The sequence below is a fragment of the Caulobacter sp. SRI_014 genome, assembly GCF_057586315.1.
Map to the genome: position 1 here is coordinate 1 of NZ_JBYCZQ010000004.1, position 56,151 is coordinate 56,151.

Consider the following 56,151-nt stretch of genomic DNA (forward strand, 5'->3'; position numbering starts at 1 on the left):
GGATCCGGGCATGTGAGGGTCGTTCAAGACGGATCTGACACCTTGGTTCAGCTGGATTCGAACGGCGCGGGCGGTGGTGAGAACTTCGCAACGGTAGTGCGTCTCCTGAATGTACTGGCATCTGGTCTCATTTCGCCAAACTTCTTGCCTGGGTTTAGTTCAGACGGGATCGGATTGACCTTGGTCGGCTCTGTCGGTCCTGATGCGATTGTCGGTACGGTCGGCAACGACTTTATTTTCGGGGAAAGCGGAAAGGATGTTCTCCGGGGCGATGATGGGGCAGACACGCTGTTCGGAGGAGACGCAAACGATCTGCTCTACGGAGAGATCGGAGCTGATATCGCTGACGGGGGGAACGGAAACGACTCGGTGTTTGGCGGCGATGGGGCGGATGATCTGTCCGGCGGCGAGGGTTCCGACAAGCTCTACGGTGACGCTGGAGCGGACTTCTTACAAGGTGGTGCGGGCAGCGATCTGGTTGATGGCGGCTTGGACTCCGACGTCCTCGCGGGAGGCGACGGCAACGACAATCTCAACGGTGGGTCAGGAGACGACACGCTGATCGGTGGGACGGGAAATGACGTCTTCTACGTGGACTCCTTAGGTGACAACGTCTCTGAAAATGCGGACGAGGGTTACGATATCGTCCGATCAGCGATCAGCTTCTCCCTCGCCGCGTCGCCGGACGTGGAAGCGTTACAGCTCCAAGGCGTCGGTGACATCGACGGCACTGGGAACGCGCTCGCCAACAACCTTCTCGGCAATGATGGAAGCAACAGGCTCGCCGGGGCCGCTGGCGTCGACACGATCAACGGCGGCGACGGCAACGACATTATCGTCGGCGGCGTCGGGAACGACTTGCTGACGGGAGGCGCGGGCGCGGACACGGTCTTGGTCGGCCAGGACTCCATCCACATCGGGGGGACGCTGGAATCCGACCGCCTCTATGACTTCGATGTCTCTTCGGGGGACCGGGTCGACCTTTCGGCCATCGATGCCAACGCCGGCCTTGGCGGAGATCAGCAATTTGCGTTTGTGTCGGCCTTCACGCACGTGGCAGGGCAGGCGACGCTGATTTATGTGTCCAGCCAGGACGTGACCTATCTGCGACTGGATGTGACCGGCGACGGCGTCACCGACTATCAGCTGAGAATCTCCGGAGATGTCTCCGGAACCTCGGGGAGCGTCGTCGTCGCGACCGACCCGCCGGCCAATGGCGGCTGGATTCTCTAGCTACGCACCGGAGCCGACGCATACGCGCCTGCGCTTTGGCGTGTCCGCGCCTGATCCGTATCCACTTTCATAGGTGCCCTCCTGAATCGCCACATCCTCACAGGCGCTCCCGGCGCCGGCAAAACCGTCATCCTGCGCGGCCTCGAACGCGCCGGCCTCGCGGTGGTCGAGGAGGCGGCGACCGACGTCATCGCCTGGGCCGACGCCACCGGTGTCGAGCGACACTGGGAAGACCCCGGCTTCTGCGACGCCATCCTGGATCTGCAGCAGCAGCGCGAAGCCAACGCCCCGCCCGGGACCGTGATTTTCGACCGCTCGCCGGTCTGCACCCTGGCGCTGTCACGCTTCCTGGGCCGCGAACCCTCGGCCGCCCTGCTGCTCGCCGCGACGGCGTGCCGCGACCGCTATGTCCGGGAGGTGTTCTTCGTGGAAAGCCTGCCGACCATCGTCAACACCTCAGCCCGCCGCATCAGCCTGGAGGACGCCCGCCGGTTCGGCCATTTTCACCGGCAGGTCTATGCCGAGCTTGGCTTTGACTTCATCGACATTCCGTCCGCCCCGCCGGCCGAACGGCGCGACCTCGTCCTCGCCCACCTGCGCTAGCCGGGTGGAGTCTTGGCCAGGCACCATTTGACCTGGGCCTGGCGCGGACCGTCGGCATTGAGCTTGGACTCGGAGACCGTGGCGAACACCTTGCCCTGGATGAAGGCGCCCGGGTGTTCGCCGGCCCGGCGAGCGGCGTCCTCGACCCAGGCGATCCCGCCGGCTTCCAGGGCGTCACGGTCAAAGGGGCTGGCGAATTTCTCCTCCTGGATCAGGTACTTCTCCATGTAGATGGCGGCGGCGCAGTGCAGCGAACGACTGGCCGGGTCACTGGACAGCCCGACAGACATCGGACCGCCCTGGCCGACGGCCCCGCCCGCGAGGGACAAGGCCGACAGAACGGCGGCGGTCAAAACTCGGATACGCATCTGGGACATCTCCATTTCTCGACGAGACCCTGCGGCGGGGCCGAGCTGGCCGCATGCCCAAATTCAGGGGCGGCCGCTCCGGCTCGCGCTTTCCGCTTGCGTCACTCCACGGTTTCGAACGATTGTTTGAACCAAGAACAGAACAATCGCTCGAGGAGACGCACCCCAATGGCCATCGATTTCGAAATCCCCGCCGAAGCCAAGGCGGTCCGCGAGAAGGTCCGTCAGTGGGTCGCCGATGAATGCATCCCGGCCGAGAAGCTGATCCACGACAAGGACAGCTACAAATCCGTCCTCGCCGACCTGCGCCAGAAGGCCCGCGCCCAGGGCCTGTGGCTCCCCTTCATCCCCACCGAATACGGCGGCATGGGCCTCGGCCCCCTGGCCAACGCCCTGGTGCAGATGGAACTTGGCAAGAGCCACCTGGGCGCCCTCAGCATGAACAGCCAGGGGCCCGATGACGCCACCATGCTGACCCTGCTGGCCCACGGCACCGAGTACCAGAAGGAGAAGTTCCTCAAGCCGCTGCTGAATGGCGACAAGCGCGTCTGCTACTCGATGACCGAGAAGGCCGCTGGCGCCGACGCCACCGGCATGCGCACCCGGGCGGTCAAGGACGGCAACGAGAACTACATCCTCAACGGCGAGAAGTGGTTCTCCAGCGCCGCCAGCGCCGCCGACATCGCCGTCGTCATGGCCCGCACCGACCCGGACGCGCCGCGCCACCAGCAGTTCTCGACCTTCATCGTCGAACTGCCCAACCCCGGCTACCGGATCATCCGCGACATCGGCACCATGGCCGCCGAAGGCCCGCTCAGCCACATCATGGGCGGCGGCCACAGCGAGATCGAGATCAAGGACCTGGTGGTCCCGGCCGAGAACCTGCTGGGCGGGGAGGGGCAGGGCTTCAACATGGGCCAGCACCGCCTGGCCTACGGCCGCCTGCGCCACGGCATGCACAACGTCGCCATGGCTCAGCGGGCGCTGGACATGGCCACAGAGCACGTCACAACCCGCGAAACCTTCGGTCGCAAGCTGAAGGACCGCCAGGGCGTCCAGTGGATGTTGGCCGACTGCGCCAGCGAGCTCTACATGGCGCGGCTGATGCTGATCCACATCGCCTACAAGGCCGAGAAGGGCATGGACCTGCGGCAGGAAAACTCCATCGCCAAGGTCTTCCTGGCCCACATGGTGCACAAGGTCGTCGACACCGCGATCCAGCTGCACGGGGCGCTCGGTTACTCCACCGACACCCCGCTGGCCCGCTGGTACACCCACATCCGCAGCCAGCGCCTGGTCGACGGGCCGGACGAGGTCCACCGCTGGACGGTCGGCCGCAACGTCATCAAGGCGTTCGAACGCGACGGCACCACGGCGGCGGCGGCCGGCGGGGATATTCTGTAGCCCAGCGCTGAACCCTTCCCCTCGAGGGGGAAGGGCGGGGTTGGGGTGTTCGCGCCGAGGCCGTCGGGTTGATCCCGATTGGGCGCCGACGCCTTCCGCGCCAGCCCAGGACACAGGCTGCCCACACCCCCACCCAACCCTCCCCCCTCGAGGGGGAGGGCTTTGGAGGAGCGATCATGGAACCCATCCTCGACCCCGACCTGCCGATCATCGATCCCCACCACCACCTGTGGGACCGCACCCTGCTGCTCGGCCAGCTCCCCCCGCCGACCCACCCCTTCGAGCAGATCATTCGCCGGGTCCCCCGCTACCTGCTCGACGAGCTCCTCGCTGACATGGGAGCCGGCCACAACATCATCGCCACCGTCTACATGGAGTGCGGCGCCTTCTATCGCCCGGACGGCCCGGCTCACCTCAAGCCCGTCGGCGAGATCGAAGCCGTCAACGGCCTGGCCGCCATCGCCGACAGCGGCGTCTATGGCCCGGCCAAGCCCAACGCCGGCATCGTCGGCCACGCCGACCTGACCCGGGGCGCAGCCGCCCGCGAAACCCTCGAAGCCCAGATCGCCGCCAGCCACCGCTTCCGCGGCATCCGCCACAGCGCCAGCCACGATCCGGACAGCAAGGTCCTCGGCCCCCTGGTCCGCCAGCCCGCCGGCCTTTACCTCGACAAGACCTTCCGCGAAGGCTTCGCCCAACTCGCCCCCCTGGGCCTCTCCTTCGACGCCTGGATGCTGGAGCCCCAGCTCCCCGACCTCATCGATCTGGCCAAGGCCTTCCCCGAGACCCAGATCGTCCTCGACCACGTCGGCACCCCGCTCGGCATCGCCAGCTATGAAGGCCGCCGCGAGGAGCGTTTCGATGTCTGGCGCACCAACATCCGCAAGCTGGCCGAACTCCCGAATGTCGCGGTGAAACTCGGCGGCCTGGCCATGGTCTTCCCCGGCTTCCCGTCGTGCCTGGCCGACCCGCCGGCCTCGTCGGAGCAGCTGGCGAAGGAATGGGGCCCCTACCTCGAAACCTGCATCGAGGCCTTCGGACCGACGCGCGGCATGTTCGAGAGCAACTTCCCGGTCGACATCCTCAGCTGCAGCTACGCCACGCTGTGGAACGCCTTCAAGGTCTTCGCCAAGAGCTACTCGGCCGACGAGAAGACGGCGCTGTTCAGCGGCACGGCCAACCAAATCTACAAACTCAACCTCTAAGCCCCCCGTCATCCCGGGCGCCCAGAGGGCGACCCGGGACCCAGGAGCCGCCCGCACCGACGATCACCGCCGCGGATGCCGAGCCCAGTTACCTGGGTCCCGGCTCTCCGCTGCGCTCCGGCCGGGATGACGGGCAGGGGGATGGCAGCCGTGCGGAGACTCCGCTACACGACCCCCTCATGACCAACGAAGACGTCCTTGAGGAATTCCGCGGCGCCGGCGCCCTGCGGGAAGGCCATTTCGTGCTGTCCAGCGGGCTGCACAGCCCGGTGTTCCTGCAGAAGAACCTGGTCTTCGCCCAGCCCGACCGCTGCGCCCGCCTGTGCAAGGCCCTGGCTGACAAGATCGTCGCCAATGTCGGCAAGCCCGATCTCTGCATCTCCCCGGCCGTCGGCGGCATCATCCCGGGCTACGAAACCGCCCGCCAGCTGGGCGTCACCTCCCTCTACGTCGAGCGCGAAGGCGGCCAGTTCAAGCTCCGCCGCGGCTTCTCCGTCGAGCCCGGCGACCGCGTGGTCATGGTCGAGGACATCGTCACCACCGGCCTGTCCAGCCGCGAATGCATCGCCGCCATCGAGGCTGCCGGCGCCACCGTCATCGCCGCCGCCTGCATCGTCGACCGTTCCGGCGGCCGGGCCGATGTTGGCGTGCCGCTCATCGCGCTGGCCACCCTCGACGTGCCGGCCTGGCCGGCCGACGCCCTGCCGCCCGAACTGGCCGCCATCCCCATCGAGGACCCGGGCAGCCGACGGCTGTCGAAGTAGCACCATCCTCCCACGCGAAGCGGGGGAGGGGGACCGCCCGCGCAGCGGGTGGTGGAGGGGGCGAGGGCCGTGCGCGAGTGTGTCCCTTCGCGCTCCGTCCAACGCCATACGTCAGCACTCCGTCACTCGCCCCTTCCACCACGACCTGCGGTCGCGGTCCCCCTTCCCCGTAAACGGGGAAGGATGGGTAAACGCCGTTCTCCCGGTAGCATTCGTTCCCCACATCGGGCAGTCTGACCGCCTGACAACCGGGGGATACTCATGCGCAGCCTGTTAAGCGCCGTCGCCGTCACGCTCCTAGCCGCCGGCCCGCTGGCCGCCCAGGTCCCGTCGCCCGACCGTCCGGTCACTGACCCCAAAACCGTCACCTCGCCGACCCGCCCGCCCGTCAGCCCGCTGCCCATCGAGGACATCGGCACGACGCGCGGCCTCTACCGCAGCGTCTGGAGCGCGGACGGCAAGCAGCTGTTCCTGTCCACCAACCTGACGGGCCGCTTCAACCTCTGGCGCATCGAAGCCGCCGGCAGTTTCCCGGTCCAGCTGACCCAGTCCGACGACGCCCAGTACGGCCAGGTCGTCAGCCGCGATGGCAAATGGCTCCTGTTCGAACAGGACACCGGCGGCAACGAGTACGCCGACATCTACCGCGTCCCAACGGCCGGCGGCGCGGTGGAGAACCTGACCAAAACCCCTGATCGCGGCGAGACCAACATGAAGGTCTCGCCGGCCGGCGACCTGATCGCCCTGTCGACCAAGCTCAAGTCCGAGGGCCAGACCAACCTCGCCGTCATGACGGCGGACGGCCAGGTGCGCAATCTGACCAGGGAGGCCGACCCGCAGTACAATTGGGCCGCCGTCGCCTGGACGGCCGATGGCAAGGCCCTGATCGCCAACCGCGCCACCATCGACGACAGCACCGGCGAGGTCTGGCGGGTGGACGTCGCCGACGGCAAGGCCACCCTGCTGCTCGGCAAGGCCAAGACCTTCTACGGCGCCTCGGGCGCCACGGCCGACGGTCGGATGATCTCGGTGACCACCGACGACAACGGCCAGATGAAGGCCGGCGTCTACGACAGCACGGCAAAGGCCTGGCGCTGGCTCAAGCCCACGCCCTGGGAGCAACTGGCCGGGCCCTTCACCCCGGACGGCAAGGCCCTGCTGTTCCGCATCAACGGCGATGGCCGCTCGACCATCTACCGCGTCGACCTGGCGACCATGGCCGAGACGGCCCTGACCCTGCCGCCCGGCGTCAACCGCATCGGCACGGACCGGCCCTTCTCGCCGGACGGCGGGACCCTGCTGGTCACTCACCAGGCGGCCAACACCCCGACCAACCTCTATGCCTACGATCTGGCCGGCGGAACCTCGCGGCCGCTCACCCAGCTGGCCATGGCCACCCTGGCGCCCGAGGCCCTGCCGACCTCGACCGTGATCGCCTACAAGAGCTTCGATGGCACCTTGATCAGCGCCGTCGTCACCCTGCCGCCCAACCTGAAGCGGGACGGCAAGAACCCGGCTATCGTCATGCCGCACGGCGGCCCGGCCGGTCAGTCTCTGGACGGCTTCAGCCAGTACGCCGCTGCCTTCGCCAGCCGCGGCTACATCGTCATCCAGCCCAACTTCCGGGGCTCGACGGGTTACGGCGAAGCCTTCCAGACCGCCAACTTCAAGGACCTCGGCGGCGGCGACCTGAAGGACACCATCGCCGCCAAGCACTTCCTCGTCGCCACCGGCTACGTCGACGCCAGGCGGGTCGGCATCTTCGGCGGCTCCTACGGGGGGTTCATGACCCTGATGGCCATCGGCAAGGCGCCCGACGAATTCGCGGCCGGGGTCCAGTGGTTCGGCATCATCAACTGGCGGACCATGTACAGCGACATGGACGAGTCCCTGAAAGCCTACCTGCGCACCCTGATGGGCACGCCGGAGAGCGATCCGGCCGCCTACGACGCCGCCTCGCCCCTGACCTACATCCGCAACGCCAAGGCCCCGCTGCTGACCATCCAGGGCGAGAACGACATCCGCGTCCCGCGCGGCCAGGCCCAGGAGGTGCATGACATCCTGAAGGCCCAGGGCAATGTGGTGGAAACGGTCTTCTATCCCGCCGAGGGGCACGGGTTCGAGAAGCGCGAGAACCAGCTGGACTCGCTGAAGCGGACGGTGGCGTGGTTCGACAGGTATTTGAAGCCGAAGGAGTAGGGCGGGCGGAGGGTCTTCACCCCTTCTCCGCGTCCTCCAGCGGCCCGATGTCCAGCGTCACCTCATCATCTTCCCGGCGCCGACATCGGTAGATGAATATGTCTAGACATAAGGATTCGGGCCCGCCTGACCGCAAGATCCGGTCCCGCCGAAACGTTGGCGCCGGCCTCACAAAGCCGGCCAACATTCCCCGCCTCGGGGCCAACGTCATGTCAACGCGGATGCCTACATTCACGAGCCTGGCGCCAACGGCCGTCTCACATGAAATCAATCGCTTCCGGACAGAACTTCCATCCGGAGCCCGCTCGACGGCTTGCAATGTTGCTATAATGGCCGCCGCTTCGTTTCGCCTGCCGCGCCGCCAAGGCTTCCGCCCGAGCGCCCCGCGCCCTAAGTAATCCGGACACTTCGGGACCTTCCGCCCATGACTCTGCGCCCCACGCCCCTGAGATTGGGCGTCAACATCGACCACGTCGCCACCATCCGCAACGCGCGGGGCGCCAGCTATCCCGAGCCGACCCGGGCGGCCGAGATCGCCCTGCTGGCCGGGGCCGACGGCATCACCGCCCATCTGCGCGAGGACCGCCGCCACATCTCCGACGCCGACATCGACGCCCTGGCCGACCTCTGCCGCAAGCGCGGCAAGCCGCTGAACTTCGAGATGGCCGTCACCGATGACATGGTCGCCATCGCCCTGGCGCACCGGCCGCACGCCGCCTGCCTGGTCCCCGAACGCCGCGAGGAGGTCACCACCGAGGGCGGCCTCGATGTCGTGCGCGGCGCCAACCGGGTCCGCGACGCCGTCCAGACCCTGAAAGCCGCCGGCAGCCGCGTCTCCCTGTTCATCGAGGCCGACCCCGCCCAGATCGACGCCAGCGCCGAGGCCGGCGCCCAGGTCATCGAACTGCACACCGGCGCCTTCTGCGACGCCGCCCGGGCCGGCGAGGGCGAGCGCGCCGCCGCCATCCTCGCGCGCCTGACCGCCGGCGCCGCCCAGGCGGCCCAGCTGGGCCTCGAGGTCCACGCCGGCCACGGCATCGACTACGCCACCGTCGGCCCCGTCGCCGCCATCCCCCAGCTGGCCGAGCTCAACATCGGCCACTTCCTGATCGGCGAGGCCATCTTCGTCGGCCTGGCCGAGGCCATCCAGCGCATGCGCCGGCTGATGGACGCCGCCCGCGCGCAGGCGGAGCAGGCCGCGTGATCATCGGCCTCGGCAGCGACCTCTGCGACATCCGCCGCATCGACAAGACCATGGCCCGCTTCGGCGACCGCTTCGTCCAGCGGCTCTACACCGACATCGAGCAGGCCAAGTCGGACCGCCGCAAGGACCGCGCCGCCTCCTACGCCAAACGCTTCGCCGCCAAGGAAGCCTGCGCCAAGGCGCTCGGCACCGGCGTGCCCCGCCGAGGCGTCCACTGGAAGGACATGGGTGTCGTCAATCTGCGCTCCGGCGCCCCGACCATGGCCCTGACCGGCGGCGCCGCCGACCGTCTGGCCCAGATCATTCCGGCGGGGCTGATCCCGCGCATCCACGTCACTCTGACGGACGATCATCCCTACGCGCAGGCCTTCGTCATCATCGAAGCCCTGACCCCGGCGGAGGCCGCCGCCGTTACGCCATGAACGCGAACTAACGGGCGCTCCGCTTGCTTGCGTAGTAAAGCCCGTCTAACCAGTCCCGCTGGGCTTTTCGCCCCAAGTCTTGAAGAGAATCACGCGCCGATGACCGACGCCACCGTGACCGACGGCCCGATGGAGCCGGGTGACACCCCGCCGCCGACCTTTATCCAGGAGGTCATCGAGATCGCCAAGACGGTGGCCTATGCGCTGCTGATCGCGCTGGTGCTGCGGATCTTCCTGTTCCAGCCCTTCACCATCCCGTCGGATTCCATGGAGCCCAACCTGCTCCACGGCGACTACATCATCGTCAACAAGTTCTCGTACGGCTACTCCAAGCACTCGATCCCGCTCAGCCCGCCGCTGTTCAAGGGCCGTATCTTCGGCTCCCAGGCCAAGCGCGGCGACATCGTGGTGTTCAAGCTGCCGGCCGACAACAAGACCGACTACATCAAGCGCGTCATCGGCCTGCCGGGCGACCGCATCCAGGTCCGGGGCGGGGTGCTGTACGTCAACGAAAAGCCGCTGCCCAATGTCCTGATGACCCGCGACGACAAGGCCGACATGGACCGCGTCCGTCGCCAGGAAACCAGCTACAACAACAAGACCTACGTCACCTACGCCGGCGCCGAATACGGCTACGTCAACAACACCGGCGTCTTCCTGGTGCCCCAGGGCCACTACTTCATGATGGGCGACAACCGCGACAACAGCCTGGATAGCCGCGTCGAGCCCAACTACGCCGCGCCCCGTCAGGGCGGCGTCGGCTTCGTCCCGGCCGAGAACCTGGTCGGCAAGGCCCAGATCATCCTGCTCAGCTGGTACCCGCCGTCGGAGCCCTACGACACCGGCAAGCGCCATGAAGGCGCCTCGCTGTTCAAGCCGTGGACCTGGTTTACCGAAGCCCGCCCGAGCCGGTTCTTCCGCATTCTCAAGTGAAGACTTGGCTGAAATGAACGCCCGGGTCCTGGCCGTAGAGGCGCTCGAACGCCGCATCGGCCACACCTTCGCCGACCGCGACTTGCTGGAGCGGGCGCTGACCCATTCCAGCGTCGGCGACGGGGCCATCAAGGTGCGCCATAACGAGCGCCTGGAGTTCCTCGGCGACCGGGTGCTCGGCCTGCTGGCCTCCGAACGGCTGCTGGCGCTCTATCCGGAGGCCAAGGAAGGCGAGCTGTCGCCCCGCCTGGCCAACCTGGTCAACGGCAAGGCCTGCGCCCGGGTCGGCCGGCGCCTGGAACTGGGCATAGCTCTGCGCATGAGCGGCTCGGCCACCAAGATGGGCGTGCGCGAGAACGACGGCGCACTCGGCGACGCCGTGGAGGCCCTGATGGCCGCCATCTACATCGACGGCGGGCTGGAGACGGCCCGGTCCTTCTTCCTCGCCGCCTGGGCCGACGAGTTCGACCATCTGGAAGCGCCGCGCTCCAAGGACGCCAAGACCCGGCTGCAGGAATGGGCCATGGGCCTGCGCCTGCCGATCCCGACCTATACGGTGGTCGACCAGTCGGGACCGGCCCATGCGCCGCGCTTCATTGTCGAGGTGGCGGTACGGGGCTATGAGAGCGAGCGCGGGGAGGGTGGGTCCAGGCGAGAAGCGGAAAAGGCTGCGGCGTTGATCATGCTGCTGAAACAGGAAGGCAAAGCATGACCCGGGCAGGTTTCGTCGCCATCATCGGCGCGCCCAACGCTGGCAAGTCCACCCTCACCAACCGGCTGGTTGGGGCGAAGGTGTCCATCGTCACCCAGAAGGTTCAGACCACCCGCTTCCCGGTGCGTGGTGTGGCCATGGCCGGCGAGGCGCAGATCATTCTGCTCGACACCCCCGGCATCTTTACCCCTCGCCGCAAGCTGGACCGCGCCATGGTCCGCAGCGCGTGGGCCGGGGCCGACGATGCCGACGCCGTGGTGCACCTGGTCGACGTCCAGGCCGAACTGGCCGTCCAGGACGGCAGCGCCAAGCCGGCCGACAAGCGCGGTGTCATCGACGTCCAGACCATCATCGAGAACCTGCAGGGTTCGAAAAAGCAGGTCATCCTCGCCCTCAACAAGATTGACGGCGTCAAGCGCGAGCGGCTGCTGGCCGTATCCCAGGCCCTGTTCGAGACCGGGGTCTACAGCGAGGTCTTCATGATCAGCGCGGCCGACGGCAACGGCGTCGAGGACCTGCGCGCCCGCATGGCCGAGCTGATGCCGGAGGGCCCCTGGCTCTACCCGGAAGACCAGACCGCCGACATCCCGGCCCGCCTGCTGGCCGCCGAGATCACCCGCGAGAAGCTCTACCTGCGCGTCCACGAGGAACTGCCCTACGCCGCAAGCGTCGATACCGTCTCCTTCGAGGAGAAGAAGGACGGCTCGGTGCGGATCGAACAGACCATCTATGTCGAGCGGGAGGGCCAGCGGGCCATCGTCATCGGCGCCAATGGCCAGACCCTCAAGTGGATTGGCCAGAAGAGCCGCGAGGAACTGACCGAGCTGTTCGAACGCAAGGTCCACCTGTTCCTGCACGTCCGGGTCCGCGAGAACTGGGCCGAGGAACGCGAGACCTACTCGGGCCTGGGACTGGATTTCGACGTCTAGGGGGACTGCGATGCGCCTGCTGGTTCTGATCTTTGCCCTGCTGGCGACGCCCGCCCTGGCGCTGCAGCCCGTCCCGCCCCAACCCGAAGCGTCGATAAGCGCCACCCTCGACGCCGTCCACGACGCCGCTTCCAAGGCTGATGGTCCCCGCTATTTCGCCCTCTACGCCAATGACGCCATCTACATCGGCACCGACGCCGCCGAACGCTGGAGCCTCGCCGAGTTCCGCGCCTTCGTCGAGCCCTATTTCGCCAAGGGCAAGGGCTGGACCTACAGACCTCGCGAACGCCACATCACGGTGACGAGCCACCCCTGCCGCTGCATCGCCTGGTTCGACGAACTGCTCGACAGCGAAAGCTACGGCACCAGCCGCGGCACCGGCGTTATGGTGCTGGAAGACGGCCAATGGAAGGTCGCCCAATACGCCCTGACCTTCCCGATCCCCAACGACCTGGCCCACGGCTTCACCGACCAGATCAAGGCGTTCGAGGCCAGGGCGAAGGCTAAGTAGCCGCTGCTCTCAACCCCATGAAGTAGGCCCGCCGTTCGGGCTCGAAATGCTCCAGCGCCGCCCGCAGAGTGGTCCGCGCCATCGTCGCGCCGTGCTTCTCCAGGAACGCCTCCAGCCTCGATCGGTCCTTGTCGCAGGTCCGTAGCGCCCAGCCGACCGCCTTGTGGGTCAGGTCGTGCGGGTCCTCCAGCAGGATCTCGGCGATGGCGTAGCTGTCGTCGTGGTCCCCTTTCAGGGCGAAGTGCAGGGTGGCCAGGATCGCCGTGCGCCGCTCCCAGAGGGTCTCCGACCGGGCCAGCCGGAAGAGCACATCCCGGGGCTTGTCGCGCAGGTACCGCCCGACGATCCGCCAGGCGGCCAGATCGACGAGGTCCCAGTTGTTGATCCGGTCATGCCGCCGCAGATAGAGCTCGTACAGGTCCTTCAGTCGCTCCGGCGTGCAGCCCTTGGCGGACCCCGCCTTGCCCATGATGCTCAGCGCGCCCGCCCGATCCTCATGGACATCGCTCTCCAGCAGCTTTTCCAGTTCCGGGACCGGCATGGCCAGATAGCTTTCGGAGACCTTGAACAGCGTCCCCATCTTCACGCCGATGAAGATGTCGCCCTCGCCGTAGTCGCCTTCGCCCGCCTTGAAGTAGCGCTGGATCTTGCGCAACTCCTCGTCGGACTGATGGGTCCGCAGCTCGGCCATGAAGGCCTGCGCGGTCAGGGCCATAGGGGCGAATCCTTCGGCCGACAGGCGACCTGCAACCGTTCCATGGCCAGGACGACCGGCGTCGCCTCCTCGCGGGACGCGAACCGCACGATCATCTTTGCTGTGCTGGTCCGTTCGCCGCTGGTGACCCAGACCAGAGCCTTGCCGCCCGCCTCGCCCAGTTCGATGCGGCGAACCTGGCCCCAGTCGATCACTCGGGTCATCCAACCGGCGCTGAACCGGCTCTCGCAGCGCTCGCCGGCAACGCCAACGACCCGGGCGTCCAGCTTGACCGGCCGATAGACGGCCGCCTTGCCGCCATAGAGATCATGCTCGAACTGGACCTCCCGTCCGCCAGCGAAGGCGCGCTCGATGATGGCGTGGTCGTTCGGCGCCGCCGCCACGCAGACCATGGCCGCCATCAGGATCGCAGCTCGCTTCAAGGCCTCGCCTCCACTCACGTCACAAGGTATCCCCTCCCCATGGAATGGGAAGATGAAGGCTATATCCTGTCGGCGCGGCCGCACGGCGAGACCGGGGCCATCGTCGACCTCCTGACCGAGCGCCACGGCCGCCAGGCGGCCCATGTCGCGGGTGGCTCGTCCCGCCGCCTCAAGTCGATCCTGCAGCCTGGCGCCAAGGTCCTGGCCGCCTATCACGCCCGGGTCGAGGGCCAGCTAGGGTCGGCCCGGATCGAGCCGATCGGGGAGGGCCCGTCCGAACTGTTCGATGACCGCCTGGCCCTTTCTGGTCTCGCCGCCGCCGCCGCCGTGGCCGCCGGCGCTCTTCCGGAGCGCGAGCCGCATCCGGGAGCCTTCCACGCCTTGGACGCCCTGATCGGGGCCCTGGCCATCCCCGATGTCTGGCCGGCCGTGTTCGTACAGTTCGAAGCTGGTTTGTTGAGCGAAATGGGCTTTGCCCTGGACCTCAGCAAATGCGCCTCGACGGGCGTTACCGAGGATCTGGTCTGGGTCAGCCCGCGTACCGGCCGCGCCGTCTCACGCGAGGCCGGCGAGCCCTACGCCGACCGACTGCTGCCGCTGCCGCCCTTCATGCTGTCGCCGCGCAACGGCCTCGGCGAGGGCGACATCCGCGCCGGCTTCGACCTGACCGGCCACTTCCTGGAGCAGTACGTCTTCGGCCCGCTCAACAAGCCGCTGCCGCCAGCCCGGGTCTGGCTGCTGGAACGACTGAGCGACGCAGGCCGCCTGTAGGCCCGCGTCGCCCGTCCGTCAGAGCAGGAAGTCGCCGGCGGTCAGGTTGATCGCGCCGGTAAGCCGCACCGCGAAGTCGCTGACGCCATCGCCGTTCACATCGACGCTCAGCGTGGTCATCGCGCCAGCCGTCACGAACCGCATTTCGCCGGCGGTATGGCTGAAGGCCGCCGAGCCGATGAAGTCGAAGGCCTGGTCGCCGTCCAGCAGACTGTTGGCGTCCAGCGCCGACAGATCGATCAGGTCGCCCTGGGTCTGGTTGAAGTCGGCGATGCGATCCTGGCCGGACATCAGGCTGTCGCCCAGGACGCCATAGGCGAAGACATCCTCGCCCAGCCCGCCGGTGAGGGTGTCGGCGCCGGCCCCGCCGATCAGGACGTCGTCGCCGGCGCCGCCAACCAGCCTGTCCGCGCCACCGAGCCCCGAGAGGGTGTCCTGACCCGCGCCGCCGGTGATGCTGTTGCCGAGCGCGTTGCCGACGCCGTTGAAGTCGCCGGTCCCGGCAAAGACCAGGGTCTCGATCTCTTCGGACAGGGTGTAGGCCGAGGCCGTGGCCCGGACGATGTCCAGGCCCCCGCCGGTCGTCTCGACGATGACGTCGAGGGCGTCGTCCACCAGATAGGTGTCGTTGCCGGCGCCGCCGATCAGCAGGTCGGCGTCGCCGCCGCCGTCGAGGATGTCCTTGCCCTCGCCGCCGGTCAGGGTGTCCTGGCCAAGGCCGCCGAACAGCTTGTCGTCGCCCCCGGCGCCATCGAGGCTGTCGCCCAGATCGCCCCCGGTGATGCTGTTGGCGCCCGTGTTGCCGGTCCCGGCGAAGGCGCCGGCTCCGGCGTAGACCAGGGTTTCGAGGTTGCCGCTCAGCAGGTAGCTGGCGCCGGTGGCGTACACCTTGTCCGTTCCGCCGCCGGCCAGTTCGACGATCACGTCGCCGGCGTCGTCCACCCAGTAGGTGTCATCGCCGGGGCCGCCGTCCAGAAGGTCGGCCCCGAGGCCGCCGTCAAGAACGTCCTTGCCGGCGTCGCCGAACAGGCTGTCTGTGCCATCGCCGCCGTTCAGGATGTTGTTGAAGGCGTTGCCGACGCCGGTCCTCCCGACGGCTCCAAGGATGGTCAGGTTCTCGACAAACCGGCCCGCCAGGCTGAAGTCCGCCGTCGTCAGGACGGTGTCCGTTCCACCCGACACCAGCTCGACGACCTGATCGTCGGCGCTGTCGACGCGGTAAAGGTCGTTGCCGCTCCCGCCGGTCAGGATGTCGTCGCCGGCGCCGCCGTCCAGGCTATCGTTGCCCGAACCGCCGCGCAGGTCGTCGGCGAAGCTTGAGCCGACCAGGCTGTCATTGCCGGCTCCGGCCTCCACGAAAGCCAGGCCGGAGATGGCGGTCAGCGCCGACAGGTCGAACAGTTCAGCGGTCGCGCCGCCTACGATGCCAAGACCGTTGCCGATCCAGCGCTCGATGCCCTGGGCCCCGGCGTCGAAGCCGGTGAGGCTGACCGAGGTCAGGCCGACGGCCTGGACCGCGTCACCGAGCGCCTCTTCGCCCTGGCCGCCCTGGAAGCTGTCCTTGATGGCCTCGACGCCTCGAACGACGATCACATCGTCGCCCAGGCCGCCGTCGATCACGTCGATGCCCGCGCCGCCGTCCAGGGTATCGCTCCCCACGTCGCCGACCAGGCTGTCATTGCCGGCGTCGCCGCGCAGCGTGTCGGCGCCGCCGAGCCCATGGATCACGTCATTGCCCAGGCCGCCGGAGAGGGTGTCGGCGGCGTTGGTGACGGTGGGCTGGCCGACCGGCGCATGGGTCGCATCGATGAGGTCGGCCAGCTTCCCGCCCAGGATCGTCACCCCGCTCAGGCTGTCGACGAAGACGGTCATCGACTGCACGAAGCTGGCGCCGGCGGCGTCGGTGACGCGCAGGTCCAGGGTGTGGCTGGCAGCCGCCGCGCTGATCACCGCTCCAGGCGCGACGATCAGCTTGGCGCCGTCAACGGCGAACAGGCCGGAAGGATCGGCGACGATCGAGAAGGTCAGGACGTCGCCGCGATCCACGTCCGAGCCCAGCAGGTTAGCGACAAGCAGGCCCGGCGCGGCGCCTTCGTTGACGTGGGTCGCGGAGATCGACAGCGCGTCGGGGGCGTCGTTGGCGCCCTGGACGGTGAAGACCGCCTGGCCGGCGACCTGGCTGCCGGCGCTGTCGGCGACGGCGTAGTCCAGCTGGAAGCCGACGGTTTCGCCGAGGGCCAGGCCATCGAACTGGCCTGGATCGACCGTGGCCACGCCGCCCTGGACGTTGACCGCCAGCGGCGCATCCCAGACCCCGTTGGTCACGACCACCGACAGCCCGCCGACGACCGACAGGGTGTCGCCGGGGTCAGTCGCCGCGGCGAGCAGGTCGAGGCTGGCGATGGCGCCGTCTTCGCTCAGCACGCCGCCATCGACCTGGCCGGCCGGAAGGGGCGGGGTGTTGCCGCCGGTGAACTGGAAGGTGACGCGGGCCGGGACCTCGGCCAGGCCGTCGGTCACCAGGTAGTCGACATGGATGGTGGCGTTCGCCCCGCCGGTCTGGGCCAGCAGCGCCGGATCGTGCGGATCGAAGGTGAAGGTCTGGCCGATGGGATCGAAGCTGACCCCGGCGGGCAGGACGGCGGGCGGGCCGGCCATGTGCGGTTTGGCGCCGCCATCGACGTCGCTGACGTTGGCCATGGCCGAGACCGTCACCGGCCCTTCATTGCCGCTGATCGCCACCGTCACGGGGCCGGAAACCACCGGCGCGTCGTTGGTCCCGACCAGATCGATGGTGACGACCTGGTCGGTTGCGTTGCCGGCGCTGTCGGTGATCCGGATCGTGTAGCTGAGGCTGCGGGTCTGACCCTCGGCCAGGGCTTCGATCTGGGCGGTGTCGACGTCCAGGGACCAGGCCGCCGAGCCCGGGTTCTCGCCGTCGGAGTCGGCGGCGAGGCTGGTCTGGAAGGTGACGCCCGTCTGGTCCCCGGTCATGCCGGCCAGGGTCACGGTGTGGGTGTCGTCGTGGTTGGCTTCGTAGAACTGGACCGAGCCGCTGAGGGCGGCGACGCCCGACGGCGCGGCCGGCTCGCTGAAGCTGGCGCTCAGGTCGCCGCCGACGATTTCCGGGGCCTGGCCGACGATCAGTTTGACCGTGACGTCGGCGAAGGCGAGGTATTCGATGCCGACCAGGCTGTCGATGCCGTCCGGCGAGCCGGGCCGCAGATCGGTGATGGTGAAGCCATCGCCCAGTTCCTGCACCAGGTAGTCCGCCTGCAGGCCGGAGTAGACGGCGGTGTCAGTCCCGGCGTCGCCCCAGATCTCGTCGTCCTCGCCGCCGCCGGTGATCCGATCGTCGCCCAAGCCGCCGTAGGCCATGTCCCTGTCGGCGCCCAGGTCGATCAGGTCGTTGCCGCCCAGGCCCGAGACGATGTCGTCGCCGGCGCCGGTGCTGATCGTGTCGGCGTAGTCTGTCGCGAAGCCCTGGCCCGGAACGGTGACCAGGTCCGACACGACATCGTCGTCGAAGGTCCCGATGATCGCCTCGCCATGCTGGACCAGGGCGGACGGCGAGAAATCACCGTCGGAGAAACGGAGCGTCTCGATGCCGAACAGGGTGTCGATGCCCGAAGGCGCGCCAGGCCGCAGGTCCTGGACGCTGACGCCGCCGCTCACGGCGTTGACCAGGTAGTCGCTGGAGGCGCCGCTGAACACAGCCACGTCGACGCCGTCGCCGCCACTCAGCAGGTCGGCGCCGGCCCCGCCGGCGATCTGGTCGGCGAAGGCGCCGCCGGTCACCTGGTCGTCGCCCGATCCGCCGACGAACGACAGCTCCTCGATGTTGGTGAAGCTGGAACCGTCCGCCAGGGTGCTGATCGCGGCCGGGTTGGACAGGTCGAGCACCACGCCACCCGCCGAGGCCGACAGGTCGATCAGCAGCTTGTCCGTTCCGGTTCCGCCGTCGATCGAGTCTTCGCCTGAGAACTGCAGGGAGTCGTCGCCGGCCCCGCCGTCGATCACGTCGACGCCGCTGCCGCCATCGATGAAGTCCGCCCCCAGCCCGCCGAGCAGCTGGTCATTGCCGCCGCCGCCGCTGAGGATGTCGTCGCCGGCCGCGCCGTCCAGGGAGTCGTCGCCGCCCAGCCCGTCAATGATCTCGCCGCCGCCAGTGCCGACGATGTCGTCGGCGCCTTCGGTGCAGGGCTCGTTGACCACCACCCCGGTGACCGGGAGGTTGGTGGACTGGAAGTTGGAGATGAACAGGCCGCTGTCATAGATGTGGTCGCCGGTGTCGGCGACGGCGATCTTGATCGTGTTGAGGCCCTGGTGGACGGGCGAGAAGACCGTCAGCACCTTGCTGACGCCGTCGTACTCGATGGGCAGGCCGCTGCCGGAATTGTCGATGAAGTAGCCGGCCGCGAGGTTCTGGCTGATGACGCTGAGCGGGGCGTTGGGATCGTTGCCGAAGTAGGCGACGTTGACGCCGTTGACCATGACCACGGCGATGTCGACGAAGGCGTCGACCCACTCGGGGTACTCATCGGTCCCGAACACCACGTTGAAGCTGATGCCGGTGATGGAGGGGTCGGTGACGGTGAAGTCGAAGCTGATGCTGGTGGCGTCGTAGGACGTCGTCTGGAAGGCCTTGTTGACCACCGCGTCGAGATCCGGATCACCGTTCATGCCGTTGCTGACCCCGAACCAGCCGACCGTGTTGCTCGTGCCTGGAAGCGTGCCCGAGGTCAGCAGGATGCCGGGGCCGATGCCCAGGGCCAGCGAGCCATCGTAAAAAGCCACCGAGGTTCCGCCGCGGATCACGACCACCGACGCCGGGTCGACCACCAGCCCGGGCGAGGTGGCGAAGAAGGCGTTCACCAGGCTCATGCCCGCATCGGCCGGGGCGACGACGAAGGGCGCCGGCGCCGGCGGCGCGGCGACCGGAGGCGGTTGAACCGCCGGGCCGCTCGGCGCGGGGAGGGGGGAGGGCGGATCGACGATCGTGGTCATGGCGAAAGCCTCGTGGCCAAGGGTTGCGCCGCTCCGGCCTGACAGGTCCCGCCTTGAATGGGGGAGAGGGCTGGTTCCCGCCGAGACTGCCGGAGCGACACGTCCGTTCTGGCGGCGCGATCTGACGAAGTCCTGACAGCGACCAAAATGTCACACCTCACTTTGAGGAGGCGCTTCAGACGGCGATGGAAGGTACCGGCCGGGAGGCTTAGGCTGACCGATCAGGGAGAGAGCCTTTTGCGCCTGCTGCTGGTCGAGGATAATCATGAGCTGGCGGGCATGGTCGTCGACGGCCTGTCCCGGGCCGGTCTGCTCGCCGACCATTGCCCGATCCTGGCGGAGGCCAGGGACGCCTTGCGCGCCCGGACCTACGCCTTGGTGATTCTCGATCTTGGGCTTCCGGACGGCGATGGAACCGTTTTCCTGGCCGAGGCCCGCCGCGAGGGCCTGACGGCGCCGGTGCTGTTGCTGACCGCGCGCAGCGGCCTCAACGACAAGGTGGCCGGGCTCGACGCCGGGGCCGATGACTACCTGACCAAGCCCTTCGAGATCAGCGAACTGGCCGCCCGCTGCCGGGCTCTGCTTCGTCGGCCGGGTGCGCCGCTGGGGGTGAGGCTGACTGTCGGTGATCTGGCTGTGGACACCGCTGGCCGTACAGTCGAGGTCGCCGGCCGTGCTCTGGACCTGCCGCCCCGGGAGTTCGCGCTGCTGGAACTGCTGGCGCGCCTCCAGGGGACTGTTCTGCGCCGGTCGCGACTTGAGACCGCCCTCTATTCGATGGACGAAGCGGTCTCTCCCAACGCCCTGGACGCCGTGGTCTCCCGGCTGCGCCGTCACCTGGCGGCGGCCGGAAGCACGACCCAGCTACGGACGGTTCATGGCGTCGGCTACGCCCTGACCGTCGGCCCCGGCGTGACCCTGGATGCCTGATCGCAAAGCTCCCTTCGGCTCCAGCCTTTTCCAGCAGCTCAGCATCGTTCTGATCCTGCTGGTGGTGATCTTTGGCGTCTTCAACGCGGGGCTGGTGGTCGCCCTCTACGCCAACGATCCAGGACAGCTGGCGCGGAGCCTGGTCCAGAGTCATGCGCGAGCCGTGGCAAGGTCCCTGGGCTCCGAGCACAGCCTGGCGGCCACGAAGCCGGGCACACAGCGCCAGTGGGTGGCGAGGGACGCCGCCGGAACGCTTCTGGCCTCCGGCGGACCAGCCCTGTCCCCGGTGGCGGCTTTCGGGACGGAGGAATGGACACGAAATCGCACCCTTGGCGACGAACTCCGGGTGGCGGGCGTTACACCGATCCGGCGACAGGGAGAGACCCTCTGGGTCGGGGTGGCGCTGGTCACGCCGGCCCGTGACGCCTACGTCGGCCCGATCCTGCTGGAGCTAGGGGAGCACGTCTTCGTGCCGCTCGTACCGCTGTCTCTGCTGCTGCTGGGCTTCAGTCTCTGGCAGGTCCGCCGGCTGACCGCGCCGCTCAGACAGGCCGTGCGCGATGTCGAGGCGCTGAATCCCCAGGCCTTGTCCGACCGACTGCGAATCCCGACCTCTCCCTTCGAGCTTCGGGTCCTGGTCCTGGCGATCAACGGGGCCTTGGCCCGGATCGAAAAGTCGACCCGGCTGGTGCGGGATTTCAACGCCAACATGGCCCACGAACTGCGAACGCCGCTCGCCGTGCTGCGGCTGTCGGTCAGCAAGCTGCCCGCCGGCAAGGACACCGCGAAGCTCGACGCGCAGCTCAGCGGCCTGACGCGAACCATCGAGCAGATGCTGGAAATGGCCCAGGCCGAGGCCCCGCTGCCCGACGGCGCCGGGCCGCTCGACCTGAACGACCTTGCCGGCGAGGTCGTGGCCCAGCTGGCGCCGCTGGCCTGGGCGTCGGACCGGGAGCTGCAACTTTCGGAGGGCGAGGCGGGCCCCGTGACCGGGCACGCCGAGGCCATTCAGCGGGCCCTGCGAAACCTGATCGAGAACGCGATCCGCCACACGCCGGCCGGCGCCGCCGTCGACGTCCGGGTCGGGCCTGGCGCCCGCATTTCGGTGCGAGACCACGGACCGGGCGTGCCGGCCGAGCATCGCGCCCGGGTGTTCGACCGCTTCTGGCGGGCCGATCGCGGCCGCCCGGACGGGTCTGGCCTCGGGCTTGGGATCGCGCGCGCGATCATGGAGTCGCACGGGGGACGGGTGCTGGTCGAGGACGCGGATGGCGGCGGCGCCCTCTTCATCCTCGACTTCGAGGGACAGGCGGCCGATCGGGACGGGTAGCGCGCCGTCGCCCGGGCGGTTGCGTCGCCATGACGCCCGCAAAGTCTGCGCAAATTTGAACCGGGCCCTCTAGAATGCGGACAGTTGATTCTGGACCGATATGACCCTCCACACTCCCCCGCCGGGTGACGGCGACCGCATCCTCGACGAACCGCTGACCGAGGCCCTCTCGCGGCGCTACCTGGCCTATGCCCTGTCGACCATCACCGGCCGGGCGCTGCCCGACGTGCGCGACGGGTTGAAGCCCGTCCACCGCCGCATCCTCTATGCCCTGCACGAGATGCGCCTGAACCCCGGCGCCGCCGCCCGCAAGTGCGCCAAGGTGGTCGGGGAAGTGATGGGTAACTTCCACCCGCACGGCGACCAGGCGATCTACGACGCCCTCGTCCGCCTCGCTCAGGATTTCAGCCAGCGCTACCCGCTGGTCGACGGCCAAGGCAACTTCGGCAACATCGACGGTGATAACGCCGCCGCCATGCGCTACACCGAATGCCGGATGACGCAGGCGGCCTCGGTGCTGCTTGATGGCCTCGACGAGAACGCGGTCGATTTCAAGCCGACCTACGACGGCCAGGACGAAGAGCCGGTCGTCCTGCCCGCCGGTTTTCCGAACCTCCTGGCCAACGGTTCCAGCGGCATCGCCGTCGGCATGGCCACCAGCATTCCGCCGCACAACGCCGGCGAACTGATCGACGCCTGCCTGCTGCTGCTGCAACGCCCCGAGGCGACGACCGCCGACCTGATGGAGCGGGTCAAAGGTCCCGACTTCCCGACCGGCGGCATCATCGTCGAACCCCAGCATTCGCTGCTGGAAACCTTCGAGACTGGCCGCGGCGGAGTCCGCCTGCGGGCTCGCTGGCACAAGGAAGACACCGGTCGGGGAACCTACCTGATCGTCGTCACCGAGGTGCCCTACCAGGTCAAGAAGGCCGAGCTGGTCGAAGGCCTGGCCGAGCTGATCGAGAACAAGAAGGCTCCGCTGCTCGGCGACGTGCGTGACGAGAGCGCCGAGGACGTGCGCCTCGTGCTCGAACCCAAGACCCGCAACGTCGAGCCGGAAGTGCTGATGGAGAGCCTGTTCAAGCTCTCCGACCTGGAGGTTCGCTTCCCGGTCAACATGAACGTGCTGGATCGCGGCACGCCGAAGGTCATGGGACTGAAGGCCATCCTGAAGGCCTTCCTCGATCACCGCCGCGAAGTGCTGATCCGCCGGGCCCGCTTCCGGCTGGAGAAGATCGAGGCCCGGCTGCACGTCCTGGACGGCCTGCTGATCGCCTACCTCAACCTCGATGAGGTGATCCGCATCGTCCGCTATGAGGACGAGCCGAAGCAAAAGCTGATCGCCGCCTTCGACCTCTCCGAAATCCAGGCTGACGCCATCCTCAACACCCGCCTGCGCCAACTGGCCCGGCTGGAGGAGATGGAAATCCGCCGCGAGCACGCCGAGCTGGCCGAAGAGCGCGACGGCATCGTCAGCATGCTGGCCAGCGAGGCCCAGCAGTGGAAGCTGGTCGGCGCCGGTCTGGCCGCCATGCGCGACGTTGTCGGGGTCGGCACCGAGGTCGGCCGCCGCCGCAGCGATTTCGCCGACGCCCCTACCATCGACGTCGAAGCCGCCTCCGAGGCCTTCATCCCGCGCGAGCCGATCACCGTCATCCTGTCGGACAAGGGCTGGATCCGCGCCGCCAAGGGCCGGGTCGAGGACCCCTCGGAGCTGAAGTTCAAGGAGGGCGACAAGCTCGGCTTCCTGGTCCCGGCCGAGACCACCGACAAGCTGCTGATCTTCGCCTCCGACGGCCGCTTCTTCACGCTGGACTGCTCCAAGCTGCCGAGCGCGCGCGGCCATGGCGAGCCGCTGCGGCTGATGGTCGACCTCGACGACAAGGTGAAGATCATCGACGTCTTCCCGCACAAGGCCGGCCGCAAACGTATCCTGGCCTCGAAGGAGGGCTACGGGTTCATCATGCCCGAGGACGAGGCCCTGGCCTTCCGCCGGGCCGGCAAGCAGGTGCTGAACGGGACCGCCGTAGTCTCGCTGGAAGTGACCGGCGACCAGATGGGCGTCATCGGCGACAACGGCAAAATCCTGATCTATCCGCTTGAAGAACTTCCGGAAATGCCGCGCGGCAAGGGCGTCAAACTGCAGTCCTACCGCGAGGGCGGCCTGCGCGACGCCACGGTGTTCAACGCCGAGACGGGCGGCTTCTGGATCGACGCCGGCGGCCGTAATCGCGACTGGCCCGACTGGAAAGATTGGGTCGGGCGGCGAGCCGGGGCGGGTAAACTGGCGCCCAAGGGCTTCCCGACCAGCAAGAAGTTCCGGCCGCGCTAGCCGCCGACCAGCTTGCTCATCGCTTCGAGATAGCGCCCGAACGCCGCCCGGCCCTCTGGCGTGATCCGGGCCTGCGTCAGGGGCTTGAGGCCCACGAAGCTCTTCTCGATGGCCACGTAGCCGGCGTCCTGCAGCTTGCGCAGGTGGATCGACAGGTTGCCTTGCGTCGCCTCCAGCACCGTCTTCAGCTCGGTGAAGTCGGCGACCTCGGCGTCGGCGAGATAGGCCATGATCCCCAGGCGCAGGCGCCCGTGGATGACCTCGTCGATGCCGCCGATGTCGAACTTCGCCATCAGTCCGCCTTGCCGCGCGCCATCGCGATGCCGGGCAGCATCATGAACAGGAACAGGCACATGCCGCAGATCACGACATAGGCCCAATGGCCCCGGGTCAGGCCCATGGCCGCCGCGCTGACCATCCAGCCAATCGCCGTGCCGAGCATCCACAGCCGACGGCGCAACTGCCAGGCCGCGTACCAGGCCCCGCCCAACACGGCGAAGACCACGGCCGGGTAGAAGAGCCAGATCCGGAAGTCGCCCGACTGGATGGACGGGGGCAGGAAGATGACCAGAAACACCAGATTGCACAGGCCGGTGGCGCTGAAGATGGCGTTGACCGCCCGCCCGGTGGTGCCCAGGGGCTTGGCCTGCTTGCCGCCCTTGATGATGGCCCAGGTCATGTAGACCAGGAACGCGAGCGTCGGACCGAACATGAACATCAGGGTTACCGGCCCGGGCGGGTTGAAGCCCAGGATCTGGGCCCCATGGAACAGCATTTGCAGGCCGTAGACGCCGCCCCCGACGGCGAACAGCCGGCCGGCGAAGCGCCAGACATCGCCGCCGCTGTCGTGACCGACGAGGGTCTTGATGTAGGCGAGGTCCTCGCGGGCGGAGTCTGCGTCGGTCATCAGGCGATTCCTTCCTGAAGTTGGGATTGAGGCTTCGCACGCCAGGGGATGCGGCGTCCATTCAGCAGCCAGCCCAGGTGGGTGTGGCGGACCAGCAGCTCGTAGGTAATCAACGCCGGGACTAGGGTCCCGACCAGGACCAGGCCGTACTTGACCGGCCAGGTCAGCGGCGCGTCGCGCAGCAGCACATGCAGCGCCATGACCAGCGGGATGTGGACGATGTAGACCCAGTAGCTGGCGTCGGCGATGTAACGTCGCACCGGGCTGTGGCCCGACAGGAAGGTCAGCGCCGCGCCGATCAGGCCGAAGGTCCAGGTCCAGATGGCCAGGGCGTAGAGGGCGCAGAAGCCGGCGCGCATGCTCTCGTCCCCGATCGGCGCGAAGATCGGCGTGCCCCGCACCATCAGGTAGCCGGCGGTGGTCGCCGCGATGGCGACGAGCAGGTTCAGCGCCCAGCGGCGGGTGAAGGCCTGGATCAGGCCCTCCTGTCGTTGCAGCAGCCAGCCGAAGGTATAGGCGATGCCGTAGGCGGTGGCGGCGATGGCTCCGGGGATCAGCGACTGATCCGGCGTCGGAATACCGACCCAGGCCATCAGGTTCGGCTTGAGCCACAGGGCCAGGGCAACAGGAGCGGCCAGGATCACCGGGCCGACCAGGCTGCGGGTCAGGAACGCGGTCAGGCTATCGACGAGGCGGGCGACGTGGTCGCCTCGGTCCACCAGTTTGCCGATTCCGCGCAGGATCAGCATGGCCGGATAGAAGAGCAGGAGCACCCACAGGAACCACAGGTGCGTCAGGGGGAAGGCCGTCGGCGTGATGGCCGGCGGCGGCGGCGCGTTCTTGGGGATGCCGCCCAGGGTCTGGACAGTGTTCCAGACCAGCACCGCGATGATGGCCATCAGCACCATCGGCCAGAAGATGGCCAGCGGGGCGGCGATGCGCTTGAGCCGGTCGACGATGAAGCCCCCGACGCCGCGCCGTTCCAGCAGCAGGCGGCCAAAATAACCGGCGATCAGGAAGAAGACCGTCATCCGGAAGATGTGCAGGGTGAAGAAGGTCGCGGCCATCACCTCGCTGCGCTGGTCGTCCATGACGATCCAGGCTTGCGGGCCGGGCAGGAAGGACATGGTGGCGTGGAAGGCCACGCCCAGCAGCAGGGCAAATCCCCGGACGGCGTCCAGGGCGTGCAGGCGTTCGGTCGGCGCCAGGGTCATCGCGAAACTCCATGGACGCCCCTCCGGCGTCGTAGGCCGCCCTTCTAGCAGACAAGTTTGAAATGTAAACCTGTCTGCCGATGCCGTGACCACTTGTCGCTTCCTGATCGGTGGTTACTCTTCTGCTCAAGGCCGCAAAGGCCAATGGGGATGGGGATTCGGGATGAGCTTCAGGAAATCGATGCTGGCGGCGCTGGCGGTTGGCGCGCTGCTGTCGGCGCAAGCGGCGACGCCGGTTCTGGCCCAGGCGAAGGCGTCCACGCTCCAGCCCGCCAAGCCCGAGTCGCTCGGCTTTTCCTCGGAACGGCTTGCCAAGCTCGATGAGCGGATGAAGCTGCTGGTCGACAAGGGCTATGCGCCCGGCGTGGTCATCTATGTCGCCCGTCACGGCAAAATCGTGCACCAGTCGATCTACGGCAAGGCGGACCTGGCGACCGGCGCGCCGCTGAAGGAAGACACGATCTACCGGATGTACAGCCAGACCAAGCCGGTCACCGGCGTGGCAATGATGATCCTGTACGAAGAGGGCCGCTGGAGGCTGGACGAGCCGGTTACCAAGTACGTGCCGGAATTCAAGAACCTGCAGGTCTACAAGGGCGTCGACGCCAAGGGTCAACCGATCCTGGAGCCGATCAAGCGTCCGCCGACCATGCGGGAGATCATGAGCCACACCGGCGGGTTCGCCTATGGGCTGACGACCGACAATCCCGTCGACAAGGCCTATCGGGACAGCGGCCTGCTGGGGTCGAAGGACCTGCATGAGGTGATGGTCGAGGCCAGCAAGCTGCCGCTGGCCACGCAGCCGGGCGAGGCGTGGCGCTATTCCATCTCGGTCGATATCCAAGGCTACATCGTCGAGAAGCTGTCGGGCCAGTCGCTGCCCGACTTCATGGAAAGCCGCATCTTCAAGCCGCTGGGCATGAAAGACACCGCCTTCTACGTGCCCGAGGCCAAGCGAGCGCGGCAGGCCAGCCTCTACATGTACGATCGCGAGAAGGGCGCCGTCGTGCCGGCCGAGGGCTTCATGGTGCTGGACGTCTCCAGGCCACCGACGGCGGCCAACGGCGGCGGTGGGCTGGTCTCGACCCTGGGTGACTACGCGCGTTTCGCCCAGATGCTGGGTAACGGCGGCGAGCTGGACGGGGTGCGCATTCTCAGCCCCTCGACCATCAAGCTGATGGCCGCCAACCACTTGACCGAGGCCCAGCTGGCCAAGCAGCCGCTCGGACCCGGCGTCGGCTTCGGCCTCGATTTCGGGGTGGTCATGGACCCGGCGGCCGCGGGCACGCTGGCGGGGAAGGGGACCTACAGCTGGGGCGGCGCGGCCGGCACCTGGTTCTGGGTTGATCCCGAGAACGACGTGGTCGTGCTGGGCATGATCCAGGTGCTGGGCGGCGGGCAGGTCCTGCGTCTCGATGAGGTGACCCAGCAACTGATCTACGCCGCCCTGGTCGATCCATCGAAGTAGCCCCCCCAACGGGGAGCGCGCGCGGGCTTGCGAACGGCGGTCAATGAGCTAGCGTCAGGCGTCAACCTTGCGAGGATAAGTCCGTGACCGGCCTGATCATTCTTGTCGTCGTCGTCGCCGTGATCGGTCTGATCGTGGTCGGGGTCTACAATCGGCTGGTGGCGCTCAATGCCCGCGCCGACCAGGCCTTCGCCGACATCGATGTGCAGCTGAAGCAGCGCCAGGACCTGATCCCCAACCTGGTCGAGACCGTGAAGGGCTACGCCGCCCACGAGAAGGGCACCCTCGAGGCCGTGATCGCCGCCCGCAACGCCGCCGCCGGCGCCACCACGGTCGACCAGAAGGTCCAGGCCGAGGGCGTGCTCAGCGGGGCCCTGCGCCAACTGTTCGCGGTGGCCGAGGCCTATCCGGACCTCAAGGCCAACACCAACTTCCTGAACCTGCAGGACCAGCTGGCCGACCTGGAGAACAAGCTGGCCGCCGCCCGCCGCTTCTTCAACAACGCCGTGGCCGAGTTCAACGCCGCCCGGCGCGGCTTCCCGGCCGTGGTGTTCGCGGGGATGTTCGGCTTCGGCCAGGACCGCACGCTCTACGACGTCGGGACCGAGAGCCGCGCCGCCATGGACGCCGCCGCGCCCTCCGTGAAGTTCTGATCCCATGGGGCCCGTCGGCCTCTACACCCACATCCAGGCCAACAACACGCGGTCGGTCGTCCTGCTGGCCGGCTTTCCCGTCCTGCTGACCGGTCTGATCTGGGCTCTGACGGCCGGGCTGATGGGAGCAGGGGTGCTGCCCTCGACCGGATCGGTGGCCGGCGACCTGGCCCGCGCGACGCAGCTGCTGGTCGTCTCCCTGCCGCTGGCGGTGGTGGTTTCGGTCGTCTGGTTCGCCATCGCCTACTTCGCCAACCAGACCATCATCGATCTCGCAACGGGCGCCAGGCCGGTTAGCAGGCAAGATGAACCTGCGCTCTACAACCTGTTGGAAAACCTTTGTATTTCGCGCGGTCTTCCGACGCCGACTCTGCGCATCATCGAGAGCGATGCGCTCAACGCCTTCGCCACGGGCCTGAACCAGAAACAGTACAGCGTCACCGTCACCCGGGGGCTGATGCTGACCCTGACCAAGCCCGAACTCGAGGCCGTGCTGGCCCATGAACTGACCCACATCCTCAACAAGGATGTGCGGACCATGGTCATCGCCGCGGTGTTCGCCGGCATCATCACCCTGCTGGCCGAGGTGATGCTCCGGGGCATGCGGTTTGGCCGGATCGGCGCCAGCTCCGACAAGAACAAGGGCGCCGGCCTGCTGTTGCTGATCGCCTTCGGGGCGGCGGCGATCGGCTACATACTGGCCATCGTCATCCGCATGATGCTGTCGCGCACCCGCGAATATGTCGCCGACGCCGGGGCGGTGGAGCTGACCAAGAACCCTGACGCCATGATCGGCGCCCTGCGCAAGATCAGCGGCCATGCCCACATCGACGGGCCGGACTCGATCAGGGCCATGTTCCTGGACGACGGCAAGGCCGATGTGATGGACATCTTCGCTACCCATCCGCCGATCGAAAAGCGGATCGAGGCCCTGGTGAAATACGCCGGCGGTCAGGACCTGCCGGTGACCGAACCCGAAGCAGTGTCGGGACCCTGGAGCTAACCCCACCGGAATTTATTGGGGAAGCTGCGGCTCTTTCCGCCCCAACTTCGGCATGTCCGGTCCGCGCGCGGCCTTGTTGGCCTCCAGAATCGCCTCAGCCCTTGCGATCTCACGGGCCGAAATCAGGCCCCAACCGTTGGGACGCAGGATTTCCAGGGGGGAGAAGCGAACCTTGTAGGTCATCTTCTCGCTGCCCGGCACCCAGTAGCCCAGGTAGACATGCGGCAGCTCGTTCATCGCCCCCTGGATCAGGTTGTCGAGGACGATGAAGCTGCCGAGGCTGCGCTTGGTCAGGTCCGGGTCGTAGAAGCTGTAGACCAGCGACAGACCGTCCCCCATCACATCGATCAGCACGCAGGCCAGCAGGTCGCCGGGCCCCCGGTCCTTCGACGGCGTCCGGTATTCGACGATGTGGGTGCGGACCGTGGTGTCTTCGACCATGGCCACATAGTCGGGCCAGGTCATCTCGGCCATGCCGCCGTCGGCATGGCGGGTCAGCAGGTAGCGCCGCAGCAGATCGAACTGTTCGGTCGTCGCCTCGGCTTCGACCACGTGGCGGCGCAGGTCTTCGTTGCGGCGCAGGATCTTCCGCTCCGAGCGGCTGAAGATGTAGTCCTTCACCGGGATGCGGGCCGAGGTGCAGCTGTTGCACAGCTCGCAGGCCGGGCGGTAGGCGATGTTCTGGCTGCGGCGGAAGCCGCTCTGGGTCAGGCTGTCGTTGATGGCGGCGCCGTCGGCTTGCGGCAGATGGGCGAAGACTTTCCGCTCTTCACGCCCCGGCAAGTAGGGGCAGGGCGATGCGGCGGTCAGAAAGAACCGCATTCTCCCCGAAGCTGGAAAATGATGCGTCACGCTACTCGCCCGCCTCTTCGGCTGCCCAACCCTTCAGGCTCGCATTGCGAACCCGCCCGTTGGAAAGGGATTAGGGGGCATGAACCCGTGCCGCGCAAGGGGTTCAAGCGTCGCATCTTACTGATCCGGCGGCAGGACGGGGGCTTCGCGCAACAGAACGATGGCGATGCGCCGGTTACCCGCCAGTGTCGGATCGTCCGGATACAGCGGATCGGAGTTGGCCTTGCCCGACACCTGATAGATGCGGTCGGGGTCGACCCCCGCCCCCTGAAGGATCAGCCGCGACTGGTCGGCGCGGGCCGCCGACAGCGACCAGTCGCCGCTCGAGCGGCTGCCGTCGGCATTGGCGCTGGTGTGGCCGCTGATGGTCACGCGGTTGGGCAACTGGTTGACGATCTTGGCCACCGCGCGCAGCAGGATGCGGGCCCGATCGTTGGGGGCGGCCATGCCCTCCTTGAACATCGAGCGGCCTTCCTGGTCGACCAGCTGGATGCGCAGGCCTTCCGGGGTGATGTCGATCTGGATCTGTTTGCTGAGTTCGGCCAGTTCCGGCATCGACTGCAGCGCCTGGCGCAGGCTCTGGGCGGCGGAGGCGAAATTCTCGGCGTCGCGCTTTTCAAGTTCCTTGCGCAGGGTGTCGGTGCTGGTTTCGGACAGTTCGCCGCCGGTCTTTTCGTTGGGGCGCTCGTTGGGTTTCGATTCGGGGTTCTGTTCCTCGATGATGTCCATCGAGCCGCTGGCCTTGGAACCGTCTTCGCCCAGCGCCGTGCCGCCCAGGATGCCCCCTGAGCCGCTGGTGGTTTCCGAAACCGAGGCCGGGGCGAAATAGTCGGCAATGCCGCGCTTCTGCTCGGGGCTGGTGGTGTTGATCAGCCACATCAGCAGGAAGAAGGCCATCATGGCGGTGACGAAGTCGGCATACGCGACCTTCCAGGCGCCGCCGTGGTGACCCCCGCCGACGACTTTCTTCACCTTCTTGATGAGGATCGGCCGGTCGCCCCCGATCGCCATGCTACACGCCCCGCTTAACCTTGATGGCGGCAACCTCGCGCGGGCGCGTTAAGATGGTGTTTCCTTTGATCGGAGTGGTGGAATGAAAGTCGCGTTTGTCGGCCTCGGCGTCATGGGATTTCCGATGGCCGGGCACCTGGCCAGGGCAGGGCATGAGGTCAGCGTCTTCAACCGCTCGCCGCAAAAGGCGCTGCGCTGGGTCGATACCTACGGCGGTCGGGCGGGCGACACGCTGCACCACGCCACACACGGGGCTGAGCTGGTCGCCCTCTGCGTCGGCAACGACGACGACGTGCGCGGGGTCGTCGAGGAGGTCCTTCAATCGATGGCCATGGGCGGCATCATCGTCGACCACACCACGACCTCGGCGAAGATCGCCCGGGAGATGGCCGATCTGGCCGACTCGACCGGCCGCACCTTCCTCGACGCCCCGGTCAGCGGTGGTCAGGCGGGTGCAGAGAACGGCCAGCTGACCATCATGGTCGGCGGCGATGAGGCGGCGCTGGCGCGAGCGGAGCCGGTCATCGGCGCCTACGCCAAGGCCATCAAGCGCATCGGCGGTCCCGGCCACGGCCAGCTGGCCAAGATGGCCAACCAGATCTGCATCGCCGGCGTCGTCCAGGGCCTGGCTGAGGCCGTCCACTTCTGTGCCCAGGCCGGCGTCGATCCCACGAACGTCTTCGACGCCATCAGCAAGGGCGCCGCCCAGTCCTGGCAGATGGACAATCGCTGGGCGACGATGGTGCAGGGCAAGTTCGACTTCGGCTTCGCCGTCGACTGGATGCGCAAGGATCTGGGCCTGGTGCTCGACGAGGCGGCGGCGAAGGGGGCGCGGCTCGACATGACCCGGCTGGTCGATGGGTACTACGCCGAGGTCCAGTCGTTGGGCGGGAACCGGTGGGATACCTCGAGCTTGGTGGCGAGGCTCAGCAAGTCCGGGTGACGACGACTTGTCTTCCTCGTGTCTGTACTACAAAGTTAATTCATGATCGGACCTGCTGTAATTGCCGGCATCCTGGCGCTTGGCAGTTGTCAGGCGCCCCCATTGCTGAGCGGCGCGGTCTGGCGACGTCTGCCGACCGGGGCCGAGGCAAGCAGCATCCTCGGAAACCAGCTGCACCCCCCGGTGGGCCAGTTCATTCTCTTCTGCCAAGCCCTGCCGGACGGCCGCTTCCTCCGTTGTCTTCTCCAGTCCGAGGGACGCATGGCTGACTACCCCGAGCAAGCTCCACGCCTTGCCCGGTACATGGCCATCGAACCCTTCACGAAATCGGGTGAGCCGGTCGCCGGCCGGTGGGTCCGCGTTCCGATCACACTGCGCGCGGCTGATGAAGAGGAGGCCGCTAGTCCTCCGACGCCGGCCTCGGCGGAGGCGCATTCGCTGTCGGATTGACCGCTGCCTGGGCTGCGGCGGCCTTGGCGATCACCGCCTTGCCGTAGGCTTCGGCCTCGCCGACCGTGGTAATCGCGGCCACCTGTGCCTCGATTGCGGCCACCTCGGCCGCATCGCCGCGCGCCAGTTCGACGTCGGTCTTGGCCAGCACCTTGAGGAAGCCGATGGTGTTGCCGTCCTGCGGCAGCGGCGCGTTGGCGTTCGTCGGCGGGGCAGCGCGGGGCGGTTCCGGGGCGACGGCGGGCAGGGTGGTCGGGCAGTCGGTGCGCGGGGTCGGCAGGGACAGCTGGTCCAGGACGGTGTTGGCGGCGGCATCGCGGGCCGTCATCGGCTGCAGCCCGAACAGCGCCTCCAGGGTCGCCGGCACCGAGGCATGGTCGTAGAGGGTCTTGTCGACCGTGCCCTTGGGGATGAGCGGCGAGACCAGCACCGCCGGCACGCGCACACCGTACCAGTCGAACAGGAAGCCGCCGTCGTTGATCTTAAGGTCCTGGGGACTGCCGTCGTTGGGAGTCGGCGCCTTGGTCGGCTGGACGCTGTCGTAGAAGCCGCCGTGCTCGTCATAGGTGATGATCAGCAGGCTGCGTTCCCACAGCGGTGAGTTGCGGATCGCCTCGTACGTCGCCTTGATCAGGCCCTCGCCGCCGGCCATCGAGTCCATCGGGTGCTGCGACGAGCCGCCCTCGTAGGAGCCGCCGGTGGTGTCGCCGTAGTTGGGCTCGATGAAGGTGTAGGCGTAGGGATAGGGGCCCTGAACATCCTGCGCGAAGCTGCCGAAATTGTTGGTGTTGACCTTGTAGGTGATGCCCTGCAGCGCCGCGACCTGGGGGATGCCGCCGAACACCGGACCGTTCTCGTCGACGTAGACCCGCCAGGACAGGCCGGCCGCGCTCAGCCGGTCATAGATCGAGGCGCCGCTGGGATAGACGAAGCCGCCGCCGGGCGTTTCCCAGGCCACGGTCTGCAGGCTGCTGGGCGAGTCGGCCCAGCCGCCCGACGAGGCCCCGTGGACGAAGAAGCGGTTGGGCCAGGTCGGTCCGGGCACCGAGGCGTGCCAAGCGTCACAGACTGCGAACTGCGTCGCCAGGGCGTAGATGATCGGCAGGTCCGTTTGGGTGGTGAAGCCCAGCATCGGGTCGCCGTACTCGGTCGAAACCGGCTTGCTGGGATTGTTGGAGGTGATCTCGGTCACCGTCGTCGCATAGTTGCTGACGAAGCCGGTGTTCACCGTCGGACCGTTGTAGGGGGTCCAGGGGACGCGGGTCTGCTTGTTCGGCCCCGTATACTGCACGCCCCACTCGGGACCCAGAAGCTGTTCCTGGGTGTCGTACCACTCGTGGCCAGGGTCGGTCGGCATGGCAAAGGGGGCATTGGCGCCGACCGGATCGCTCTGGACGATGGGCGGGTTGGGGCTGTTTGCGTAGTTGCGGCTGTCGTAGCTGTTGGTCGTGCCGGGCGGGGCGCGGGTGATGCCCTGAATGTCCGACTGGCCGAAGACGTTTTCGAACGAGTGGTTCTCCAGCATCAGCACGAAGACATTGTCGATCAGGGTGTAGGGCCCGGTCTTCGTCATCCCGGCCGAACAGCCGCCGGATGGCAGGTTGATGGCCAGGCTGCTGGTGTTGACGGTCAGCGGCAGGTTCTGATTCACGTCGGCCTGCTGCAACTGGCATTCCTTCCAGTTGGTCATGCTGGCGAAGCCGCTGGAGGTGTAGATACCGGGATTGGGCCCGTCCTTCACCGCCGCCTTGACCGCCCAGTAGTCGAGCACGAAGCCGACGTTCAGCCCGACCCGGAAATAGACGGTCAGCGGCCCCACCGTCTGGCCCGGCGCGGCCGTCCAGGTGGCGCTCTGGGTCCCGTCAGTGCTGTTGTTGTGGAACAGGGTCAGGGTGGCGTTGCCGCCGGTGTTGTTGGTCAGGTAGGCCTGCGCCGACTGGCGGCTCACCGGGTTCATCGGCGTCGACCCGCCGCCGGACTTCAGGTCGATGTAGAAGTTGGTGCTGCTGACCGTGAACATCAGGTTCTGGCCGGCGTCCTTGCCCTGCAGCTGGTACTCTTTCCAGCTTGAGTACTGCAGGATGCCGGTGCTCTCGAAGCGGCCGGGCGTCGAGCCGCCGGTGACGACGATCTCGCAGGCCCAGTAGTCGAGGACGGTAAACGACCCCCAGCCGGTGTTGAAATGCACGGTCAGCGGCCCGACCGTCTGGCCCGGGGCGGCCGTCCAGATGGCGCTCTCGGTGCCATAGTCGCTGTTGTTGTGCCACAGCTGGATCTTGGCCGTGCCGTCGGTCTGGTTGGTGATGAAGACCTGGGCGGTCTGTGGCGTGGACATGGCTGGACCCTTGGCGCGACACAGCGGCCGCGCCCGCTAGAGCGACGATTGAACAGGGACTGTGATGACAGGCGCGGGCGACGTGTCCGGCGCGTGGCGAGCACTATGACGCGCTGGCTGAACGGGAGTCAACGAACAAGGGAATTTAAGAATCTACTACTTTGAATGGCAGCGCGCTCAAGTCAGCAGCTTCGCCCGGATCGCAGGCTCCATCCCCGTCCAGTCGTCGGCCCAGACATGCCGCGCCGGATCGGTAGGCGCATAGGGGCGCAGGCGCTCGTCGGCGATCATCTGGAAGCGGATGACATCCGGCGCGTCGGCCGCCACCGATTCCAGATTCGGCAGCAAGTCGTCGATGAAGCCGACCAGCCCGGTGGTCCGGGCCGCCAGGTCGCGGACGATCGGGCCCTTGAGGCCGCTGTTGATGATCATCGGGTAGTGCAGGCCGTGGGTCTGCAGCCAGCCGATGCGGGCGGCGCGGCCGTGGTCGGGGGCGTTGGTCAGGATGATGACGGTCATCCTGGAGCTGAGCCGGTCCAGCGCTTCGGCCGCGCCGTTGACGGGCATGAGGTCGTCGGCGCCGTCGCGGAAGAAGTCGTCGAACAGGACCTTGCCGGTCGGCATGTCCACGCAGTCGGTCGAGCCGATCTTGTAGATGTTCTGGAACAGGGCGAAGCGGTCGATCCGCATCTCGTAGCCGTGGCGTGCCACGAAGGTCTCGAAGCCCTCCATAAAGCGGGCCAGCACCTCGTCGACGTCGACGATCAGCAGCGGGCGCGCCGGATCGACGGCGACGGCCTGGGCGGCTTCAGCGGGGGTCAGGGTTTCGAGGGCGGTCACGATTAGCGCAGGCTTAAGGATATTCGTGCGATCTGGCTTCATGGAAACGGACTCAGGTGAGTCCTTTTCCGATGCATTCCGGTCTCAAGGTCGAACGCTAGATGGCGAAAAAGGTCCTCATCGTCGAGGATAACGAGCTCAACATGAAGCTCTTCCACGACCTGCTCGACGCGCAAGGGTACGAAACCCTTCAGACGCGCGAGGGATTGTCTGCGCTTTCGCTCGCCCGCGAACACCGTCCCGACCTCATCCTGATGGACATCCAGCTGCCGGAGATCAGCGGCCTGGAAGTGACCAAATGGCTGAAGGAAGACGACGACCTGAGCCATATCCCGGTGGTGGCCGTTACCGCCTTTGCCATGAAGGGCGATGAGGAGCGTATCCGCGAAGGCGGCTGCGAGGCCTACATCTCCAAACCGATTTCGGTGTCCCACTTCCTGGACACCATCCGCCGCTTTCTAGGGTAGGGCGATGAGTGCACGTATTCTCGTAGTCGACGACATCGAGGCCAACGTCCGCCTGCTGGAGGCCAAGCTGACGGCCGAGTACTACGAGGTGCTGACCGCCTGTGACGGGCCGACGGCCCTGGCCATCGCCGCCGCCGAGAAGCCGGACATCGTGCTGCTCGACGTCATGATGCCTGGCATGGACGGCTTCCAGGTCTGCCGCCGGCTGAAGGACGATCCCGAGACGCGGCATATCCCCGTCGTGCTGGTGACGGCGCTCGACGGCCGGTCGGACCGCATCGAGGGCCTCGAGGCCGGGGCCGACGAGTTCCTGACCAAGCCGATCGACGACGTCATGCTGTTCGCCCGGGTGCGCAGTCTCACCCGCCTGAAGCTGGTGATCGACGAACTGCGCCAGCGCGAGGAATCGGGCCGTCGCATGGGCGTCATCGCCGGCGCTGCCGCCCGCCTGGGCGGGGTGGGCGGCCGCATCCTGATCGTCGACGACAACGACCGCCAGTCCCAGCGGGTGGCCACGGAGCTGGCTGTCGAGCACCGGCCAGTGGTCGAGAGCGACTACGACAAGGCCCTGCAGACCGCCCGCGGGCCGGTCGACATCATCATCGTCAACGCCGCCGCCAAGGCCTTCGACGGCCTGCGCTTCTGCGCGGCGCTGCGGTCCGACGAGCAGAGCCGCAATGTGCCGGTGCTGGTCATCGTCGATCCCGACGACCGGCCGCGGCTGGTCAAGGCCCTGGAGATCGGGGTCAACGACATCCTGACCCGGCCCATCGATCCCCAGGAACTGGCCGCCCGGGCGCGGACCCAGATCAAGCGCAAGCGCTACACCGACTTCCTGCGTCAGAACCTCGACCATTCGCTGGAGCTGGCCGTCACCGACCAGCTGACCGGGCTGCATAACCGCCGCTACATGGAAAGCCAGCTGGCCGCCCTGGTGAAGCGGGCCAGCATGGGGGGCGAGCCGGTGGCCGCCCTGATGATCGATATCGACCACTTCAAGAAGATCAACGACAGCTTCGGCCACGACGCCGGCGACGAGGTGCTGCGCGAATTCGCGGTGCGGCTGGCGACCAATGTGCGGGCCGTCGATCTGCCCTGCCGCTACGGCGGTGAGGAGTTCACGGTGATCATGCCCGGCACCCGCCTGGCCGACGCCGAGCGGATCGCCGAGCGCATCCGGCTGCATGTGGCCGGCTCGCCGTTCCGTGTGGCCGGCGGCAAGGAACTGCTGACGGTGACCATCTCGGTCGGCGTGGCCAGCACGGTCACCGACCTCGACACCCCCGAGACCTTGCTCAAGAGGGCCGACGGGGCGGTCTATGAGGCCAAGCACGCCGGTCGCAACCGGGTCATCGCCCGCGCGGCGTGACGTTCGCCGGGCTCAGGCTCTTCGACGTACCGGCGATATCAGTCCACAGAATTGGTCTGGTCGCCGACAGTTCAAGACCCAATTCAGGCATAGGAAAGTCTGGATTTCTCCGGACATAGACCTGATACGGGTAAGTGAGAGTCGCGAAAGTCGACAACTCAACGTAACAGTGTGCTGCGAGGGGCAGTCCTGATGGAAACCCGTACGAGGTCCGCCTGGATCGCGGTATGCCTTGGCCCGATTGCTTTCGGCGTGGCCATAGCGCGCCAGCTTATCAATGGACTTTGGTGGCCCTACTGGGTCGACGATCTTATCGTCGGCGTCCTGCTGACGGTCGCCGGCTGGCTGGTCCTGCGGGAAAGCAGCAGCACCCGGGCCCGCATGCTCAGCGCCGCCTGGGGCGGCATGGCGATCGTCCTCTGGGGGTCGACCTTCCGGCACGTCGAGGGCCTGCCCAGTGAGGGCTACGCGCCGCATCTGACGGTGATCACCATCGCCATGCTGGGCCTGCTGGGCCTGGCGGTGATGGGATTGTTCTGGAGCCTGCCGACGACCAAGAAGCCGTTCATCGGCACCCGTCCGCCGAAGGACAAGGGCTAGGACCAACCCCTTGGCTCACAACGCAAAACGCCCGGCTGTGAAGCCGGGCGTTCGTCGTTGGATCAGGCGGCGGAGCCTACTTGATCTTGCCTTCCTTGAACTCGACGTGCTTGCGCACGACGGGATCGTACTTCTTCAGGACCATCTTCTCGGTCTTGGTGCGGGCGTTCTTCTTGGTGACGTAGAAGAAGCCGGTGTCCGCCGTGGAGTTCAGGCGGATCTTGATGGATGCCGGTTTGGCCATAGCAATATCCTCATGGCCGCAGGGCCGAATTCTCGCGAGGCGCGGAACATACGCATGGATCGCTGGAAGTCAACGCCTGTGGCGAATAGGGTTTGCGGATGAAGCATTTCCTTATCGCCGCCGCTGCGGCCCTGCTCCTCGCAACGCCCGCCGCAGCCCGCCAATACCTGACACACGACCTCTTTTTCGGCCAGCTGAAGACCCTCTGCGGCAAGGCGTTCGAAGGCCGTGTCGTGACCACCGATCCCGCCGACAAGGATTTCGCCGGCAAGCGCCTGGTCATGCGAGTCGCCTCCTGCTCCGACGAAGAGGTGAGAATTCCTTTCGCCGTGGGCGAGGATCGCTCGCGGACGTGGGTGATCACGCGCCAGCGCCCTGATGTACTGCGCCTGAAGCATGACCACCGCCACGAGGACGGCAAGGAGGATGTCCTTTCGCAGTACGGCGGGGACGCCGTCGTGATGGGGCGGCCCGGCCGCCAGGAGTTCCCGGCGGATTCCTTTTCCAAGGCCCTCTTCCTGGAAAAGGGAAACCCCGCGTCGGTCGACAATGTCTGGGCTCTCGAAATCTCCAGGGAGGTCTTCGTCTACGAACTCCGCCGGCCGAATCGCCACTTCCGGGTCGAGTTCGATCTGACCAAACCTCTGCCTTAGGGCCGCTGCCCTAGATCAGGGTCTTCAGCCTCGCCTTGCCGTATCGGTAGGTGAAGAGGAAGGGCGGGTCGTCGGCCATCAGGGCGTCGAGGATGGCCTCGGTGATGTCGAACAGGGGGAGCCGACGGGCCTCGGGCAGGGGGCGCCAGGCCAGTTCGGAGAGTTCGTCGCTGTCCGCGAGATGGCCCGTCACGTCGGCGGCGTCTGCCTTGAAGAAGCGGGCGTGGAAGCGGACCGGGCTGTTGGTGGGGGTGATGGCGCGGGCGGCCAGGGTTATGGGCGCGCTGTCGGGCAGGGTGAGGCCGGTTTCCTCGAATGTTTCGCGGACCGCCGCCCGGGCCAGGGCCCCGGCCAGGCGGCCTGGCGCGTGAGTCAGGCGGGCGCAGAGGGGCGTCAGGTGGCGCGGTCGCTCGCGGTCGGCGGCATCGACCGCGCCGCCGGGAAAGACGAAGACGTCAGGGGCGAAGCGCGACTTGCGCGGCCGGCGGCCCATCAGGACCTCGGCGTTGCGACCGGTTCCACGCAGCAGGATCAGGCTGGCGGCGTGCCTGGGGCGAACAGGGGTGGTCACAGGTAGTCCAGACGCCGCGCGCCCTGCAGGAAGCGCATGAAGGGGGCGGGGCGCTCGGCGCCGCCCAGGCGCTCGGCGACCTCGGCGACCACGAAGCGGGTGATGTTGGGCAGGTCGAGGGCCAGGGCCTCGTCCAGATCGACCCAGGCGATCTCGTCCAGCTCGCCGCAGTCGGGCTGGCGCTCAAGGCTGACCAGGGCCTCGGCGTCGGCCATGAAGAAGCGGGCGTCGAAGCGGCGCGGCCGGTAGGGCGGGGTGATGGCCCGGGCCACAAACTGCAGGGCGCTGAGGTCAGGAGCGGCGCCCTGGGCCAGGAACTCGCGCCAGGCGCCGGCGGCCGGGCGGACGGGGGCGGGCCTGGCCAGCAGGAGGCCGACCTCCTCGAAGGTCTCGCGCACCGCGGCCATGGCCAGGGCGCGGGGCAGGGCAGGGGACTTGTGGCGCAGGGTCAGGGCGAGCCTGGCTTCCACGTCGGGGGCGAGTTCGCTGGCCGAGGGGGCGGTGAAGTCGCCGCGATCGACCCGGCCGCCGGGGAAGACCCATTTGGACGGCATGAAGGCATGGCCCTTGGCCCGGCGGCCCATCAGCAGGCGCGGCTTCTTTGCATCCCGCCGCACCACGATCAGCGTCGCGGCGTGGCGGGGCCGGATGGCCTTGCCGCCGTCGCGCATGGCGCCATCGCTGCGCGGGTCGTAGTTGGGGTCGAGGATCGGCTTGGTCATGGGGGCAGTGTAAGGGGCTGGCGGCGCGGCGGAAGTATGCCGTTGCGGAAGCCTCTGCTATCGGGAAACGCCGTCAGTATAGCAGAATGCTGTGATAATATCTTCAGCAAAAACAGCGTTCTAATTGCCAATAATTCACCTACATGAGGGGCGCTTCAGGCCTCTCTCGCCGCCGCATTCGACCTATGTTTGAACCGAACAGACCCACCAAAGACCACCCTGTCGCGTTTGGGCCCAGGGAGGCGGGTGGGGAGACCGTCGAGAGCTCTGATAATTTTGCCCGGGTAGAATTCCGGGCCCTATTCGGTCCGCAGAGGTTCGAGGATGAGGATCTCGAGGTCGCTGGTGGGGGTGTAGTTCTTCTTGAGGACTTCGAACCGCGTCGGGGCGATCCTGGTCACGCCGGTGGCGCAGAAGCTGACCAGGTTGTCGGCGGCGCCCTTGTCGACGACGAGCCGGAAGTCGCCGATCGGCTTGGCCCAGTTGGCGCCGGTTTTCAGGACGTAGGCGATCCGCTTTTCGGTGTAGCCGCTCATCGTGCCCTCGGCCTTTGCGGCCTTGCGGTTCATGGCCGCCAGGAAGCTCTGGTCGACGCAGTACTTCTTGCGCTCGGCGTTGATCGAGGCCTGGAACTCGGGGTTATCCGGCGAGGACATGCCGACGATGGTGTCGACGCTGCCGCCGACCGCCGGGATGTAGCGGTGCTCCACGTTGACGATCTGGCCGGGCGGAAAGGTCTGGGTCCAGTAGAAGGTGGTCTTGAGCACCCAGGCCGGTTCGGCGTGCGACTCCCAACCCTTGCCGGCGTCATATTCGTTGATCCAGGCCAGGCCCAGTTTGACGGCCTCGGCCTTGTCGGCGGGGCTCAGGGCGTCGAGGGCCTTGCCGGCCTCGGGACGGTGGGCGGCCAGGGGGATCCCGTGGGCCTTCAGCCAGGCGGTGCGGTCGACGCCTTTGACCAGGGCCTTCTGCTCGACCTGCGCCTTGACCGGCTTGCCGTCGACCAGGGTGTGGAACTGCAACAGGTTGGTGGCGTCGTCGCTGGGCAGGCCGTTGTCGCTCTCGAAGAAGCCTTCGCCGCCAATGTCGGGCATGGGGAAGGCGACGATGGTGCTGACCGGGGCGGCGGATGTGTTCTGAAAGCGGTACTTCACGACCACTTCCTTCTGGCTGATGTAGAGGTCCTCGGACCGCATCTCGATGCTGTCGGTGGTCTTGAGGACGAGACCGCCGGCGGCGAGCTCGGCGGTGGAGTCGTTGGCCAGGGCCGGGAGGGCGATGAGGGCCGCGAGCGTGGCGGCGAGCAGGATGTGGCGCTTCATGGTCGGGGCCCCCTTGGTGGTGGGCTCATGGGACAGGGAAGCGGCGGGGTTCGCAAGCCTCCTCCCCCAACATCCGCTCTTCGGATTCCCGGGGCGAACGGGAGTGGGGGTGGGGGAGAAGGGCTAGCGCCGCTTCTTGCCCCCCGGCTTGCCGGCTGACCGGGAGAAGCCCGGGCCGCCCTTGCGGGGCGGGCCGCCGCGGGTGTTGCCGCCGTCCCTGAACTGGCGGCGGACGCCCAGGCGGGGTTTCGGGGCGTTGGGGTCGGCCTTGGCGGGTTCGCTGAGCATTTCGAACAGCAGGCCGCCGGTGACCGGGGTCGCCTCGCGCAGCTTGACCTCGACGGCCATGCCCAGTGGCCAGCGGGCGCCGGTGCGTTCGCCCACCAGGGCGTGGAGGCGTTCGTCGTGGACAAAGTATTCTTCGCCGAGGGTGGAGACCGGGACCAGGCCGTCGGCGCCGGTTTCGGCCAGGCGGACGAAGAGGCCAAAGCGGGTGACGCCGGTGATGCGGCCCTCGAAGGTCGCGCCGACGCGGTCGGACAGGAAGCTGGCGACATAGCGGTCGGTGGCGTCGCGTTCGGCCGCCATGCTGCGGCGTTCGGCGAAGGTGATCTTTTCGGCCGTGTCCTTGATCTGGCTGATGTCGGCGTCGGTCAGGCCGTCGTCGCCCAATCCCAGGGCGCGGATCAGGGCGCGGTGGACAATGAGGTCGGCGTAGCGGCGGATTGGGCTGGTGAAGTGGGCGTACTTGGCCAGGTTGAGGCCGAAGTGGCCGATGTTGTCGCTGTTGTAGTGGGCCTGCATCTGGGTGCGCAGGACCACCTCGTTGACGATGGGGGCGTGGGGCCCCTCGCGGGTCTCGGCCAGCAGCTTGTTGAAGCGGTCGGTTCGGGGGGCCTCGCCCTTGTTCCAGGGGATGCCGAGGGTCTCCAGGAACTCGCCCAGGGACTGCATCTTCTCCATGCTGGGGGTGTCGTGGACGCGGTAGATCAGCGGGGTGCGCTTCTGCTCCAGGGTCTCGGCGGCGCAGACGTTGGCCTGGACCATCATCTCCTCGATCAGCTGGTGGGCCTCGAGGCTGCGGCGGCGTTCGATGGAGACGATCTCGCCTTCGGGGTTGAAGCGGATGCGGCGCTCGTCGCTTTCTATCCCCAGGGGGGAGCGGGCGCGGCGGCCCTTCAGCATGACGTTGTAGGCCGCCCACAGGGGCTTGAGGACACTGTCCAGCAGCGGGCCGGTCTTGTCGTCGGGCTTGCCGTCGATGGCCGCCTGGGCCTGTTCGTAGCTGAGCTTCGCAGCCGAGCGCATCAGGCCGCGCACGAAGCGGTGACTGCGCTTCTTGCCGTCGGCGCCGAAGACCATGCGCACGGCCAGGGTGGCGCGGTTCTCACCCTCGCGAAGGGAACAGAGGCCGGCCGACAGCCGCTCGGGCAGCATCGGTTCGACCCGGTCGGGGAAGTAGGTGGAGTTGCCCTTCTCGCGGGCCTCGTTGTCCAGGGCCGTGCCGTGGCGGACATAGGCGGCGACATCGGCGATGGCGACCCAGACCACCCAGCCGCCTTCGTTGCGGGCGTCATCGTCGGGGTGGGCGAAGACGGCGTCGTCGTGGTCGCGGGCGTCAGAGGGGTCGATGGTGATCAGGGGCAGCTCGCGCAGGTCCTCGCGGCCCTTGAGGGTGGGTTCCTTGGCCTCTTCGGCCTCGGCTTCGGCCTGCGGGCTGAAGCCGGTGGGGATGCCGTGGGCATGGATGGCGATCAGGGAGGCGGCGCGCGGCTCGTCCTCACGGCCGACGACTTCCAGCAGTTTGCCGTTCTTGGGGCCGTAGCGCTCGCGGGGGCCGCCCAGCTGGATCTGGGCGACGACCAGGTCGCCGTCCTTGAGATCTCGGCCATCGTATTCGGAGAGCAGCAGCACGTCGCGGCTCTTGCGGTCGACCGGCTCGACGCGGATTTCGCGGCGCACCTTGCGGACCACGCCGAGGATCTTGTGGGCGCTCTGACCCAGGCGCTTGATGACCCGGGCTTCGATCTCGCCGTTCTCGAGCCGCTCGTAGCGGACGAGCAGCTTGTCGCCGAGGCCGGGGGCGCCGGCGTTCTTCTCGGCCCTGTCGGGGGCCAGCCGGGCCATCGGCGCGTCGTCGCCGCCTTTGCTGAGGCGGACGTAGAGGTCGCCGTCGGCGTCGCGCTCGACCACCTCGGCCACCCCGACCGGCGGCAGGGCGCCGGCCTCGGCGAAGCCGCGGCGGCCGCGTTTGCCCAGGTCGCCCTTGGCCTCCAGCTCGCGCAGCATTTCGCGCAGGGCCCTGCGGTCGGCGCCCTTGAGGCCGAAGTGGCGGGCGATGTCGGCCTTTGCGGCCTCTCCGGCGTCGCGCAGGAAGGCGATCAGGGTGTCCTTGTCGGGCAGCCCTTGAGGGACCTTTGCGGACGCCTTCTTCGAAACCTTGGGCGCGCGGGAGAATGTGGGAGGCTTGGCCATGTGCTGGCATAACGCGCCAGCCGCCGAAGCGCACCTACTGCGTGACGAGCAGGGTCCAGGTCAGGGTCCGCTTCTCGCCCGGCGCCAGCACCACAGGCATCACCCGGCCGCCGTCGCGGGCCACCGGCTTCACGCTGGAGGCGGTGATCCTGTAGACTTGACCGTAGTCCTGGAGCCGCCATTCGAAGGCGGCCGGGGCGGCGGTGTTGTTCACCGCCTCGAGGGAATAGACCCATTGGGTCTTGCGCTTGCCCTTGGAGGTCTGGCTGACCAGTTTCGGCGTCACCTCGATCTGGCGCGAGTTCTGAAGGATGAGGTCGAAGGGGGCGCCGATGGCGCTGTTCTCGAACTTGAACTCGCCGGCCATCAGGCGTCCGTCCGTCGTCTCCTGGCCGATCATGGCGTTGCCGCCGGGCAGGGGCAGGCCGAGACCCACGTCCTTGCGGTTCTTCATGCGCAGCATCAGCTGGACCGGCTGGTCCTTGACGTCCGGGTTCCAAGTCGCGCCCGGGTAGCTGGTGAAGCGGTAGACGCGGTCGAAGGCGACGGCGTCGGCATCGAGCATCAGCAGCTGCTTGGTCTGCCGCGCCGCGACGGTGGTCGGGTAGGGCAGGGTGTAGAGCTTGTAGTCGCCCAGTTCCGACTGTTCGGCCTTGGCTTCCGCAGGCGGAGGTGGGGGTGCGGGCGGCGGCGGAGGCGGGGGCGGCGGGGCCATGGCCATCATCGGGCGGTCCATGCGGTTGCCGGTGACGACGATGTCGCGCTCGTTGTATGCGAAGTTGAGACCGGTCGGCCAGCAGGCGGTTTCCTTGCGGCGGCCGTAGACCACGGTGGCGCGGGTCCGCCAGCTGCGCGCCACATCGCCGGCCACCACCTGGGTCGGGGCGTCGGCGAAGGTGGTGGCGCTGGAGTTGCTGAGGGTGATCCAGCCCGTCAGGTCGAGGGTCTTGCCGTCCGGACGGACGGTGACGACGTAGTTGGCCTTCCAGTTGAGACCAACGGCCAGGTAGGTCAGGCGCACCCGATAGGTCCCGGCGGCCTTGGCCCGCACGGTCATCGACAGGGTCGGTTCTGAAGCCAGGCCGTCGGGCAGCTTGTCGAAGACGATGCGCTCGGGCTCGCCGCTGCAGCCAAGCGCTTCGATGCCGCCGTCAACCTCGAGCACGACCCCGTTGGGCCCGGAGCGCAGGATGGCGGTGCGGGTGGTCTCGACGCCGGTGGCCGGATTGGTGCGGACCAGCCGGACCGGCTCGCCGATGGCGGCGGCGACGATCGAGCCGGGGCTCATCAGGTTGTAGTCCTGATTGCGCTCGACCATCTGGGCGGGGAGGCCGTCGAGGGCGGCCGTGGTCGGGACGATGCCTGCGGCGACGCCCCGGAAGGTGACCTTGGTCTGGCCGGCTGGGACGGTGATGGTCCGCCATTCGGTGACCAGGGCCAGACCGGAACGCCCGTCGTAATAGCTGCCGCCGTAAGGGTCCTGGTAGATGGTCAGGGCGACGCTGTCGGGCCTGTCCGAAACCTGGGCGAGCGCCGGCGCGGCCCCCGTGAAGAGGGCCAGCGCAATCCCCAGCGCTGTCAGCCACGAGCGGGGCATGGGATCAGTAGCCGCTGTCGACCGTGAAGGTCAGGGTGGTCTCGCCGTTGGCCGGGACGGGGACGTCCCACTGCAGGGTCTGGGCGTTGAGCCGCTTGGAGGGCAGGCTTTCCTCGATCAGCTTGCCGTCACGGCCGAGGCCGCCCTGGCGGACCTGGACCACGACCGGCTCGGGCCGGGCGTTACGGACGACGTAGCTCATGCCGTAGCGGGTCTTGGTCGTGCTGCGCTTGTCAGTGGTGACAACGGTCGGGGTCAGGGTGACGTCGAAGGCCTGGCCGGTCTGGATCGAGAGGTCGGAGCCGGCCGGGGTGTGGCCGATCTCGTTCTCGCCGATGAACTTCGGATTGCCCTGCTGGTCGCGGACGTAGAAGCGCACGGTGCCGGCCGGCATCGGTTCGCCGCCGCCGCCGGCCGCGAACTCGAGTTTCACGGCGGCCGAGATCGGTTGTTCGCGGCTGGCGAAGCCGCCCAGGTCGATGCGGTAGGCCTTGCGGGCCGGGGCGCCGATGACGTCCAGGAAGCTGACCTGTTTGGTCTGGTTCTGGGCGATCGTGGTGCGCTCTTTCAGCGGGTAGAGGTAGTAGTCGGCCAGCGGCACGGCCGTGCCGGTCATCGTGCCGGCCGAGGTCACCGCCGGGGGGGAATAGCGGATGCCGCCGCCGGTGTTGCCGGCCACCAGCTGGACCTCGGCGTCGGTGAAGTCGACGCCGGTGGTGTTGCTCAAGGTGATCCAGCCCTGGACGTCGATCTTGCCGTTCTTCTCGTCGAACAGGGCCACATAGTCGGCGTTCCAGCCCATGCCGTTGGTCAGGTAGGTCAGCTTGGCGGGGCGGGGGCCGGCCTGGGCGGCGTCGACGGTGACCGACAGGGTCGGGCGGGCGCGCAGGCTGGGCGGGGCCTTGTCGAAGATGACGCGGGCGGGGACGCCGTCGTCGCGCAGGATTTCGATGCGGTCGCCGATCTGCAGGACCACGCCGTTGTTGACCGCCAGGACCTTGGCCCGCTCGGTGGTCTGCTGGCCGTTGCCGGGGTTGGTGCGGACGATGGTCACCGTCTCGCCGACGGCTTTTTCCATCAGGGTCTGGGGGCTGAGCAGGTCGTAGTCGAAGTTCTGCTCGATGATCGAGATGCCGGTCGCCGACAGGGTGACGGTCTCGGACCGGATCTGCGGCGAGACGTCCTTGAACTCGATGCGCTGGCGGCCGGCGGTCAGGTTTTCGGTGCGGGTGTCCTCAACCAGGCTCTGGCCCGAGTTGTAGATGGTCACCGAGAGCTGGCGCTGCTGGGCCGAAGCCGCGGTCGCGGCGAGCGCGAGCACGCTGGCGGCGAGGAGGAAGGTACGCATCGAGGAACCCCGCTTGAATTTACAAAGGCAAGTTTGCATGACCCCGGCGGACTGTCGATAGCCATTTGCGGGGTATTTCGGCAGTGATTGATCACTCCGGCCTATACCCCGCGTTTCCGCTCATCCCGGCGAATGCCGGGATCCAGTTCGTAGAGCTTGGAGGGTGGGTGTGCGTGCGCGTGCGCACGGCCGTGATGGGTTTGAGCCGTGCCCAGGGGCACGAGTCCGGAACAGCTGCGCTCAGGCGGCTGGATCCCGGCATTCGCCGGGATGAGCGGTAGGAAGGGGGGCATCCTATCGGGCGCGCAGGCCTTTGCGGCGGGCCCGGCGACCCAGCCAGAGGCCGACAGCGAGGGCGATGATCCCCGGCAGCATGCAGATCAGCCCGACGATCCAGAACAGGATCAGCATGCCCACCCCGTAGGTGGGAAAGCCTTCCCAGGCATAGGACCCGCTCATCACCAGGGTGCAGCCGCCGGTCAGGACCAGCCAGAGGATGGAGAAGGTGATCAGGACGCGGGCCCCGACACTTTTCTCGTAGCCTTCGCCCGAGGGCGGAAAGGGCGGTGGCGGATTGATCACGGCAGCTTCGGCCGCAGTAGGCTCCGACCGACGAGGAACAGCAGCAGGCCTGGCGCCGCGCCGACGAGCCCGATGATCAACGGCAGCACCATGGCGCTGGCCACCTCGGCTATCTCCGGGCGGTTCATCGAGATGGTTATGGCGAAGACCAAGCCAGTGCATGCCCCGCAGAGCAGCATCCAGAGGATGCCGACCGTGACCAGGATGTAGCCCAGCAGGCGTTTGCCGGGTTCGGTCTGTTTGCCGCGCGTCATAGCTGACCTCGTCCCTTGGCCAACGCCGCCGCGCCCTCGGCGCCCGGGCGGTAGAAGGTGTTGTAGGTGTCGAAGGGGATGATGCGGCCGTCGGGCTCGACGAAGTGGACGCAGGAGCGCTTCACCGTGCCGAGGTCGAAATTGTAGCGGTCGAGGAACTGGCTGATCACCACGCGGAAGGTGTGTTCGTAGGCCAGGTCTTCGGGGACGGCGGCCTGGGGCAGGCAGCAGAGCAGGCTGGCCAGCTTGTCTGAGGTATCGGCCTGGGCGGTGGAGAGGGAGAGGAGTTCGAAGACCCGCTGCTGGAGTTCCGGATAGCCTTCGAAGGTGACGGTGTTGGGGGCGGCGGCGACGAACAGCTCGCGCGGCAGCAGGGAGGTGACCGGGGTGACGGTCGCGCCGTCGCGCAGGCCGTAGCCGATGCAGATCTGGTCGGGGTTGCAGGGCAGGGGGATGAGGTCTTCGAGGCCGAAGACGCCGGCCCTGGCGATCTCGCGACGGATCTGGCTGGCCAGCATGCGGTTGGTCTTGGGGTCGAAGCCGTCGTTGCGGCCGGCGTCCTGGATCGGCTGGAAGGTCACGCCGCGCACGCAGCGCCACTGCAGGGCGAAGCGGACGGTCTCAGCGATGTCCTGGTCGTTGACGCCCTTCTTGATGGTCGAGACCAGGGTGGTGGAGACGTTCGCGGCCTCCAGCGCGGTGAGGGCTTCGATGCGGACCTTTGAGAGGTCGGCGCCGCGGATGTCCTTGAGGGCTTCGGGGCGCAGGCTGTCGAACTGCAGATAAACCTCGAAGCGGGGCATGTAGGCCGCGAGGCGTTCCGCGAAGCCCGGCTCGCGGGCGATGCGCAGGCCGTTGGTGTTGATCATCAGGTGGCGGATCGGGCGGCGCCGGGCGGCGTCGAGGATATCGAAGAATTGCGGGTGCAGGGTCGGTTCGCCGCCGGAGATCTGGACGAGGTCGGGCTCGCCCTCGCTGGCCACGAGGATGTCGAGCATGCGCTCGATCTCGGCCAGAGGGCGGTGGCCGGTGCGCTTGACCGAGCTGTCGGCGAAACAGACCGGGCAGGAGAGGTTGCAGGCCTCGTTGACCTCGATGATGGCCAGGCAGCTGTGCTGTTCGTGGTCGGGGCAGAGGCCGCAGTCGTACGGACAGCCGAAGTCGGTCCTGGTGTGGGGGGCGAGGGGCCGGTCGCCGGGTTTCAGCCAGTCTTTCTGGGCCTTCCAGTAGTCGAGATCGTCGCTGATCAGGGTCTTCTGGACGCCGTGCTGGCGGCAGCGCTTCTGGTAGAAGACGCTGGTACCCTCGACGAGGATCTTGGCCGGGACGAGGCCCAGGCAGACCTCGCAGAGGCTGGTGGTCTGGCCGAAGAAGAGGTAGGGCGCGACCTTGCGTCCCAGGAATTCGGACTCCGGGTCAGCCTCCGGCGCGTCGCAGGTCGTTTCGCCAATAGACAAGTCCATACGCCACCAACCCCGCCGACAGGATGTGGAAGAGGTTAAACGGGCCCAGGACCGCTGGATAGGGCTTGAGGAACTCCCAGACGAAGCGCTGGGCGCCGTAGGCGATGCAGAGGGCGTAGAAGCCGCGTTGCAGCGCCCAGGGGCGGCGGTTGCCGAGCGCGTGCAGGTAGATGGCCAGGAAGAGGGCCATGGTCAGGGACTCGTAGAGCTGGACCGGATGGCGGCCGACGCCGTCGCCCAGCTCGACGGCCCAGGGCAGGGATGTGGGCTTGCCATAAGTGCCGTCGGAGAGGCCGGTGAACAGGCAGCCCCAGCGGCCGATGACGACACCCAGCGCGAACGGGGCGGTGAAGACGCCGCCGGTCGATCCCTTCAGGCCGCGCGCCGCCTTGTAGATCTCGACCCCGATTATGGCCCCGACCAGGGCGCCGGCGACACTGTGCGACAGGGCGGGGTTGGGGCCTTGCAGGCTGCTGAGGGAGCCGGCGAGCCAGGCGCCGGGGACCGCGCCGAGGGCCAGGGCCACGAAGTAGCCGGGGCCGGTCTGGACGGCCAGGGACCGGGTCGCCTCCTTCAGCCGCCAGCGCGACACCGCCCAGCCGAGCGCCAGGCCGCCGCCCCAGGCGAACAGGTCGAAGAGGATGTGGGCGAAGGGCGCGGTGGGGACGTGGATCATCGCGTCCCCACCCGCTGTCGTCAGGCCTTGGCGGCCGGCTTCTTCTTGGCGGGGGCCTTCTTCTTGGCCACCACCTTGGTCACGCCCAGCGCATCGGCCTTGGCCTTTGCCGACTTGGCTGGGGCGGTCTTGGCGGGGGTCTTGGCTTTCGCCGGCGCCTTGGCCTTCTTGACCGGCTTCTTGCCGCCGCCCTTGGCGATGCGTTCGGCGATCAGGCCGACGGCCTCTTCCAGCGTGACCTCCAGCGGGTCCTTGCCGCGCGGCACGTTGGCGTTGGTCGAGCCGTGCTTGATGTAGGGGCCGAAGCGACCCGACAGGATCTTGATCGGCTGGCCGTCCTCGGGGTGGGCGCCCAGCTCCTTGAGCGCCGCCGCCTGGCCGCGCGCGCCGCGTCCGCCGGCCCGCTTTTCGGCCAGCACCGCCACGGCGCGGTTCAGGCCCACGTCGAACACCTCGTCGGCGCTTTCCAGGTTGGCGTAGGTCCCGTCGTGCAGGACGTAGGGTCCATAGCGGCCGATGCCGGCCTGGATCATCTTGCCGTCCTCGGGGTGGGCGCCGACGTCGCGCGGCAGTTCGAGCAGGCGCAGGGCCTTGTCGATGTCCATCGTCGCCGGGGCCCAGCCCTTGGGCAGGCTGGCGCGTTTGGGCTTCTCGCCGGCTTCCTCGACGTAGGGGCCGAAGCGGCCGTTCTTCAGCCAGACCGCCTGCATGGTCCTGGGGTTCACGCCCAGTTCGCGGTCGGCGGTCTCGGCCTCGCCGTCGCCTTCTGACTGGGCGATCGGGCGGGTGAAGCGGCATTCGGGATAGTTGGAGCAGCCGATGAAGGCGCCGAACTTGCCGGTCTTCAGGGACAGCTGGCCGCTGCCGCAGGTGGTGCAGAGGCGGGGATCGGAGCCGTCTTCCTTTTGCGGGAAGATGTGGGGGCCGAGGCTCTCGTTGAGGGCGTCCAGCACCTGGCTGACGCGCAGCTCGCCGATGCCGTCGGCGGCGGCGTGGAAGTCGGTCCAGAACTCGCGCAGCAGGGCCTTCCAGTTCAGCTTGCCGTCGCTGACCAGGTCGAGCTTCTCCTCGAGTCCGGCGGTGAAATCATACTCCACATAGCGGGCGAAGAACTGCTCGAGGAAGGCGGTGACCAGCCGTCCCTTGTCCTCGGGGATGAAGCGGTTCTTCTCCATCCGCACATAGGCGCGGTCGCGCAGCACCGTCAGGATCGAGGCGTAGGTCGAGGGCCGGCCGATGCCGAGCTCTTCCATCTTCTTGACCAGGCTGGCTTCCGAATAGCGCGGCGGCGGTTCGGTGAAGTGCTGGTCGGCCTTGACGTTCAGCACCCGGGCGGCGGCGCCCTCGTTGACGGGCGGCAGTCGGGCGCCGTCCTCGTCTTCGGCGTCGTCGCGGCCCTCTTCATAGACGGCGAGGTAGCCGGGAAACTGGATGACCTGCCCGGTGGCGCGCAGGCCGGTCTGGCCGTCGCCGCTTTCCAGTTCGATGGTGGTGCGCTCGATGCGGGCCGCTTCCATCTGGCTGGCGATCATCCGCTTCCAGATCAGTTCGTAGAGACGGCCAAGATCACCTTCCAGGCGCAGCTTGCCGGGGTTGCGGTTCAGCGAGGTCGGCCGGATGGCTTCGTGCGCTTCCTGGGCGTTCTTGGCCTTGGTCTTGTAGATGCGGGCGCTCTCGGGAACGTAGTCCTTGCCATAGAGGCCGGCGATGACGCCGCGCGCCTCGTCGAGCGCTTCGGGCGCGGCCTGGACGCCGTCGGTCCGCATGTAGGTGATCAGACCGGTGGTCTCGCCGCCGATGTCGATGCCTTCGTACAGCTTCTGGGCCGCCTGCATGGTGCGCTGGGCGTTGAAGCCGAGCTTGCGGGCCGCTTCCTGCTGCAGGGTCGAGGTGGTGAAGGGCGGCGGGGGCGAGCGCCGGGCCGGCTTCTTTTCGACCGAGTGGACGCTGAAGGCGGCGGCCGAGACGGCGTCGCGGGCCTTGTGGGCGGTGGCCTCGTCGCCGAGGTCGAACTTGGTGAGCTTCTTGTTCTCGTGCTTGACCAGGCGGGCGGTGAAGGGATCGCCGCCGGCGGTGACCTCCGCATCGACGCTCCAGTATTCCTGGGTGCGGAACTTCTCGATCTCGACCTCGCGGTCGACGACCAGGCGCAGGGCGACCGACTGCACGCGGCCGGCCGAGCGTGAGCCCGGCAGCTTGCGCCACAGGACGGGCGATAGGGTGAAGCCGACCAGATAGTCGAGGGCGCGGCGGGCCAGGTAGGCGTCGACAAGTTCCATGTCGATCTGGCGCGGGTTGGCCATGGCGTCGAGCACGGCGGTCTTGGTGATGGCGTTGAAGGTGACGCGGCTGACGGCCTTGTCCTTGATCGCCTTCTTCTTCTGCAGGATCTCCAGGACGTGCCAGCTGATGGCCTCGCCCTCGCGATCGGGGTCGGTCGCCAGGATGATGCCGTCGGCGCCTTTCAGGGCGTCGGCGATGTCGCTGATGCGTTTGGTGGACTTCGAATCCACCTCCCAGAACATGGCGAAGTCCTCGTCCGGCTTCACCGAGCCGTCTTTCGAGGGCAGATCGCGGACGTGGCCATAGGACGCCAGAACGGTGTAGCCGGGCCCCAGGTACTTGTTGATGGTCTTGGCCTTGGCCGGGCTCTCGACGACGACGACGTTCATGAAATGTGGCTGGACTCTATAGGTAGGGACGGGACGGTTCAGGCCCCCTCAAGGGCGCGGAAGGTGCGTCGCCCGATGGGGGAATGTCAACGCATGGGAGAATCAGGTGGGGCGGATTGGCGAAATTGCCAACTCGTTCGTCTGAGTTCCGAAGCCGACCGACTATCCAGCACCTCTCCCGCGAGGGAGAGGGAGGGGCCCGCGCCGCAGGCGTGGGAGGGAGAGGGTTTACGGACCCGGGACGGCTTTCACAAATCGAAATGTTCGCATAATGTTCTCATCTTCGGGATCATCGCCATGCGCAACACACAACTCGCCCGGGCCTTCCGGCAAGGCTCTTCGAAGGCCGAACGGCGCCTCTGGTCCGTCGTCCGGGCCTGCCGCCTCGAAGGATACAAGTTCCGTCGCCAGGTTCCCCTCGACCGCTTCGTCGTCGATTTCGCCTGCATGGATGCGAGGCTGATCGTCGAGCTCGATGGCGCCTCGCACCAAGGGCGCGAGGAGAAGGACGCGGCTCGGACACTGGTTCTTGAGCGCATGGGGTTCCTCGTTGTGCGGTTCGCCAACCGTGACGTTCTGGAGAATACGAATGGCGTGGCGCTCACCCTGCTGGGCCATCTCCGGAGCGCGCGACCCAAGAGCGGACAATCCCCCGCCGACCGTAAACCCTCTCCTTCCCACGCCTTCGGCGCGGGCCCCTTCCTCTCCCTCGCGGGAGAGGAGTCGTAGATGGGCGCCGGCCACTAGACCCAATCCGCCCGTGCCCCCCAAACGGGAGGCGCGTCTCAACCAACAATCGACAAGATTTCCATTTCTTCACGGGCGCGTGAAATCCGCCTCCCTATATAGTCGCCAACAACCCATGACCGAGTCTGTCCATCCGCCCCGCGTCTCCGAGATCCTCGCCGGCATCGCCGCCGAGGAGCACGAAACCGTGTCGGTCAGCGACGTCACCAAGGCGTTCGGGGACAGGGCTTTCGGGGCGCTGATGTTCGTGTTCGCGGCGCCGCTGGCCTTGCCGATGCCGCCGGGGGTTTCGGCGGTGCTGGGCGCGCCGCTGCTGTTCATCACCGTCCAGTGGATGATCGGGCGGGACCATCTCTGGCTGCCCAGCGTCATCGCCAACCGGACCATGAGCCGGACCGATTACGTGGCGCTGATGGGCAAGTTGACGCCCTATCTGGCCTGGCTGGAGCGGCGGCTGCGCCGGCGGCTGACGTTTCTCTACGGGCCGATCATCAACCGCCTGACCGGTCTGTTCTGCGTCGTGCTGGCGACCATCGTCTTCCTGCCGATCCCGTTCGGCAACATGCTGCCCAGCTTCGCCATCGCCGCCTTTGCCCTCGGGCTGGCGGAGCGAGACGGGCTGGCCGCCCTGGTCGGCTGGGCCAGCGGCCTGGTCAGCATCGGCATCCTGGCCCTGCTCTGGAAGGCGATGGTGGCCGGAGCGGTCGCCTTCATGCAAGGGCTCAGCGGCAACATCGACTGGATCGCCGGCCTGTTCAGCTAGGACCGCGCAACTGGCCGTAGACGGCGTCGAACACCTCTAGAGCGCCTTCGTCCGGAACGCCGCCCGTTGTGACCGGATCGTCCAGGTGCAGAACCTGGTTCCCCGCGAAGGCCGGCCACGCGGGCAGGCCCTGTCCGTTCGGATCGCCGGTGCGGGCGAAGTTGGTCCAGTAGCCGACCATGGTTTCCGACAGGCGGCTGTCGGCGGCCGTGCTCCAGGGTTCGCGGCCGACATGGCCGAACATGTACCAGAGCTCGACGAAGTGGGCGGCGCGCCAGTCGGCGAAGGTTGAGCCGGCCGGGAAGGCCGGCGCCCGGTTGAAATGATAAAGCCAGGCGGAGTTCTTGCCGGTTTTCGCCTGCAGGCGCGCCCAGGTCCACATGTCCCAACCGAACCTCAGGTCGCGCTCCAGGTCGGCCCGCGCCTGCCGCGCCTCAGCGTCGGTGGCGTGCGGGTAGGCGGCGAGCAGGGGCGGGGGCAGGGGACCCCAACGGGCGGCGATGTCGGCTTCGAACCGGGCGGCGGTCACCCCTGACAGATCGGTCAGCGAGCGGGCCTCGTCGGCGTTGTAGCCGACCAGCAGCGGCACATCGTGCTGGCGGCCCGCCGCGAAGACATCATAGGGCGGAGCGGGCAGCAGCTGCGGTTCGACCACAGGGTGGGAAATCCGGCCGGCCTTGCCGCCCAGAAGCGCCTCGGCCGGCAGCCGGCGAAGGTCCGCGAGCGAGCCAGCGCCTACTGAAGTCGCATAGGCCACGCCGTCCTTTTCGGCGTTGGCCAACAGGTAACCGGGCGCCAGCGCAACCGGCTCGAAGAAGCCGCCGCTCTGGCCGATGGCGCGGTGGAACAGGCCCCTGGCCTGGGGCGAGGCCATCAGGATGCTCACCGACATGCCCCCCGCCGACTGGCCGGCGATCGTTACCCGGCCCGGATCGCCGCCGAACCGGGCGATGTTGTCGCGCACCCAGGTCAGGGCGGCGATCTGATCCTGCAAGCCGTAGTTGCCGGAGGAGCCGGCCTCCGCCGTCAGCTCCGGATGCGCCAGGAAGCCGAATGGACCAAGGCGGTAGGCGATGGTCACGACCACTACTCCGCGCCGCGCCAGCGCATCGCCGGAGTAGAGCGGCATCGCGGTCGATCCGTTGGTCCAGCCGCCGCCGTGGATCCAGACCATCACCGGCAGCTTCGCTGTGGACGAGCGCGCCGGGGTCCAGATGTTCAGATAGAGGCAGTCCTCGCTGACGGTCGGCGGGGCCTCACCGGGCATCGAGACGCCGTTCTGCATGCAGGCGGGCTTGAAGGCGTCGGCCTTGCGCACGCCTTTCCAGGGGCGTGCGGCCTGAGGCGCGCGCCAACGCAGGTCGCCGATCGGCGGCGCCGCGAAGGGTAGGCCGCGGTAGATGCTCAGATCCCCCTCGCGCGTTCCCTGGACCCGTCCCGCCGTCGTCTCCACCCCAGCCGCCAGCGCGGGGGCGGTCCAGGCTGTGGCGAGCAGAGCTATCGTGGCCATCCATCGTCTCAAGAGTCGTCCTCCCATGGTGTCGGGGTCGAAGGCTGGCGGCGCACCGGGCCGGGGGCCAGACGCTTCGTCCCGCCGGCGCCACGGCTCGTCACAGGCGGCGGCTGGACAGCCCGTCGGACGGGGCTCAGACTTGCGCCATGTCTCTCGCCGCCGACCCGCCACCGCTGCGATCCGCGCCTGTCTGGCTGCGGGACCTTGGGCTGGGCGCCGTCTTCTGGCTGGCCTTTCTGCTGCTGCTCGAGCCCGGCAACGTCATCCCGGCGCTCGACGCCGGGAGGCCGCTGGCCTGGGAGCGCGAGGTCTTGCGGATCGCCGGCGCCACGGCGCTGGGCGCCTCTGTGACGCCGGGCTTGTTGTGGCTGGTGCGGACGTTGCCGGTGGCCAGCGGCAAGGTCTGGCCGCGTCTGGCGCTGCAGGTCGGGGTCAGCCTCCTG

The 56,151-nt window shown here is 67.7% G+C and carries 52 protein-coding genes (1 of these 52 only partly in view); 28 read left to right on the forward strand and 24 right to left on the reverse strand.

From position 1 onward, the window contains the following. Both AC2YG9_RS10855 and AC2YG9_RS10860 read left to right on the forward strand, forming a co-directional pair. Positions 1-1,233: calcium-binding protein (locus AC2YG9_RS10855; protein WP_487297992.1), on the forward strand; the 1,233-nt coding region annotated here is incomplete at its 5' end. 93 nt (positions 1,234-1,326) lie between these two features. Continuing rightward, positions 1,327-1,836, forward strand: a complete 510-nt coding sequence (locus AC2YG9_RS10860; RefSeq protein ID WP_487298331.1) for an AAA family ATPase — start codon at positions 1,327-1,329, stop codon at positions 1,834-1,836. Here the strand turns inward: AC2YG9_RS10860 and AC2YG9_RS10865 are convergent. Then, positions 1,833-2,204, reverse strand: coding sequence for a hypothetical protein (locus tag AC2YG9_RS10865; RefSeq protein WP_487297993.1), 372 nt, complete (start codon positions 2,202-2,204; stop codon positions 1,833-1,835). The two genes, AC2YG9_RS10860 and AC2YG9_RS10865, sit on opposite strands and share 4 nt — an antisense overlap. A gap of 168 nt (positions 2,205-2,372) precedes the next feature. On the opposite strand from AC2YG9_RS10865, the gene AC2YG9_RS10870 reads away from it, so the two are divergent. The 10 genes from AC2YG9_RS10870 (at position 2,373) to AC2YG9_RS10915 (ending at position 12,487) form a co-directional block, all read left to right on the forward strand. Beyond that, complete coding sequence (locus AC2YG9_RS10870) at positions 2,373-3,608, forward strand: acyl-CoA dehydrogenase family protein (protein WP_487297994.1); 1,236 nt, start codon at positions 2,373-2,375, stop codon at positions 3,606-3,608. Positions 3,609-3,784: 176 nt separating this feature from the next. Further along, a complete protein-coding gene (locus tag AC2YG9_RS10875) occupies positions 3,785-4,813 on the forward strand; it encodes an amidohydrolase family protein (RefSeq protein ID WP_487297995.1) in 1,029 nt (342 codons plus the stop codon). A 179-nt stretch (positions 4,814-4,992) separates the two neighbouring features. Next, a complete protein-coding gene (gene pyrE / locus AC2YG9_RS10880) occupies positions 4,993-5,577 on the forward strand; it encodes an orotate phosphoribosyltransferase (RefSeq protein WP_487297996.1) in 585 nt (194 codons plus the stop codon). Positions 5,578-5,838: 261 nt separating this feature from the next. Further along, positions 5,839-7,776 carry a S9 family peptidase gene (locus AC2YG9_RS10885; RefSeq protein ID WP_487297997.1) on the forward strand — a complete coding sequence of 646 codons (1,938 nt, stop codon included), beginning with the start codon at positions 5,839-5,841 and terminating at the stop codon, positions 7,774-7,776. 424 nt (positions 7,777-8,200) lie between these two features. Next, positions 8,201-8,980: a pyridoxine 5'-phosphate synthase gene (locus AC2YG9_RS10890; protein ID WP_487297998.1), complete on the forward strand. Its 780-nt coding sequence runs from the start codon at positions 8,201-8,203 to the stop codon at positions 8,978-8,980. Further along, on the forward strand, positions 8,977-9,402 hold the full coding sequence (acpS, locus tag AC2YG9_RS10895) for a holo-ACP synthase (protein WP_487297999.1): 426 nt from the start codon (positions 8,977-8,979) through the stop codon (positions 9,400-9,402). The genes AC2YG9_RS10890 and acpS overlap by 4 nt, the downstream gene beginning before the upstream one ends. A gap of 99 nt (positions 9,403-9,501) precedes the next feature. Beyond that, positions 9,502-10,335 (forward strand): signal peptidase I, encoded by an 834-nt coding sequence (gene lepB, locus AC2YG9_RS10900; RefSeq protein ID WP_487298000.1) that lies wholly within the window; start codon positions 9,502-9,504, stop codon positions 10,333-10,335. A gap of 13 nt (positions 10,336-10,348) precedes the next feature. Then, entirely contained in the window at positions 10,349-11,047 is a 699-nt protein-coding gene (gene rnc / locus AC2YG9_RS10905) for a ribonuclease III (protein ID WP_487298001.1), read from the forward strand. Continuing rightward, positions 11,044-11,976 carry a GTPase Era gene (gene era, locus AC2YG9_RS10910; protein ID WP_487298002.1) on the forward strand — a complete coding sequence of 311 codons (933 nt, stop codon included), beginning with the start codon at positions 11,044-11,046 and terminating at the stop codon, positions 11,974-11,976. The genes rnc and era overlap by 4 nt, the downstream gene beginning before the upstream one ends. 10 nt (positions 11,977-11,986) lie before the next feature. Further along, positions 11,987-12,487, forward strand: a complete 501-nt coding sequence (locus tag AC2YG9_RS10915; protein ID WP_487298003.1) for a nuclear transport factor 2 family protein — start codon at positions 11,987-11,989, stop codon at positions 12,485-12,487. On the opposite strand, the gene AC2YG9_RS10920 is transcribed toward AC2YG9_RS10915, so the two are convergent. Then, positions 12,480-13,202 (reverse strand): DNA alkylation repair protein, encoded by a 723-nt coding sequence (locus AC2YG9_RS10920; RefSeq protein ID WP_487298004.1) that lies wholly within the window; start codon positions 13,200-13,202, stop codon positions 12,480-12,482. The two genes, AC2YG9_RS10915 and AC2YG9_RS10920, sit on opposite strands and share 8 nt — an antisense overlap. Next, the gene (locus AC2YG9_RS10925) at positions 13,193-13,624 is read right to left on the reverse strand and encodes a hypothetical protein (RefSeq protein ID WP_487298005.1); all 432 of its coding nucleotides are present in this window, start codon (positions 13,622-13,624) and stop codon (positions 13,193-13,195) included. Before AC2YG9_RS10925 ends, AC2YG9_RS10920 begins: the two co-directional genes overlap by 10 nt. 39 nt (positions 13,625-13,663) lie before the next feature. On the opposite strand from AC2YG9_RS10925, the gene recO reads away from it, so the two are divergent. Next, positions 13,664-14,395: a DNA repair protein RecO gene (gene recO / locus AC2YG9_RS10930; RefSeq protein ID WP_487298006.1), complete on the forward strand. Its 732-nt coding sequence runs from the start codon at positions 13,664-13,666 to the stop codon at positions 14,393-14,395. A gap of 18 nt (positions 14,396-14,413) precedes the next feature. Here recO and AC2YG9_RS10935 read toward each other — a convergent pair whose 3' ends face one another. Further along, on the reverse strand, positions 14,414-19,402 hold the full coding sequence (locus tag AC2YG9_RS10935) for a choice-of-anchor L domain-containing protein (protein ID WP_487298007.1): 4,989 nt from the start codon (positions 19,400-19,402) through the stop codon (positions 14,414-14,416). 237 nt (positions 19,403-19,639) lie between these two features. Between AC2YG9_RS10935 and AC2YG9_RS10940 the strand changes: the two genes are divergently transcribed. The 3 genes from AC2YG9_RS10940 (at position 19,640) to parC (ending at position 23,994) form a co-directional block, all read left to right on the forward strand. Next, positions 19,640-20,332, forward strand: coding sequence for a response regulator (locus AC2YG9_RS10940; RefSeq protein ID WP_487298008.1), 693 nt, complete (start codon positions 19,640-19,642; stop codon positions 20,330-20,332). Then, complete coding sequence (locus tag AC2YG9_RS10945) at positions 20,325-21,662, forward strand: sensor histidine kinase (protein WP_487298009.1); 1,338 nt, start codon at positions 20,325-20,327, stop codon at positions 21,660-21,662. The genes AC2YG9_RS10940 and AC2YG9_RS10945 overlap by 8 nt, the downstream gene beginning before the upstream one ends. A gap of 100 nt (positions 21,663-21,762) precedes the next feature. Then, positions 21,763-23,994, forward strand: a complete 2,232-nt coding sequence (gene parC, locus AC2YG9_RS10950; protein WP_487298010.1) for a DNA topoisomerase IV subunit A — start codon at positions 21,763-21,765, stop codon at positions 23,992-23,994. Here the strand turns inward: parC and AC2YG9_RS10955 are convergent. The 3 genes from AC2YG9_RS10955 to AC2YG9_RS10965 are packed head-to-tail and all read right to left on the reverse strand — an operon-like array spanning position 23,991 to position 26,115. Then, positions 23,991-24,287, reverse strand: coding sequence for a winged helix-turn-helix domain-containing protein (locus AC2YG9_RS10955; RefSeq protein ID WP_487298011.1), 297 nt, complete (start codon positions 24,285-24,287; stop codon positions 23,991-23,993). The genes parC and AC2YG9_RS10955 overlap by 4 nt on opposite strands. Further along, positions 24,287-24,901, reverse strand: coding sequence for a hypothetical protein (locus tag AC2YG9_RS10960; protein ID WP_487298012.1), 615 nt, complete (start codon positions 24,899-24,901; stop codon positions 24,287-24,289). The genes AC2YG9_RS10955 and AC2YG9_RS10960 overlap by 1 nt, the downstream gene beginning before the upstream one ends. Continuing rightward, complete coding sequence (locus AC2YG9_RS10965; RefSeq protein WP_487298013.1) at positions 24,901-26,115, reverse strand: acyltransferase family protein; 1,215 nt, start codon at positions 26,113-26,115, stop codon at positions 24,901-24,903. The genes AC2YG9_RS10960 and AC2YG9_RS10965 overlap by 1 nt, the downstream gene beginning before the upstream one ends. A 163-nt stretch (positions 26,116-26,278) precedes the next feature. Here AC2YG9_RS10965 and AC2YG9_RS10970 point away from each other — a divergent pair, with 163 nt between their 5' ends. The 3 genes from AC2YG9_RS10970 to AC2YG9_RS10980 all read left to right on the forward strand — a co-directional run bounded on the left by AC2YG9_RS10970 (position 26,279) and on the right by AC2YG9_RS10980 (position 29,239). After that, entirely contained in the window at positions 26,279-27,583 is a 1,305-nt protein-coding gene (locus AC2YG9_RS10970; RefSeq protein WP_487298014.1) for a serine hydrolase domain-containing protein, read from the forward strand. A gap of 83 nt (positions 27,584-27,666) precedes the next feature. Beyond that, the gene (locus tag AC2YG9_RS10975; protein ID WP_487298015.1) at positions 27,667-28,236 is read left to right on the forward strand and encodes a LemA family protein; all 570 of its coding nucleotides are present in this window, start codon (positions 27,667-27,669) and stop codon (positions 28,234-28,236) included. Positions 28,237-28,240: 4 nt separating this feature from the next. Next, the gene (locus tag AC2YG9_RS10980; protein ID WP_487298016.1) at positions 28,241-29,239 is read left to right on the forward strand and encodes a M48 family metallopeptidase; all 999 of its coding nucleotides are present in this window, start codon (positions 28,241-28,243) and stop codon (positions 29,237-29,239) included. Between the two features lie 12 nt (positions 29,240-29,251). Here the strand turns inward: AC2YG9_RS10980 and AC2YG9_RS10985 are convergent, their stop codons facing one another. Together AC2YG9_RS10985 and AC2YG9_RS10990 are read right to left on the reverse strand one after the other, a co-directional pair. Continuing rightward, entirely contained in the window at positions 29,252-30,091 is an 840-nt protein-coding gene (locus AC2YG9_RS10985) for an arginyltransferase (protein ID WP_487298017.1), read from the reverse strand. 117 nt (positions 30,092-30,208) lie between these two features. Next, positions 30,209-31,102 carry a flagellar motor protein MotB gene (locus AC2YG9_RS10990; RefSeq protein WP_487298018.1) on the reverse strand — a complete coding sequence of 298 codons (894 nt, stop codon included), beginning with the start codon at positions 31,100-31,102 and terminating at the stop codon, positions 30,209-30,211. Positions 31,103-31,184: 82 nt separating this feature from the next. On the opposite strand from AC2YG9_RS10990, the gene AC2YG9_RS10995 reads away from it, so the two are divergent. Both AC2YG9_RS10995 and AC2YG9_RS11000 read left to right on the forward strand, forming a co-directional pair. Further along, on the forward strand, positions 31,185-32,045 hold the full coding sequence (locus tag AC2YG9_RS10995) for an NAD(P)-dependent oxidoreductase (protein ID WP_487298019.1): 861 nt from the start codon (positions 31,185-31,187) through the stop codon (positions 32,043-32,045). Positions 32,046-32,087: 42 nt separating this feature from the next. Further along, positions 32,088-32,495: a hypothetical protein gene (locus AC2YG9_RS11000; protein WP_487298020.1), complete on the forward strand. Its 408-nt coding sequence runs from the start codon at positions 32,088-32,090 to the stop codon at positions 32,493-32,495. On the opposite strand, the gene AC2YG9_RS11005 is transcribed toward AC2YG9_RS11000, so the two are convergent. After that, on the reverse strand, positions 32,446-34,830 hold the full coding sequence (locus tag AC2YG9_RS11005) for an alkaline phosphatase family protein (protein WP_487298021.1): 2,385 nt from the start codon (positions 34,828-34,830) through the stop codon (positions 32,446-32,448). The two genes, AC2YG9_RS11000 and AC2YG9_RS11005, sit on opposite strands and share 50 nt — an antisense overlap. A gap of 177 nt (positions 34,831-35,007) precedes the next feature. Next, positions 35,008-35,670, reverse strand: coding sequence for a 5' nucleotidase, NT5C type (locus AC2YG9_RS11010; RefSeq protein ID WP_487298022.1), 663 nt, complete (start codon positions 35,668-35,670; stop codon positions 35,008-35,010). Positions 35,671-35,771: 101 nt separating this feature from the next. Between AC2YG9_RS11010 and AC2YG9_RS11015 the strand changes: the two genes are divergently transcribed. The 3 genes from AC2YG9_RS11015 (at position 35,772) to AC2YG9_RS11025 (ending at position 38,106) form a co-directional block, all read left to right on the forward strand. Beyond that, positions 35,772-36,137 carry a response regulator gene (locus tag AC2YG9_RS11015; protein WP_487298023.1) on the forward strand — a complete coding sequence of 122 codons (366 nt, stop codon included), beginning with the start codon at positions 35,772-35,774 and terminating at the stop codon, positions 36,135-36,137. Positions 36,138-36,141: 4 nt separating this feature from the next. Continuing rightward, positions 36,142-37,506, forward strand: coding sequence for a PleD family two-component system response regulator (locus AC2YG9_RS11020; RefSeq protein WP_487298024.1), 1,365 nt, complete (start codon positions 36,142-36,144; stop codon positions 37,504-37,506). A 192-nt stretch (positions 37,507-37,698) separates the two neighbouring features. Continuing rightward, positions 37,699-38,106, forward strand: a complete 408-nt coding sequence (locus AC2YG9_RS11025; protein ID WP_487298025.1) for a hypothetical protein — start codon at positions 37,699-37,701, stop codon at positions 38,104-38,106. A 76-nt stretch (positions 38,107-38,182) separates the two neighbouring features. Here the strand turns inward: AC2YG9_RS11025 and rpmG are convergent, their stop codons facing one another. After that, a complete protein-coding gene (gene rpmG / locus AC2YG9_RS11030; RefSeq protein WP_018079812.1) occupies positions 38,183-38,350 on the reverse strand; it encodes a 50S ribosomal protein L33 in 168 nt (55 codons plus the stop codon). 98 nt (positions 38,351-38,448) lie between these two features. On the opposite strand from rpmG, the gene AC2YG9_RS11035 reads away from it, so the two are divergent. Further along, positions 38,449-39,003: a hypothetical protein gene (locus AC2YG9_RS11035; RefSeq protein WP_487298332.1), complete on the forward strand. Its 555-nt coding sequence runs from the start codon at positions 38,449-38,451 to the stop codon at positions 39,001-39,003. Between the two features lie 10 nt (positions 39,004-39,013). Here the strand turns inward: AC2YG9_RS11035 and AC2YG9_RS11040 are convergent, their stop codons facing one another. The 11 genes from AC2YG9_RS11040 to topA form a co-directional block, all read right to left on the reverse strand. After that, positions 39,014-39,574, reverse strand: a complete 561-nt coding sequence (locus AC2YG9_RS11040) for an NUDIX hydrolase (protein WP_487298026.1) — start codon at positions 39,572-39,574, stop codon at positions 39,014-39,016. Beyond that, positions 39,571-40,296 carry an NUDIX hydrolase gene (locus AC2YG9_RS11045; protein WP_487298027.1) on the reverse strand — a complete coding sequence of 242 codons (726 nt, stop codon included), beginning with the start codon at positions 40,294-40,296 and terminating at the stop codon, positions 39,571-39,573. Before AC2YG9_RS11045 ends, AC2YG9_RS11040 begins: the two co-directional genes overlap by 4 nt. 299 nt (positions 40,297-40,595) lie before the next feature. Further along, the gene (locus AC2YG9_RS11050; RefSeq protein ID WP_487298028.1) at positions 40,596-41,618 is read right to left on the reverse strand and encodes a DUF4424 domain-containing protein; all 1,023 of its coding nucleotides are present in this window, start codon (positions 41,616-41,618) and stop codon (positions 40,596-40,598) included. Between the two features lie 123 nt (positions 41,619-41,741). Beyond that, positions 41,742-44,093: a ribonuclease R gene (rnr, locus tag AC2YG9_RS11055; RefSeq protein WP_487298029.1), complete on the reverse strand. Its 2,352-nt coding sequence runs from the start codon at positions 44,091-44,093 to the stop codon at positions 41,742-41,744. 34 nt (positions 44,094-44,127) lie between these two features. Continuing rightward, entirely contained in the window at positions 44,128-45,690 is a 1,563-nt protein-coding gene (locus AC2YG9_RS11060) for a DUF4139 domain-containing protein (RefSeq protein ID WP_487298030.1), read from the reverse strand. A gap of 4 nt (positions 45,691-45,694) precedes the next feature. Then, positions 45,695-47,038, reverse strand: coding sequence for a DUF4139 domain-containing protein (locus tag AC2YG9_RS11065; protein WP_487298031.1), 1,344 nt, complete (start codon positions 47,036-47,038; stop codon positions 45,695-45,697). A 294-nt stretch (positions 47,039-47,332) separates the two neighbouring features. After that, positions 47,333-47,620, reverse strand: a complete 288-nt coding sequence (locus AC2YG9_RS11070; RefSeq protein ID WP_487298032.1) for a hypothetical protein — start codon at positions 47,618-47,620, stop codon at positions 47,333-47,335. Next, the gene (locus AC2YG9_RS11075; protein ID WP_487298033.1) at positions 47,617-47,874 is read right to left on the reverse strand and encodes a hypothetical protein; all 258 of its coding nucleotides are present in this window, start codon (positions 47,872-47,874) and stop codon (positions 47,617-47,619) included. The genes AC2YG9_RS11070 and AC2YG9_RS11075 overlap by 4 nt, the downstream gene beginning before the upstream one ends. Continuing rightward, positions 47,871-49,337: a radical SAM protein gene (locus tag AC2YG9_RS11080; RefSeq protein ID WP_487298034.1), complete on the reverse strand. Its 1,467-nt coding sequence runs from the start codon at positions 49,335-49,337 to the stop codon at positions 47,871-47,873. Before AC2YG9_RS11080 ends, AC2YG9_RS11075 begins: the two co-directional genes overlap by 4 nt. Further along, complete coding sequence (locus AC2YG9_RS11085; protein WP_487298035.1) at positions 49,291-50,013, reverse strand: prolipoprotein diacylglyceryl transferase; 723 nt, start codon at positions 50,011-50,013, stop codon at positions 49,291-49,293. Before AC2YG9_RS11085 ends, AC2YG9_RS11080 begins: the two co-directional genes overlap by 47 nt. 20 nt (positions 50,014-50,033) lie before the next feature. Further along, positions 50,034-52,685: a type I DNA topoisomerase gene (gene topA, locus AC2YG9_RS11090; protein WP_487298036.1), complete on the reverse strand. Its 2,652-nt coding sequence runs from the start codon at positions 52,683-52,685 to the stop codon at positions 50,034-50,036. A gap of 297 nt (positions 52,686-52,982) precedes the next feature. On the opposite strand from topA, the gene AC2YG9_RS11095 reads away from it, so the two are divergent. Continuing rightward, positions 52,983-53,414, forward strand: a complete 432-nt coding sequence (locus AC2YG9_RS11095) for an endonuclease domain-containing protein (RefSeq protein ID WP_487298037.1) — start codon at positions 52,983-52,985, stop codon at positions 53,412-53,414. Between the two features lie 133 nt (positions 53,415-53,547). Further along, positions 53,548-54,195: an exopolysaccharide biosynthesis protein gene (locus AC2YG9_RS11100; protein WP_487298038.1), complete on the forward strand. Its 648-nt coding sequence runs from the start codon at positions 53,548-53,550 to the stop codon at positions 54,193-54,195. Here AC2YG9_RS11100 and AC2YG9_RS11105 read toward each other — a convergent pair. Then, positions 54,188-55,705: a carboxylesterase/lipase family protein gene (locus AC2YG9_RS11105; protein WP_487298039.1), complete on the reverse strand. Its 1,518-nt coding sequence runs from the start codon at positions 55,703-55,705 to the stop codon at positions 54,188-54,190. The two genes, AC2YG9_RS11100 and AC2YG9_RS11105, sit on opposite strands and share 8 nt — an antisense overlap. 149 nt (positions 55,706-55,854) lie before the next feature. Between AC2YG9_RS11105 and AC2YG9_RS11110 the strand changes: the two genes are divergently transcribed. Next, positions 55,855-56,151, forward strand: partial view of a LytTR family DNA-binding domain-containing protein gene (locus tag AC2YG9_RS11110; protein WP_487298040.1) — the 5' portion only. The gene runs 531 nt beyond the window's last position; 297 of the gene's 828 nt are visible here — the first part of the coding sequence; it begins with the start codon at positions 55,855-55,857; the stop codon falls past the right edge of the window.

Coding starts and splice junctions, on each gene's coding strand:
- AC2YG9_RS10865 (WP_487297993.1), bottom strand. CDS start 2,204: ATGCGTATCCGAGTTTTGACCGCCGCCGTTCTGTCGGCCTTGTCCCTC.
- AC2YG9_RS10870 (WP_487297994.1), top strand. CDS start 2,373: ATGGCCATCGATTTCGAAATCCCCGCCGAAGCCAAGGCGGTCCGCGAG.
- AC2YG9_RS10875 (WP_487297995.1), top strand. CDS start 3,785: ATGGAACCCATCCTCGACCCCGACCTGCCGATCATCGATCCCCACCAC.
- pyrE (WP_487297996.1), top strand. CDS start 4,993: ATGACCAACGAAGACGTCCTTGAGGAATTCCGCGGCGCCGGCGCCCTG.
- AC2YG9_RS10885 (WP_487297997.1), top strand. CDS start 5,839: ATGCGCAGCCTGTTAAGCGCCGTCGCCGTCACGCTCCTAGCCGCCGGC.
- AC2YG9_RS10890 (WP_487297998.1), top strand. CDS start 8,201: ATGACTCTGCGCCCCACGCCCCTGAGATTGGGCGTCAACATCGACCAC.
- lepB (WP_487298000.1), top strand. CDS start 9,502: ATGACCGACGCCACCGTGACCGACGGCCCGATGGAGCCGGGTGACACC.
- rnc (WP_487298001.1), top strand. CDS start 10,349: ATGAACGCCCGGGTCCTGGCCGTAGAGGCGCTCGAACGCCGCATCGGC.
- era (WP_487298002.1), top strand. CDS start 11,044: ATGACCCGGGCAGGTTTCGTCGCCATCATCGGCGCGCCCAACGCTGGC.
- AC2YG9_RS10915 (WP_487298003.1), top strand. CDS start 11,987: ATGCGCCTGCTGGTTCTGATCTTTGCCCTGCTGGCGACGCCCGCCCTG.
- AC2YG9_RS10920 (WP_487298004.1), bottom strand. CDS start 13,202: ATGGCCCTGACCGCGCAGGCCTTCATGGCCGAGCTGCGGACCCATCAG.
- recO (WP_487298006.1), top strand. CDS start 13,664: ATGGAATGGGAAGATGAAGGCTATATCCTGTCGGCGCGGCCGCACGGC.
- AC2YG9_RS10935 (WP_487298007.1), bottom strand. CDS start 19,402: ATGACCACGATCGTCGATCCGCCCTCCCCCCTCCCCGCGCCGAGCGGC.
- AC2YG9_RS10945 (WP_487298009.1), top strand. CDS start 20,325: ATGCCTGATCGCAAAGCTCCCTTCGGCTCCAGCCTTTTCCAGCAGCTC.
- parC (WP_487298010.1), top strand. CDS start 21,763: ATGACCCTCCACACTCCCCCGCCGGGTGACGGCGACCGCATCCTCGAC.
- AC2YG9_RS10955 (WP_487298011.1), bottom strand. CDS start 24,287: ATGGCGAAGTTCGACATCGGCGGCATCGACGAGGTCATCCACGGGCGC.
- AC2YG9_RS10960 (WP_487298012.1), bottom strand. CDS start 24,901: ATGACCGACGCAGACTCCGCCCGCGAGGACCTCGCCTACATCAAGACC.
- AC2YG9_RS10965 (WP_487298013.1), bottom strand. CDS start 26,115: ATGACCCTGGCGCCGACCGAACGCCTGCACGCCCTGGACGCCGTCCGG.
- AC2YG9_RS10970 (WP_487298014.1), top strand. CDS start 26,279: ATGAGCTTCAGGAAATCGATGCTGGCGGCGCTGGCGGTTGGCGCGCTG.
- AC2YG9_RS10980 (WP_487298016.1), top strand. CDS start 28,241: ATGGGGCCCGTCGGCCTCTACACCCACATCCAGGCCAACAACACGCGG.
- AC2YG9_RS10990 (WP_487298018.1), bottom strand. CDS start 31,102: ATGGCGATCGGGGGCGACCGGCCGATCCTCATCAAGAAGGTGAAGAAA.
- AC2YG9_RS10995 (WP_487298019.1), top strand. CDS start 31,185: ATGAAAGTCGCGTTTGTCGGCCTCGGCGTCATGGGATTTCCGATGGCC.
- AC2YG9_RS11000 (WP_487298020.1), top strand. CDS start 32,088: ATGATCGGACCTGCTGTAATTGCCGGCATCCTGGCGCTTGGCAGTTGT.
- AC2YG9_RS11005 (WP_487298021.1), bottom strand. CDS start 34,830: ATGTCCACGCCACAGACCGCCCAGGTCTTCATCACCAACCAGACCGAC.
- AC2YG9_RS11015 (WP_487298023.1), top strand. CDS start 35,772: ATGGCGAAAAAGGTCCTCATCGTCGAGGATAACGAGCTCAACATGAAG.
- AC2YG9_RS11020 (WP_487298024.1), top strand. CDS start 36,142: ATGAGTGCACGTATTCTCGTAGTCGACGACATCGAGGCCAACGTCCGC.
- AC2YG9_RS11025 (WP_487298025.1), top strand. CDS start 37,699: ATGGAAACCCGTACGAGGTCCGCCTGGATCGCGGTATGCCTTGGCCCG.
- rpmG (WP_018079812.1), bottom strand. CDS start 38,350: ATGGCCAAACCGGCATCCATCAAGATCCGCCTGAACTCCACGGCGGAC.
- AC2YG9_RS11035 (WP_487298332.1), top strand. CDS start 38,449: ATGAAGCATTTCCTTATCGCCGCCGCTGCGGCCCTGCTCCTCGCAACG.
- AC2YG9_RS11045 (WP_487298027.1), bottom strand. CDS start 40,296: ATGACCAAGCCGATCCTCGACCCCAACTACGACCCGCGCAGCGATGGC.
- AC2YG9_RS11050 (WP_487298028.1), bottom strand. CDS start 41,618: ATGAAGCGCCACATCCTGCTCGCCGCCACGCTCGCGGCCCTCATCGCC.
- rnr (WP_487298029.1), bottom strand. CDS start 44,093: ATGGCCAAGCCTCCCACATTCTCCCGCGCGCCCAAGGTTTCGAAGAAG.
- AC2YG9_RS11060 (WP_487298030.1), bottom strand. CDS start 45,690: ATGCCCCGCTCGTGGCTGACAGCGCTGGGGATTGCGCTGGCCCTCTTC.
- AC2YG9_RS11065 (WP_487298031.1), bottom strand. CDS start 47,038: ATGCGTACCTTCCTCCTCGCCGCCAGCGTGCTCGCGCTCGCCGCGACC.
- AC2YG9_RS11075 (WP_487298033.1), bottom strand. CDS start 47,874: ATGACGCGCGGCAAACAGACCGAACCCGGCAAACGCCTGCTGGGCTAC.
- AC2YG9_RS11080 (WP_487298034.1), bottom strand. CDS start 49,337: ATGGACTTGTCTATTGGCGAAACGACCTGCGACGCGCCGGAGGCTGAC.
- AC2YG9_RS11085 (WP_487298035.1), bottom strand. CDS start 50,013: ATGATCCACGTCCCCACCGCGCCCTTCGCCCACATCCTCTTCGACCTG.
- topA (WP_487298036.1), bottom strand. CDS start 52,685: ATGAACGTCGTCGTCGTCGAGAGCCCGGCCAAGGCCAAGACCATCAAC.
- AC2YG9_RS11095 (WP_487298037.1), top strand. CDS start 52,983: ATGCGCAACACACAACTCGCCCGGGCCTTCCGGCAAGGCTCTTCGAAG.
- AC2YG9_RS11100 (WP_487298038.1), top strand. CDS start 53,548: ATGACCGAGTCTGTCCATCCGCCCCGCGTCTCCGAGATCCTCGCCGGC.
- AC2YG9_RS11105 (WP_487298039.1), bottom strand. CDS start 55,705: ATGGCCACGATAGCTCTGCTCGCCACAGCCTGGACCGCCCCCGCGCTG.